This is a genomic window from Micromonospora chokoriensis (genome assembly GCF_000718555.1).
GTDB lineage: Bacteria > Actinomycetota > Actinomycetes > Mycobacteriales > Micromonosporaceae > Micromonospora > Micromonospora chokoriensis_B.
In genome coordinates this window covers 1-56,765 of record NZ_JOAN01000023.1, presented here as the reverse complement: position 1 = coordinate 56,765, position 56,765 = coordinate 1, and the positions used below count along the sequence as shown (strand labels likewise).

55 protein-coding genes (1 of these 55 running past the window's edge) are annotated in these 56,765 nt (G+C 70.8%); 31 read left to right on the top strand and 24 right to left on the bottom strand.

The annotated features are described in order from the left end of the window. Positions 1–509 carry the 5' portion of an SAM-dependent methyltransferase gene (locus IF46_RS0126480; RefSeq protein ID WP_030491097.1) on the bottom strand. Its footprint begins 235 nt before the window's first position, so the window shows 509 of its 744 coding nt (coding positions 1–509); its start codon is at positions 507–509; its stop codon lies beyond the left edge, outside the window. A 62-nt stretch (positions 510–571) separates the two neighbouring features. Between IF46_RS0126480 and mug the strand changes: the two genes are divergently transcribed. Further along, a complete protein-coding gene (gene mug, locus IF46_RS0126475; protein WP_030491096.1) occupies positions 572–1,141 on the top strand; it encodes a G/U mismatch-specific DNA glycosylase in 570 nt (189 codons plus the stop codon). Here mug and IF46_RS0126470 read toward each other — a convergent pair. Both IF46_RS0126470 and IF46_RS0126465 read right to left on the bottom strand, forming a co-directional pair. Then, positions 1,138–1,644, bottom strand: coding sequence for an SRPBCC family protein (locus IF46_RS0126470; RefSeq protein WP_030491095.1), 507 nt, complete (start codon positions 1,642–1,644; stop codon positions 1,138–1,140). The genes mug and IF46_RS0126470 overlap by 4 nt on opposite strands. Beyond that, positions 1,641–2,003, bottom strand: a complete 363-nt coding sequence (locus tag IF46_RS0126465) for an ArsR/SmtB family transcription factor (RefSeq protein WP_036393345.1) — start codon at positions 2,001–2,003, stop codon at positions 1,641–1,643. The genes IF46_RS0126470 and IF46_RS0126465 overlap by 4 nt, the downstream gene beginning before the upstream one ends. Positions 2,004–2,114: 111 nt before the next feature. Here IF46_RS0126465 and IF46_RS0126460 point away from each other — a divergent pair, with 111 nt between their 5' ends. The 3 genes from IF46_RS0126460 to IF46_RS0126445 all read left to right on the top strand — a co-directional run bounded on the left by IF46_RS0126460 (position 2,115) and on the right by IF46_RS0126445 (position 5,269). After that, positions 2,115–3,215: a calcium:proton antiporter gene (locus IF46_RS0126460; protein WP_030491093.1), complete on the top strand. Its 1,101-nt coding sequence runs from the start codon at positions 2,115–2,117 to the stop codon at positions 3,213–3,215. A gap of 505 nt (positions 3,216–3,720) precedes the next feature. Then, complete coding sequence (locus IF46_RS0126450; protein WP_269640108.1) at positions 3,721–4,491, top strand: neutral zinc metallopeptidase; 771 nt, start codon at positions 3,721–3,723, stop codon at positions 4,489–4,491. Positions 4,492–4,612: 121 nt separating this feature from the next. Then, a complete protein-coding gene (locus IF46_RS0126445; protein WP_030491090.1) occupies positions 4,613–5,269 on the top strand; it encodes an HAD family hydrolase in 657 nt (218 codons plus the stop codon). A gap of 15 nt (positions 5,270–5,284) precedes the next feature. Here IF46_RS0126445 and IF46_RS0126440 read toward each other — a convergent pair whose 3' ends face one another. The 5 genes from IF46_RS0126440 to IF46_RS0126420 form a co-directional block, all read right to left on the bottom strand. Beyond that, positions 5,285–5,662 (bottom strand): carboxymuconolactone decarboxylase family protein, encoded by a 378-nt coding sequence (locus IF46_RS0126440; protein ID WP_030491089.1) that lies wholly within the window; start codon positions 5,660–5,662, stop codon positions 5,285–5,287. A 157-nt stretch (positions 5,663–5,819) separates the two neighbouring features. Beyond that, on the bottom strand, positions 5,820–8,375 hold the full coding sequence (locus IF46_RS0126435; protein WP_030491088.1) for an ABC transporter permease: 2,556 nt from the start codon (positions 8,373–8,375) through the stop codon (positions 5,820–5,822). Beyond that, positions 8,375–9,142: an ABC transporter ATP-binding protein gene (locus IF46_RS0126430; RefSeq protein WP_030491087.1), complete on the bottom strand. Its 768-nt coding sequence runs from the start codon at positions 9,140–9,142 to the stop codon at positions 8,375–8,377. Before IF46_RS0126430 ends, IF46_RS0126435 begins: the two co-directional genes overlap by 1 nt. A gap of 350 nt (positions 9,143–9,492) precedes the next feature. Then, positions 9,493–10,185, bottom strand: coding sequence for a response regulator (locus IF46_RS0126425; protein WP_030491086.1), 693 nt, complete (start codon positions 10,183–10,185; stop codon positions 9,493–9,495). A gap of 95 nt (positions 10,186–10,280) precedes the next feature. Beyond that, on the bottom strand, positions 10,281–11,195 hold the full coding sequence (locus IF46_RS0126420; protein WP_030491085.1) for a RecB family exonuclease: 915 nt from the start codon (positions 11,193–11,195) through the stop codon (positions 10,281–10,283). 77 nt (positions 11,196–11,272) lie between these two features. On the opposite strand from IF46_RS0126420, the gene IF46_RS0126415 reads away from it, so the two are divergent. The 3 genes from IF46_RS0126415 to IF46_RS0126405 are packed head-to-tail and all read left to right on the top strand — an operon-like array spanning position 11,273 to position 14,044. Further along, positions 11,273–12,427 (top strand): site-2 protease family protein, encoded by a 1,155-nt coding sequence (locus IF46_RS0126415; protein WP_030491084.1) that lies wholly within the window; start codon positions 11,273–11,275, stop codon positions 12,425–12,427. Next, a complete protein-coding gene (locus IF46_RS0126410; RefSeq protein ID WP_030491083.1) occupies positions 12,424–13,425 on the top strand; it encodes a tRNA (adenine-N1)-methyltransferase in 1,002 nt (333 codons plus the stop codon). Before IF46_RS0126415 ends, IF46_RS0126410 begins: the two co-directional genes overlap by 4 nt. 46 nt (positions 13,426–13,471) lie before the next feature. Further along, positions 13,472–14,044, top strand: a complete 573-nt coding sequence (locus IF46_RS0126405) for a hypothetical protein (RefSeq protein WP_030491082.1) — start codon at positions 13,472–13,474, stop codon at positions 14,042–14,044. Positions 14,045–14,098: 54 nt separating this feature from the next. Here the strand turns inward: IF46_RS0126405 and IF46_RS0126400 are convergent, their stop codons facing one another. Continuing rightward, the gene (locus IF46_RS0126400) at positions 14,099–14,392 is read right to left on the bottom strand and encodes a ferredoxin (protein ID WP_030491081.1); all 294 of its coding nucleotides are present in this window, start codon (positions 14,390–14,392) and stop codon (positions 14,099–14,101) included. Positions 14,393–14,570: 178 nt separating this feature from the next. Here IF46_RS0126400 and arc point away from each other — a divergent pair, with 178 nt between their 5' ends. The 3 genes from arc to dop all read left to right on the top strand — a co-directional run bounded on the left by arc (position 14,571) and on the right by dop (position 20,158). Further along, entirely contained in the window at positions 14,571–16,355 is a 1,785-nt protein-coding gene (arc, locus tag IF46_RS0126395; RefSeq protein ID WP_030491080.1) for a proteasome ATPase, read from the top strand. Positions 16,356–16,508: 153 nt separating this feature from the next. Beyond that, on the top strand, positions 16,509–18,530 hold the full coding sequence (locus IF46_RS0126390) for a hypothetical protein (protein WP_051724188.1): 2,022 nt from the start codon (positions 16,509–16,511) through the stop codon (positions 18,528–18,530). A 110-nt stretch (positions 18,531–18,640) separates the two neighbouring features. After that, on the top strand, positions 18,641–20,158 hold the full coding sequence (gene dop, locus IF46_RS0126385; RefSeq protein WP_036393340.1) for a depupylase/deamidase Dop: 1,518 nt from the start codon (positions 18,641–18,643) through the stop codon (positions 20,156–20,158). On the opposite strand, the gene IF46_RS0126380 is transcribed toward dop, so the two are convergent. Further along, positions 20,155–20,652, bottom strand: a complete 498-nt coding sequence (locus tag IF46_RS0126380) for a GNAT family N-acetyltransferase (RefSeq protein WP_198041542.1) — start codon at positions 20,650–20,652, stop codon at positions 20,155–20,157. The genes dop and IF46_RS0126380 overlap by 4 nt on opposite strands. Before the next feature lie 167 nt (positions 20,653–20,819). Here IF46_RS0126380 and IF46_RS0126375 point away from each other — a divergent pair, with 167 nt between their 5' ends. The 4 genes from IF46_RS0126375 (at position 20,820) to prcA (ending at position 23,354) form a co-directional block, all read left to right on the top strand. Next, positions 20,820–21,035, top strand: coding sequence for a ubiquitin-like protein Pup (locus IF46_RS0126375; RefSeq protein WP_030332902.1), 216 nt, complete (start codon positions 20,820–20,822; stop codon positions 21,033–21,035). Positions 21,036–21,041: 6 nt separating this feature from the next. Continuing rightward, positions 21,042–21,713, top strand: coding sequence for an endonuclease VII domain-containing protein (locus tag IF46_RS34010; RefSeq protein ID WP_030491076.1), 672 nt, complete (start codon positions 21,042–21,044; stop codon positions 21,711–21,713). Beyond that, a complete protein-coding gene (gene prcB, locus IF46_RS0126365) occupies positions 21,632–22,471 on the top strand; it encodes a proteasome subunit beta (RefSeq protein WP_030491075.1) in 840 nt (279 codons plus the stop codon). The genes IF46_RS34010 and prcB overlap by 82 nt, the downstream gene beginning before the upstream one ends. A 61-nt stretch (positions 22,472–22,532) precedes the next feature. Next, positions 22,533–23,354 carry a proteasome subunit alpha gene (gene prcA, locus IF46_RS0126360; RefSeq protein WP_030491074.1) on the top strand — a complete coding sequence of 274 codons (822 nt, stop codon included), beginning with the start codon at positions 22,533–22,535 and terminating at the stop codon, positions 23,352–23,354. Between the two features lie 63 nt (positions 23,355–23,417). Here prcA and IF46_RS0126355 read toward each other — a convergent pair whose 3' ends face one another. From IF46_RS0126355 to rfbB, 6 genes are read right to left on the bottom strand one after another with little or no spacing between them, the layout of a single operon-like run. Further along, complete coding sequence (locus IF46_RS0126355; RefSeq protein WP_030491073.1) at positions 23,418–24,446, bottom strand: glycosyltransferase family 2 protein; 1,029 nt, start codon at positions 24,444–24,446, stop codon at positions 23,418–23,420. Further along, positions 24,443–25,753 (bottom strand): lipopolysaccharide biosynthesis protein, encoded by a 1,311-nt coding sequence (locus tag IF46_RS0126350; protein WP_030491072.1) that lies wholly within the window; start codon positions 25,751–25,753, stop codon positions 24,443–24,445. Before IF46_RS0126350 ends, IF46_RS0126355 begins: the two co-directional genes overlap by 4 nt. Beyond that, the gene (locus IF46_RS0126345; RefSeq protein ID WP_030491071.1) at positions 25,750–26,451 is read right to left on the bottom strand and encodes a glycosyltransferase family 2 protein; all 702 of its coding nucleotides are present in this window, start codon (positions 26,449–26,451) and stop codon (positions 25,750–25,752) included. Before IF46_RS0126345 ends, IF46_RS0126350 begins: the two co-directional genes overlap by 4 nt. Continuing rightward, positions 26,444–26,815, bottom strand: coding sequence for a DUF2304 domain-containing protein (locus IF46_RS0126340; protein WP_030491070.1), 372 nt, complete (start codon positions 26,813–26,815; stop codon positions 26,444–26,446). The genes IF46_RS0126345 and IF46_RS0126340 overlap by 8 nt, the downstream gene beginning before the upstream one ends. After that, entirely contained in the window at positions 26,812–27,699 is an 888-nt protein-coding gene (gene rfbD, locus IF46_RS0126335; RefSeq protein ID WP_036393371.1) for a dTDP-4-dehydrorhamnose reductase, read from the bottom strand. Before rfbD ends, IF46_RS0126340 begins: the two co-directional genes overlap by 4 nt. Further along, the gene (gene rfbB, locus IF46_RS0126330; protein WP_030491068.1) at positions 27,696–28,697 is read right to left on the bottom strand and encodes a dTDP-glucose 4,6-dehydratase; all 1,002 of its coding nucleotides are present in this window, start codon (positions 28,695–28,697) and stop codon (positions 27,696–27,698) included. The genes rfbD and rfbB overlap by 4 nt, the downstream gene beginning before the upstream one ends. 87 nt (positions 28,698–28,784) lie before the next feature. Here rfbB and rfbA point away from each other — a divergent pair, with 87 nt between their 5' ends. From rfbA to IF46_RS0126310, 4 genes are all read left to right on the top strand, one after another. Next, positions 28,785–29,675: a glucose-1-phosphate thymidylyltransferase RfbA gene (rfbA, locus tag IF46_RS0126325; protein ID WP_030491067.1), complete on the top strand. Its 891-nt coding sequence runs from the start codon at positions 28,785–28,787 to the stop codon at positions 29,673–29,675. After that, positions 29,672–30,295, top strand: a complete 624-nt coding sequence (gene rfbC, locus IF46_RS0126320; protein ID WP_030491066.1) for a dTDP-4-dehydrorhamnose 3,5-epimerase — start codon at positions 29,672–29,674, stop codon at positions 30,293–30,295. The genes rfbA and rfbC overlap by 4 nt, the downstream gene beginning before the upstream one ends. A gap of 68 nt (positions 30,296–30,363) precedes the next feature. Next, a complete protein-coding gene (gene pafA, locus IF46_RS0126315) occupies positions 30,364–31,722 on the top strand; it encodes a Pup--protein ligase (protein ID WP_030491065.1) in 1,359 nt (452 codons plus the stop codon). 81 nt (positions 31,723–31,803) lie between these two features. Continuing rightward, positions 31,804–31,989 carry a hypothetical protein gene (locus tag IF46_RS0126310; protein ID WP_030491064.1) on the top strand — a complete coding sequence of 62 codons (186 nt, stop codon included), beginning with the start codon at positions 31,804–31,806 and terminating at the stop codon, positions 31,987–31,989. Between the two features lie 138 nt (positions 31,990–32,127). Here the strand turns inward: IF46_RS0126310 and IF46_RS0126305 are convergent, their stop codons facing one another. Beyond that, on the bottom strand, positions 32,128–33,213 hold the full coding sequence (locus tag IF46_RS0126305) for a DUF3866 family protein (protein WP_030491063.1): 1,086 nt from the start codon (positions 33,211–33,213) through the stop codon (positions 32,128–32,130). A 49-nt stretch (positions 33,214–33,262) separates the two neighbouring features. Further along, positions 33,263–34,267 carry a cation diffusion facilitator family transporter gene (locus IF46_RS0126300; protein ID WP_084598059.1) on the bottom strand — a complete coding sequence of 335 codons (1,005 nt, stop codon included), beginning with the start codon at positions 34,265–34,267 and terminating at the stop codon, positions 33,263–33,265. Positions 34,268–34,397: 130 nt separating this feature from the next. Between IF46_RS0126300 and IF46_RS0126295 the strand changes: the two genes are divergently transcribed. The 6 genes from IF46_RS0126295 to IF46_RS0126270 all read left to right on the top strand — a co-directional run bounded on the left by IF46_RS0126295 (position 34,398) and on the right by IF46_RS0126270 (position 39,180). Next, complete coding sequence (locus tag IF46_RS0126295; RefSeq protein ID WP_030491061.1) at positions 34,398–35,396, top strand: helix-turn-helix transcriptional regulator; 999 nt, start codon at positions 34,398–34,400, stop codon at positions 35,394–35,396. After that, the gene (locus IF46_RS0126290) at positions 35,393–36,448 is read left to right on the top strand and encodes a helix-turn-helix transcriptional regulator (RefSeq protein ID WP_030491060.1); all 1,056 of its coding nucleotides are present in this window, start codon (positions 35,393–35,395) and stop codon (positions 36,446–36,448) included. The genes IF46_RS0126295 and IF46_RS0126290 overlap by 4 nt, the downstream gene beginning before the upstream one ends. 10 nt (positions 36,449–36,458) lie before the next feature. Continuing rightward, entirely contained in the window at positions 36,459–36,704 is a 246-nt protein-coding gene (locus tag IF46_RS0126285) for a hypothetical protein (protein ID WP_030491059.1), read from the top strand. Positions 36,705–36,861: 157 nt separating this feature from the next. Then, complete coding sequence (gene tatA, locus IF46_RS0126280; protein WP_030491058.1) at positions 36,862–37,149, top strand: Sec-independent protein translocase subunit TatA; 288 nt, start codon at positions 36,862–36,864, stop codon at positions 37,147–37,149. An 18-nt stretch (positions 37,150–37,167) separates the two neighbouring features. Then, positions 37,168–38,118 carry a twin-arginine translocase subunit TatC gene (gene tatC, locus IF46_RS0126275; RefSeq protein ID WP_030491057.1) on the top strand — a complete coding sequence of 317 codons (951 nt, stop codon included), beginning with the start codon at positions 37,168–37,170 and terminating at the stop codon, positions 38,116–38,118. 138 nt (positions 38,119–38,256) lie between these two features. After that, on the top strand, positions 38,257–39,180 hold the full coding sequence (locus IF46_RS0126270) for a diacylglycerol kinase (RefSeq protein ID WP_051724186.1): 924 nt from the start codon (positions 38,257–38,259) through the stop codon (positions 39,178–39,180). Here the strand turns inward: IF46_RS0126270 and IF46_RS0126265 are convergent. After that, positions 39,143–40,060, bottom strand: coding sequence for an EamA family transporter (locus tag IF46_RS0126265; RefSeq protein WP_030491055.1), 918 nt, complete (start codon positions 40,058–40,060; stop codon positions 39,143–39,145). The two genes, IF46_RS0126270 and IF46_RS0126265, sit on opposite strands and share 38 nt — an antisense overlap. 341 nt (positions 40,061–40,401) lie before the next feature. On the opposite strand from IF46_RS0126265, the gene IF46_RS0126260 reads away from it, so the two are divergent. From IF46_RS0126260 to IF46_RS0126250, 3 genes are all read left to right on the top strand, one after another. Next, entirely contained in the window at positions 40,402–41,610 is a 1,209-nt protein-coding gene (locus IF46_RS0126260) for an MFS transporter (protein WP_030491054.1), read from the top strand. A 196-nt stretch (positions 41,611–41,806) separates the two neighbouring features. After that, positions 41,807–42,562 (top strand): metalloregulator ArsR/SmtB family transcription factor, encoded by a 756-nt coding sequence (locus tag IF46_RS0126255; protein ID WP_030491053.1) that lies wholly within the window; start codon positions 41,807–41,809, stop codon positions 42,560–42,562. Continuing rightward, on the top strand, positions 42,559–42,954 hold the full coding sequence (locus tag IF46_RS0126250; RefSeq protein WP_030491052.1) for a VOC family protein: 396 nt from the start codon (positions 42,559–42,561) through the stop codon (positions 42,952–42,954). The genes IF46_RS0126255 and IF46_RS0126250 overlap by 4 nt, the downstream gene beginning before the upstream one ends. 42 nt (positions 42,955–42,996) lie before the next feature. On the opposite strand, the gene IF46_RS0126245 is transcribed toward IF46_RS0126250, so the two are convergent. Further along, positions 42,997–43,755 carry an HAD family hydrolase gene (locus IF46_RS0126245; protein WP_030491051.1) on the bottom strand — a complete coding sequence of 253 codons (759 nt, stop codon included), beginning with the start codon at positions 43,753–43,755 and terminating at the stop codon, positions 42,997–42,999. Positions 43,756–43,841: 86 nt separating this feature from the next. Here IF46_RS0126245 and IF46_RS0126240 point away from each other — a divergent pair, with 86 nt between their 5' ends. Next, positions 43,842–46,643, top strand: coding sequence for a DEAD/DEAH box helicase (locus IF46_RS0126240; RefSeq protein ID WP_030491050.1), 2,802 nt, complete (start codon positions 43,842–43,844; stop codon positions 46,641–46,643). A gap of 165 nt (positions 46,644–46,808) precedes the next feature. After that, a complete protein-coding gene (locus tag IF46_RS0126235; protein ID WP_030491049.1) occupies positions 46,809–47,693 on the top strand; it encodes an MHYT domain-containing protein in 885 nt (294 codons plus the stop codon). A gap of 46 nt (positions 47,694–47,739) precedes the next feature. Here IF46_RS0126235 and IF46_RS0126230 read toward each other — a convergent pair whose 3' ends face one another. The 4 genes from IF46_RS0126230 to IF46_RS0126215 all read right to left on the bottom strand — a co-directional run bounded on the left by IF46_RS0126230 (position 47,740) and on the right by IF46_RS0126215 (position 53,565). After that, complete coding sequence (locus tag IF46_RS0126230; protein WP_157563494.1) at positions 47,740–48,597, bottom strand: endonuclease/exonuclease/phosphatase family protein; 858 nt, start codon at positions 48,595–48,597, stop codon at positions 47,740–47,742. Positions 48,598–48,723: 126 nt separating this feature from the next. Then, on the bottom strand, positions 48,724–49,662 hold the full coding sequence (locus tag IF46_RS0126225; RefSeq protein ID WP_030491047.1) for a hypothetical protein: 939 nt from the start codon (positions 49,660–49,662) through the stop codon (positions 48,724–48,726). 164 nt (positions 49,663–49,826) lie between these two features. Next, on the bottom strand, positions 49,827–52,160 hold the full coding sequence (locus tag IF46_RS0126220) for a beta-L-arabinofuranosidase domain-containing protein (protein ID WP_030491046.1): 2,334 nt from the start codon (positions 52,158–52,160) through the stop codon (positions 49,827–49,829). 19 nt (positions 52,161–52,179) lie between these two features. Beyond that, positions 52,180–53,565: a glycoside hydrolase family 43 protein gene (locus IF46_RS0126215; RefSeq protein ID WP_030491045.1), complete on the bottom strand. Its 1,386-nt coding sequence runs from the start codon at positions 53,563–53,565 to the stop codon at positions 52,180–52,182. Positions 53,566–54,018: 453 nt separating this feature from the next. On the opposite strand from IF46_RS0126215, the gene IF46_RS0126210 reads away from it, so the two are divergent. Then, entirely contained in the window at positions 54,019–55,863 is a 1,845-nt protein-coding gene (locus IF46_RS0126210) for a family 43 glycosylhydrolase (protein ID WP_420063595.1), read from the top strand. Between the two features lie 302 nt (positions 55,864–56,165). Further along, positions 56,166–56,765: endo-1,4-beta-xylanase (locus IF46_RS0126205; RefSeq protein WP_036393367.1), on the top strand; the 600-nt coding region annotated here is incomplete at its 3' end.

Below are 56,765 nucleotides of genomic sequence, written 5' to 3'. Positions count from 1 at the left end.
AGCCCGGAAAGGGTCGGGACCTCCGGGCCGAAGACCTCGGCGATCTCCGCCGTGGGGGGCCGCTCCCAGTACGCGTCGCCGAACAGCAGCCGCCCACCGGGGCGGACCACGGCGGCGAGCGCGTCGAGCGCGGCCGAGGTGCCGCCGAAGGCGTGGGCCGAGCCGATGCAGAGGACCCGGTCGGCGGGCTCCTGCCAGGCCGCCGCTTCCCCCATCACGAAGGCGACGTGCCGGTTCAACGACCGACCCGCGGCGAGCCGCCGCCCCCGGGCGAGCGCGGCATCGTCGGTGTCGACGCCGACGCCCCTGGTCGCGACCGGGCCGGAGACACCGCCAGCGGCGACCGCCCGCAGCAGCAGCTCACCCCAGCCACAACCGAGGTCGAGCACGCGCGCGCCGGGGCGGATGTCGAGCCGTTGCAGCAGCAGCGCGGCGTGCTCCGGCGAGAGCGGAGTGTTCCAGCGCATCCGCGCGTAACGGCTGGCGGCGAGGTGGTCGGTTGACTGCATCCGTTGAGGGTGTCAAGACGTACGCCGGGCCCGGCATCGGGGCGTAGGGCAGGATCGGTGGGATGGACGCGCAGCGTGCGGGGCCGGCGCGGCGACCGACCCCGCAGGAGGTGGCGGCGGCGGCCGGCCGAGGTCTGCCGGACATCATCGGCCCCGGGCTGCGAGTGCTGTTCTGTGGCTACAACCCGGGCCTCTATTCGGCCGCCGTGGGGGAGCCGTTCGCCCGTCGGGGCAGCCGGTTCTGGCCGGCTCTGCACGGGGCTGGCTTCACCGATCGGCAGCTGCACTCGTGGGAACGCGACGAGTTGCTGCGGCAGGGCCTGGGCATCACCAGCCTGAGCAACCGGGCCACCGCCCGCGCTGCCGAGCTGACGGCGGAGGAGCTGGTGGCCGGGGTCACCGGGTTGGCGGTGAAGGCCGAGCGCTACCGGCCGCGCTGGGTGGCGATCCTCGGGGTGACCGCGTACCGGATCGCCTTCGCCCAGCCGAAGGCCGGGCTGGGTGCGCGACCGGATCGGCTGGGCCCGGCCCGGGTCTGGGTGCTGCCGAACCCCAGTGGGCTCAACGCGCACTTCCCCCTGCCGGCGTTGACCGCCGAGTTCGCCAGGCTGCGGCGGGCACTCGACCCCTAACCGCCCGGGGCGGCGGCCAGCCCTTGGTAGTAGGGCCGCATCGCGGGGTGGTAGTCGTCGAACTCCGGGCGCGGCGAGCCGTCCCGGGAGGCGACGAGCATGTCCAGGTAGTACTCCCAGCCGGCGCCCACCTCGGCGATGCCCTCGATGTTGCTCAGGTGTTGCACGAACCGCAGCTCGGTGCTGCCGTCGGTCTCGGTCAGCGACAGCTCCAACAGCCAGGTGCCGTAGCTGTCGATCATCGAGACGGCGAGGCGCTCTCCCGGTTCGCACGCGTCGATGCGAACCTCACACCAGGGCTGCTGCTCCTCGTACGCCATCTGGACCCGGATGGTCCGTCCGGGCCCGGCGTCGCCCTCCCACGGGCCGAACCAGCGGGCCGTGCGCTCCGACTCGGTCAGGCTGGCCCAGACGTCCGCCGCCGCGGCGCGGAAGGTCCGGGTGAGGACGAGATCGTGTCCGGTGTCGGTGCGAAACAGGCGTCCGGCGGGTGTACGGGTCATGCCGTGTGCTCCCTTCGGTGCTCCGCCGGGCCGCGGCTGCGGCGCTCTCGGCGGGTGCGATAGACCTCGGTCTCCAACGCGTCGAGGTGCCGCTCCCACCGGTCGATTGTGGTGAGCCCGGTGAGCCAGTCGAGCAGCGGAGCGAGCGGGCCGGGATCGAGTCGGTAGATCCGTTGGCGGCCGACCAGCTCGTCGCGGACCAGCCCACTTTCGCGCAGGACCCGCAGGTGGCGGCTGATGGCGGGCCGGCTGATCGTGAATCGCTGGGCGATGTCGCCGGCGGAGCGGGGTTCGTCGCGCAACATGCTCAGGATGTGTCGCCGGACCGGGTCCGCGATCGCGACGGCCACCTCATCCACTCCAGAAGCGTAACCTATGGGTTACAGATTTGCCCGGTGTGGACCGCCGACACCGCGGACCGCTGCGTCGATGGTGGGCACATGATCACCTGACCTGGCACTCTGTACGGCATGGCCGCCCTGCTTCGCTCCCGCCTGACCGACTGGACTGTCGTCGTACCCGTGCTCGCTGTCCTGGTGTTGATCGCCACCTGGGGGCGGAACCTGCCCGGCCCGATCATCGTGGTGGTCGCGCTGCTGTTGGGCGGCGCTGTGCTCGCGGCCGTGCACCACGCGGAGGTGGTCGCCCACCGGGTGGGGGAGCCGTACGGGTCGTTGGTGCTCGCCGTCGCGGTCACCGTGATCGAGGTCGCCCTCATCGTCACGCTGATGATCAGCGGGCCGGAGAAGACCCAGTCGCTCGCCCGGGACACCGTCTTCGCCGCCGTCATGATCACCTGTAACGGGATCCTCGGCCTGTCCCTGCTGCTCGGGGCGCTACGCCGACGCGTCGCGGTCTTCAACCCGGAGGGCACCGGCGGGGCTCTGGCCACCGTGATCACCCTGGCCACCCTGAGTCTGGTCATTCCGACCTTCACCACCGCCCGGCCCGGCCCCGAGTTCAGCCCGGCCCAGCTCGCCTTCGCGGCCGTCGCCTCGCTGGCGCTCTACGGGCTGTTCGTGCTCGTGCAGACCGGCCGGCACCGCGACTACTTCCTGCCGGTCGACAGCCGGGGCCAGGTGATCGACGCGGAGGAGCACGCCAAGCCGCCGACGACCCGCGCGGCGCTGGTCAGCCTGGGGCTGCTGCTGGTGGCGCTGATCGCGGTGGTCGGCGACGCCAAGACAGTCTCCCCGACCATCGAGGCCGGCGTCGCCGCGGCGAACCTGCCGCACGCCTTCGTCGGCGTGATCATCGCCCTGCTGGTGCTGCTGCCGGAGACCCTGGCCGCCGCCCGCGCCGCCCGCCGCGACCGAGTGCAGATCAGCCTGAACCTCGCGCTCGGCTCGGCGATGGCCAGCATCGGCCTGACCATCCCCGCCATCGCGATCGCCTCGATCTGGCTGGACGGTCCGCTTCTGCTCGGCCTCGGCGGCACCCAGCTCGCCCTGCTCGCGCTCACCGCCGTGACCTCCGTGCTCACCGTGGTGCCCGGCCGGGCCAACGTCTTGCAGGGCGGCGTACACCTGGTGCTGCTGGCCGCCTTCGTCTTCCTGGCCGCCAGCCCCTGACCCGCACGGCCCGCCGGCCCACCCGGCGGGCGGCGACGCCATCCCGGCACCCCCACAGGAGACGTCGAACCCGCCCCCCGCCCCCGGACGCGCTGAACCCACCCGACCTGTCGATCATGAAGTTAGCGTCACGACACGCCGGGCCGAGTGACGCTAACTTCATGATCACCGGAGGTGCGGGGTGGTGAGCGGCGGTTAGGTTGGCGGGATGGGGACTGTGTGGGTGGTGGTTTCGGTTTTTGTGGTTCTGGCCGGTGTTGCGGGCGGGGTCTTGGTGTGGCGGGGGCGGTCCGGTGAGGCAGCGGGCGACGATCCGGTGGCTGGGCGGGAGGCTCGGGGGCGCCAGCAGCGGTACGAGGCCGAGCGGCACGGTGACCAGGGGAGCACCTGGCAGCGCGGCCGGGAGTCCAGTGGCTGAACGCCCCACCGGCGTGAACCGTTGGGCCACCCTGCGCGTGAATCCGGTGATGGGCGTGGCGGTCGTATCGTCGGGGTACGGCGCAGCGTGAGCGCCGATGTCTGGGGAGGCACAGTGGGGGCACGGTTCGGACGCGACGCGCGGGGCCCGGTGGCGGGTCTGCTGATCGCCGCGCTGGTGTCGCTCGCCTGCGCCGGCGGTGGGCTGGCCGAGCCGGAGGCGGAGCGCCCGGGGGCGAGCCCGTCGGCCGCCTCGCCGGCGCCGGGCACCACCCGGGCCGACAGCACCACAAGCGTCGCCGAGTTCGAGCAGGACGTCGCCGACGCGCAGGCGGTCGCCGAGCGGTACTGGGCGGCCCAGTTCAAGGAGTCCGGGCAGCGGTTCCAACCGGTCCGGCGGATCATCCCGTACCAGCGCGACGGCGAGGTGTCCTGCGGCGGGCAGCCGTTGCCCCGCAACAACGCCGTCTACTGCTCGCGGGGCGACTTCATCGCGTACGACGTGGCGTGGTCGGTGGCGGCGTTCCGCCAGGTCGGCGACGCGTTCGTGTTCTACCTGCTGGGGCACGAGTACGCGCACGCCATCCAGGTGCGCCTCGGCATCAACTACAACTTCACCATCCAGCAGGAGTTGCAGGCCGACTGCATGGCCGGGGCGTACCTCGGCGACTCGGTGCGCTCCGGTGCCCTGACCCTCGCCGAGGGCGACCTGGACGAGTTCCGGGAGGGGGTGGCGGCGGTCGGCGACGACCCGGACCAGCCGTGGTTCGCGGAGGGGGCGCACGGCACCGCCGAGCAGCGCACCGACAGGTTCTTCCGGGGCTACGAGGGTTCCCTGAAGGAGTGCGACCTGGGCTGAGCGGGGTTGCCCGGATCACCCCGATGCCCGTTGCCGCCACCGGTCACGGGTGGTGCTGGCAGGATCGCCGGTGTCGGTCACGACCCTGGAGGTTCCGCTGAGCAGCCATCACCCCGCCGCCGTGCTCTTCGACATGGACGGCACGTTGGTCGACAGCGAGAAGCTGTGGGACGTCGCGTTGCAGGAACTCGCCCGGGAGTACGGGGGTGAACTCTCCGTCGACGCCCGCCGGTCGATCATCGGCACCGCCATGGCTGAGTCGATGCGCCTCCTGCACGACGACCTGGGGCAACCCGAGCGGGATCCGGAGATCAGCGGGGCGTGGATCAACGCCCGAATCCTGGAGCTGTTCCGCACCGGTCTGCCTTGGCAACCTGGCGCGTTCGACCTGCTGCGTGCGGTCCGCGCGGCGGGGATCCCCACCGCGCTTGTCACCTCCAGCCCTCGGGCGCTTGTCGAGATCGCCCTGGACACCCTCGGTCGGGACAACTTCGACACGGTGGTCTGCGGCGACGAGGTGGTGGCGGCCAAGCCGCACCCCGAGCCCTACCTGACCGCGGCCCGGCTGCTGGGTGTGCCGATCGAGCGCTGCGTGGCGATCGAGGACTCACCGACCGGGGTGGCCAGCGCGCTCGCCTCGGGCGCTGCGGTGCTGGCCGTACCGGCGGAGGTGGCGTTGCCCAGCACTGTCGGCGTACACCAGGTGGAGAGCCTGACCGGTGTGGACCTGGAGCTGCTCGCGGCGCTGCTGACCGATCGGGCCGCGGCGACCGGCTGACCCAGCCGGCGCTGGTCAGGGGCGCTCGGCGAAGACCGCGGCGACCACCTGGTAGCTGTCGAACGCCCGCGCGGCCCCCGCGTACGCGGCCAGGTGGATGAACAGTTCGACGATCTCCTCCCTGGTCACGCCCGAGGTCAGCGCGATGCGCAGCTGCCCGCGCAGGGGCTCGTGGGTGCCGAGGGCGGCGGCGATCGCCACCGAGACCAGGCACCGGCTGCGCAGATCCAGGCCCTCCCGGGGCCAGGCCGCGCCGAAGGTCTGCACGGTGGCGAGTCGACGGAAGTCCTGCCCCACCGACGGTTCGCCCTCGCCGAGCGGCAGGACCAACGGCTGGCCGAGCAGCCGCTCGGCGTTGTCGAGTGCCCGCTGGTACGCGTCCTGATCGGTCATTTCACCGGCCCCGGCTCTCCGGCCGCCCGGGTCGTGGGCGGGCCGACGACCTGCCGGCAGCACCAGCCTGGCAGTCGGGGGCGGGCGCCGAGGGGGAATGGGACAAGCCGAGACCCCCGGTCGCGCGGATGGCGACCGGGGGTCTCGGGAGTGCCGATCAGTCGTGGGCGATGGCGCCCAGGACGTTGATCCGGGCCGCCCGGATGGCCGGGAGCACCGCGGCCACCACGCCGATGATGGCGGCGAGGCCGAGGAAGAGACCCATCTGCCCCCAGGGCAGGATCAGGTCGGTGATGCCCTCGTCCTTGAGCGCCTCGACCACCGCGGCGCCGAGGCCGGTGCCCACCGCGACGCCGAGCAGCGCGCCGAACACCGAGATCACCACCGCCTCCACGGTGATCATGCCCATGGTCTGGGACCGGCGCAGGCCGATCGCCCGCAGCAGACCCAACTCGCGGGTCCGCTCCAGCACCGACAGGGCCAGGGTGTTGATGATGCCGAGGACGGCGATCACGATGGCCAGCGCGAGCAGGATCTGGATCATCGTGAGCAGCCCGTCGAGTGAGCTGGTCTGCTGCTTGATGAACGCGTCCCGGTCGGCCACCGACACCTCGGGGCTGTCCGCGAGCAGCGCCTCGACCTGCGGCTGCACGTCGGACACCCGGGTGCCCGGGGCCAGCTGGATGAAGCCCTGGATGGGCTGCGGGATGGCGAAGTCCTTCGCCGCGGACGGCGGCAGCGTCACCGGGTTGGTCAGCTGCGACGACTCGTAGATGCCGCTGACCGTGTAGGTGCGGGCCTCGCCCCGGGTCAGCTGGACCTTCACCGTCGAGCCCACCGACCAGCCACGGGAGGTGGCCGTGTCCGAGCTGGCCAGCATCTGGGTCGGCCCGATCCGGTCGATGTCACCGGCGGTGGGCTTCGCCCCGAAGATCTGCCGCAGCGACGCCGGGTCGCTGCTCACCGCGACCCAGGTGCCCTCGCCGTCGACCCGTGCCATGTCGCCGTACTCGCCGTCGACCAGCTGCACCCCGGGCAGGGCCTTGGCCTTGTCCAGCACGCTCGGGTCGAACGTCGGCGGACGCGGGCCGCCCTGCTGGCCGGCGATCACCAGCTCGGCCTTGATGGTGTCCTGGGCGAGCGCGCTGAGGCTGCCCTTGGCCGAGTCGAGGATGACCGTGACGCCGGTGACCAGCGCGATGCCGACCATCAGCGCGGCGGCGGTGATCGCCGTGCGGCGCGGGTTACGCCCGGAGTTGAGCCGGCCCAGCTTGCCCGGCACCGACCAGGAGAAGATCGCGCCGAGCAGGCTCACCACCGGCCGGCTGATCAGTGGGGTCAGCAACGCCACTCCGATGAAGGCGAACAGCACCCCACCGAGGATGGTGGCCAGCGTCTGACCGCCGGCGTTGCCGCTGAGCCCGAGGAACAGCAGCACCGCGCCAATGCCGGTGACCAGCGACCCGGCCACGGTGACCTTGGTCAACGGCCGGTCCGGGGTGGCCACGTCCTGCATCGCCGCGATCGGCGGGATCCGGGACGCCCGCAGCGCCGGCAGCAGCGCCGCCACCACGGTGATCACCAGACCGACGCCGAACGAACCGATCACCGCCGCCGCCGGCACACCGATGCCGGCCAGGGTGAGCCCACCGGCGAGCTTGCCGAACAGGAACGCCAACAGCGCGCCCACCCCGATGCCGGCGGCCAGGCCGAGCACCGACGCGATCAACCCGACCGCGATGGCCTCCAGCACCACCGAACCGATGATCTGTCGGCCGCTGGCCCCGATGGCGCGCATCAGCGCCAACTCCCGGGTCCGCTGCGCCACGATGATCGAGAAGGTGTTGAGGATCAGGAAGGTGCCCACCAGCAGCGCCACCGCGGCGAAGCCGAGCAGGATCTTGTTGAAGAAGGACAGGCCCTCCTTCAGGCTGGCCGAGGCGTCCGCGGCCACCTGCTCGCCGGTCTTCACCTCGAAGTCGGCGCCCAGCGTGCGGGCCACGTCGTCGCGCAGCGCCTCGTCCGACACACCGCCGGCGGCGTTCACCGTGATGCTGCTGAACACGTCCGGCTCGCCCAGCATCAGCCGCTGCGCCACCGGTGTGGTGAAGAAGACCTCGTTGACCCCGCCGATCGAATCTCGGTCACCGCTGTAACCGGCGATGCCGACCAGGGTGAACTCCCGCTTCTTCGACTCGAACGCGGTGAGCACGCCGACCTTCTGGCCGACCTGCACCTTCGCGGCCGTGGCCAACGACTTGTTGATGACGATCTCGTCCTCGGCCTGCGGCGCGCGCCCCTCACGCAGCTTCAGCAGCTCACTCTCGCCGGTCCAGTTCTCGCCCAACTGCGGCGGGCCGAACGAGGTGACCACCTTGCCGTTCCTGCCGATCACCCGGGCGCCGTCGGCGTTGACGATGCCCGTCGCCGAGGCGACCCCCGGCACCTGCTTGACCCGGTCCACCACGGCCGCCGGCAGCGGGGAGGCGGTCTGCTCGCCCTCCATCTCGTTGACCTGCACCTTCGGCTTCGCCGCGACGTTCACGTCGATCTCAGAGAAGCCGTCGGCGAAGACCGAGTCGAAGGAGCGACCCAGCGTGTCGGTGAGCACGAACGCGCCGGAGACGAACATCACCCCGAGCACCACCGCCAGGCCGGACAGGATCAGCCGGACCTTGCGGGCCAGCAGACTCTTCAGTGTCGCGCGGAACATCAGTTGCCCACCTCAGCCGGAGTGTCCAGCTTCTTCATGGTGTCCAGCACCGTGTCGGCGGTCGGCTCGATCAGCTCCGAGACGATCTCGCCGTCGGCGAGGAAGACCACCCGGTCGGCGTACGCGGCGGCCGTCGGGTCGTGGGTGACCATCACGATGGTCTGGCCGTGCTCCCGCACCGACTCGCGCAGGAACTTGAGCACCTCCGCGCCGGCGCGCGAGTCCAGGTTGCCGGTCGGCTCGTCCGCGAAGATCACCTCGGGGCGGGAGACCAGTGCCCGCGCGCACGCCACCCGCTGCTGCTGCCCACCGGAGAGCTGCGACGGCCGGTGGTCCAGTCGGTCCCGCAGACCCACCGTCTCGATCACCGTGTCGTACCAGGCCGGGTCCGGCTTGCGCCCGGCGATCGACAGCGGCAGCAGGATGTTCTCCTTCGCGGTCAGCGTCGGCAGCAGGTTGAACTGCTGGAAGATGAAGCCCACCTTGTCGCGCCGCAGCTTCGTCAGCCCCGCGTCGCCCAGCCCGGTGACCGTCGTCTCACCGATCGCCACCGTTCCCCGGGTCACCGAGTCCAGACCGGCCAGGCAGTGCATGAGCGTCGACTTACCGGAACCCGACGGGCCCATGATCGCGGTGAAGCGGCCACGTTCGAACTCGGCGCTGACCCCCCGCAGCGCGATGACCTGAGCCTCGCCGCTGCCGTACACCTTCCACACGTCGTTCGCCCGGGCCGCGGCCTGCGCATGCTGGCCTACCGTCGCGGTCACGTCATCTACCTCTTCCGTCTGTCCGAAAATGCACGCCGGCCCCCCGAATGGTCCGGCGCGACTGTTCCATCATCGGTGCTGCGTACACCCGCTCCGTCCGACCTTGGGGGGACCCGCTGCGGATTTCCCGCTGCGGGTGCACCCCGATGTCGGGTCAGGGTTGCCCCTGAGTGACGACCGTTTTCTCCCATGGCTCGGCGGGCGGCGGCACCAACGCTGCCACCTCACGCCACAGGAGGGTCAACCGAACCGAGCCGTCTTCGGTCACGGTAGGTGACGATGGCAACGGTGGCCGTCCCCCCACGGAGGGATCTTCGAGTACGCCGGGTGAGGTACCCGGGCCGGTGCGGCTACGCCCGAGGGCGGACCAGCCCCGACTCGTACGCCAGCACCACCGCCTGCACCCGGTCGCGCAGCCGCAGCTTGGTCAGCACATGCCCGACGTGGGTCTTGATGGTGGTCTCGCTCACCGACAGGACCGCCGCGATCTCGGCGTTGGACAGCCCTCGGGCGACCTGCACGAGCACTTCGCGCTCCCGGTCGGTGAGGGCGTTGAGCGCCGCCGCCGGTGTCGCCGCCGGGTCGGGCAGCAACTCGGCGAAGCGGTCCAGCAGTCGCCGCAGGATCCGAGGGGTCACCACCGCGTCCCCGGCGGCGACCGTGCGGATCGCCGCGATCAGGTCCTCGGCCGGCACGTCCTTGGCCAGGAACCCGCTGGCGCCGGCCCGCAACGCGCCCACCACGTACTCGTCCAGGTCGAAGGTGGTCAGCATCAGCACCCGCACCCGCACCGGCAGTCGGGCGTCGACGATGGCCCGGGTCGCCGCCACCCCGTCCATCCGGGGCATCCGCACGTCCATCAGGACGACGTCGGGCAGCAGCCGACGCGACAGCTCCACCGCCTCCACGCCGTCACCGGCCTCCGCCACCACGTCCAGGTCGTCCTCGGCGCCGAGCACCATCCGGAACCCGGTCCGCAGCAGCGGCTGGTCGTCGGCGAGCAGGATCCGCACCGGCCGCGCCGAGGCCACCCGATCGCTCATCTCGTCTCCCGTCCCGCCGACGTCGTGACGCGCACCGGTCATCCTCCCGTACGGGAAACGGTGCGTCGCGGATCACCCGTCGCTCACCGGTGCCGTCACTCGTCGGCGCCCGGCGTCACCGCAGTGGCCCGGGAGTCGCGCAGCGGGTCGGCGCTCGCCGCCGCGACCGGGAAGGGCGGCGGGGTGCCGCCGAAGCTGGGGCAGAGCGCCTGGTGGCTGCACCAGTCGCAGAGCCGACTCGGCCGGGGCCGGAAATCCTGCCGGGCGGTGGCCTGCTCGATCGCCCGCCACAGCGCCACCACGGTGCGCTCGAAGCGGATCAGCTCGTCGGCGTCCGGCGTGTAGTCCAACACCTCGGCGTCGCGCAGGTAGAGCAGCCGCAGCACCCGCGGCACCACCCCCCGGGTGCGCCACAGCACCAGCGCGTAGAACTTCAGCTGGAACAGCGCCCGCGCCTCGAACGCCTCTCGTGGAGCGCCGCCGGTCTTGTAGTCGACCACCCGCAGCGCGCCGTCCGGAGCGACGTCGAGCCGGTCGAGGTAACCCCGGATCAGCAACTCCTCGTCGACCACCGCGGAGATCAGACTCTCGCGTTCGGCCGGCTCCAGCCGGGTCGGGTCCTCCACCGCGAAGTAGCCCTCCAACAGCCCGGTGGCCGAGCGGAGGAACTCCACCGGGCCGGCCGGCTCCGCGCCGTCGAAGATGCCGGCCAGTTCCGGCTGCTCGGTGACCAGCCGGTCCCACTGGGGCGCCACCAGGTCACCGGCAGCCTCCGGCGTGCGGCCGGGGGCGGGCAGGTCGAACAGGCGCTCCAGCACCGCGTGCACCAGCGTGCCCCGGGCCTGCTCGATCGTGGTGCGCTCAGGCAGCCGGTCGATGCTGCGGAACCGGTAGAGCAGCGGGCAGGTCTTGAAATCAGCCGCCCGCGACGGGGACAGCGAGGCTCGCACCGTCGGCGGCGCCTGCGCCGGGGAGGAGGGTTGGGGGGTGGTGACCGGTTCCGCCGTCATGTCGGCAAAGGTTAGGGCACCGGTGTGACACCGCCCGCCGCCCGCCCCGCACAGCGACGGTCCGTAGCATCGTGGCGATGGAGCAGACAACCCGGCCGCCGCGCCGACCAGACCGACGCCTCGGCCTGAACGTCGGCCGGGTGTTCGGGGTGCCGCTGCACCTCAACGGCTCCATGGTCCTGCTCGCGGTGCTCATCGCGGTGCTGTACGGCGAGTTCGCCCGCCGACAACTGGACCTGTCGCAGCTCAGCGGCTACCTGATCGGTTTCGGATTCGTCGTGTCGCTGCTCGGCTCGGTGCTGCTGCACGAGCTGGGCCACGCCCTCACCGCCCGGCGGTACGGCATCGGTGTGCGCGGGATCACCCTGGAGCTGCTCGGCGGCTACACCGAAATGGACCGGGACGCCCCGTCGCCCCGCGTCGACCTGCTGGTCTCGCTGGCCGGCCCAGCGGTCTCCGCGGTGCTCGGCGTGCTGTCGGTCGCCGCCACCCTCGCCCTGCCCGAGCGGACCGTGGCCCACCAGCTCGCGTTCCAGCTCGCCGTCAGCAACGTCATCGTGGCGATCTTCAACAGCCTGCCCGGGCTGCCGCTCGACGGCGGCCGGGCGCTGCGCGCCGCCGTGTGGGGGCTGACCCGCGACCGGCACCTCGGCACCGAGGTCGCCGGGTGGGCCGGCCGGGTCGTCGCCGTCGGCACCGCGGCGCTGGTCCTGCTACTCGCCCTCGGGCAGTACCTGGCGCCGCTGGCGCTGCCGCTGATGCTGCTGGTCGCCGTCACCCTCTGGCGCGGCGCCGGGCAGTCGATCCGGGCCGCCCGGGTCAGCCGCCGGTTCCCGCTGATCGACCTCGGCCGGCTGGCCCGCCCGGCCTGGCCGGTGGTCACCGGCACACCCCTGGCCGAGGCCGAGCGCCGACGCGCCGAGGGCGGGCAGCCCGGCTCCGCGCTGCTGGTCACCGACTCCACCGGTCGGCCGGTGGCGCTCGTCGACCCGGTCGCCGCCGCCGCGGTGCCGGTCGAGCGCCGGCCGTGGCTGGCGGTGGACGCCGTCGCCCGGTCGCTGGGCACACTTCCCACGTTGCCGCTCGGGTGGGACGGCGAGCGGGTGATGGAGGCCGTACAGACCCACCCGGGCGCACAGTACGTGGTGACGTCAGGCGAAGATGTTGTCGGCATTCTGCACATCGCGGACTTGGCACAGCTCCTCGAACCCAACCGGAAGATGACACCGTGACCGCAACTCCCTCCACCGTCGCCGCCGACCCCGCCAACCCGGCGCTGACACCCGTGCACCGTGGGCCGTTCCGGCCCGGCGACCGGGTCCAGCTGACCGACCCCAAGGGGCGGATGCACACCGTGACGCTGGAGCCCGGCAAGGAGTTCCACACCCACCGCGGCATCCTGGCGCACGACACGCTGATCGGGCTCCCCGACGGCAGTGTGGTGACCACCTCCGGTGGCGGCACCGCTTTCCTGGCCCTGCGGCCACTCCTGTCGGACTACGTGCTGTCCATGCCGCGCGGCGCCCAGGTGATCTACCCGAAGGACTCGGCGCAGATCGTCGCGATGGGTGACATCTTCCCCGGCGCGAAGGTCCTCGAGGCCGGCGCGGGCTCCGGCGCGCTGAGCTGCTCACTGCTGCGCGCCGTCGGCACCGAGGGTGAGCTGCACTCGTTCGAGCTGCGCGACGACTTCGCCCAGATCGCCAAGCGCAACGTCGAGGCGTTCTTCAACGGGCCGCACCCCTCGTGGAACCTGCACGTCGGCGACGTGGCGCAGTGCCAGGAGACCGGCTTCGACCGGATCATCCTGGACATGCTGACCCCCTGGGAGACCCTCGACATGGTCGAGCGGGCGCTGGTGCCCGGCGGCGTGTTCATCGGCTACGTCGCCACCACCCCGCAGCTCTCCGAGCTGGTGGAGGCGTTGCGCGAGCGCGGCGGCTGGACCGAGCCGCGGGCCTGGGAGTCCCTGGTGCGCGACTGGCACGCCGAGGGCCTCGCCGTGCGGCCGGACCACCGGATGATCGCGCACACCGCGTTCCTGGTCTCCGCGCGCAAGCTGGCCCCGGGAGTCACCGCGCCGCCGCGCCGCCGTAAGCCCAGCAAGGGCACCGAGGCGTACGTGCAGCGCCGCCAGGACCTGCGCGCGGCGGAGGCGGCCCGACAGGCCGCTGCCGCCCAGGCGGCAGGCGCGCAGCCCAACGGTGCGGGGGAGATGGACAGGCCGTGACCATCGAGCTGGGCGCCGGCACCGCCGAGCAGGGGGAGACGCTGGCATGAGCCGACCGGGCTACGGCGGCGGAGACCTCCCCGCGGTCTTCCCCGACTGGTCGCCCTACCAGGACCTGGAATCGGCGGCGCGGGCCTACCTGCGCGACCCGGACGTGGCCCTGGAGGCGCTCGGTGGCGTGCTGCGCGGCGCGTCGGTGCTCGGCTTCACCCTGGAACGCTTCGTCAACGAGGTCAACGGGGTGTGGCAGGAGGTCGTCGTCTGTGACGGCAGCCGGCTCATCCTCTGGCACGGCGAGGACGTGCCGCCGGAGGAGGGGCCCCCGGGCTCGATGACCTCGTCGCTGCGGGTGGTTCCGGTCTCCACCGTCACCGAGGTGGGCTGCCGGCGGCGGCTCAACCGCTCCGAGAGCGGCGAGATCCGGGTCGACAGCATCGACGTCTACCTGCTGCTCACCTCGTTGGACGAGGCGCCGCCGAGCGAGGAGATGGCCGGCACACCCCGGCACGACGCGCTGCGCTTCGGCAAGACCCTCGACGACGGCGGGGCCGGGCAGATCGCCCGGCTGGAGGAGTTCGCGCGGTTGGTCGCCTCGGTGGTCGGCCGTCCGATGCTCTGAGGCGTACCCCATTCTCCGACCCGGCCGGGCCGCGTGGCCCGGCCGGCGGGAGGGTCAGTCTTCCTCGGCCTCCGGGCCGGCGACCTCGACGCCGTCGCCACGCACCACGTGGATGCAGTCACCCGGGCACTCCTTCGCGGAGTCGATCACCTCGAGTCGCAGGTGCGCGGGGACGTCGACCCGGCTGCCCGGCGCCATCAACAGCTCACCGTCGACGCCCTTGACGTAGGCCAGGCCGTCGATGTCGAACTCGAACACCTCCGGCGCGTACTGCACGCAGAGCCCGTCGCCCGTGCAGAGATCCTGGTCCACCCAGACCTGCAACTCGTCGGTCGCGACCTCGGCCATCGGTGCACCCCCCATGTTCTCCCGTGCCACGCTTCGACGGTACCTGAACGCCAGTAACGGCCCGTCAGGCCACCCTTGGCGATCAAGGTTCGGTGACGAGGGTGTTGCGTGGGACCGAATCGGCCTCATAGCGGCTAGTGTTAGGGCAGAACGTTCAAGCCCCCCGGGGAGGTGGGACGTGGCAGCACGTAGCGACGACGCGGACTCGCGCGCCGCACGGTGGGAGAAGGAAGCCCACGATCTCTCCACGCAGGTCGCGTTCCTGCAAGAGGAACTCGCCCTGGTGCGGCGTAAGTTGACCGAAAGCCCCCGACACGTCCGGCAGCTCGAAGAGCGGCTGGCGGCCACCCAGGCTCAGTTGGCGCGGCTGACCGAGAACAACGACCGGTTGGTGAGCACCCTCAAGGAAGCTCGCACGCAGATCGTGACGCTCAAGGAAGAGATCGACCGGCTCGCGCAACCGCCGAGTGGGTACGGCGTCTTCCTGGCCAAGCACGACGATGGCACGGTGGACGTCTTCACCGGCGGGCGCAAACTACGGGTCGCGGTCTCGCCCTCGCTCGACGTGGGTGACCTGCGGCGTGGCCAGGAGGTCCTGCTCAACGACGCGCTCAACATCGTCGACGCGTTCGGCTACGAGCGGGTCGGCGAGGTCGTGATGCTCAAGGAGATCCTGGAGGGGCCGAACGGCGGTCCGGGCGACCGGGCGCTGGTGGTCTCCCACTCCGACGAGGAGCGCATCGTGCACCTCGCCGAGACGCTCATCGGCTCGGCGATCCGGGCTGGCGACTCGCTCATGATCGAGCCCCGCTCGGCGTACGCGTACGAGCGGATCCCGAAGAGCGAGGTCGAGGAGCTGGTCCTGGAGGAGGTGCCCGACGTCGACTACGGCGACATCGGTGGCCTCCAGTCGCAGATCGAGCAGATCCGCGACGCGGTGGAGCTGCCGTTCCTGCACGCGGACCTGTTCCGTGAGCACCAGCTCCGCCCGCCCAAGGGCATCCTGCTCTACGGCCCGCCCGGCTGTGGCAAGACGCTCATCGCCAAGGCGGTGGCCAACTCGCTGGCCAAGAAGATCGCCGAGCGTCAGGGCAAGGAGAAGCACACCAGCTTCTTCCTCAACATCAAGGGCCCCGAGCTGCTCAACAAGTACGTCGGTGAGACCGAGCGGCACATCCGGCTCATCTTCCAGCGCGCACGGGAGAAGGCCGGCGAGGGCACGCCGGTGATCGTGTTCTTCGACGAGATGGACTCGATCTTCCGGACCCGCGGCTCCGGTGTCTCCTCCGATGTGGAGAACACCATCGTCCCGCAGCTGCTCAGCGAGATCGACGGCGTGGAGGGGCTGGAGAACGTCATCGTCATCGGCGCCTCCAACCGGGAAGACATGATCGACCCGGCGATCCTGCGCCCCGGTCGGCTCGACGTGAAGATCAAGATCGAGCGACCGGACGCCGAAGCGGCCAAGGACATCTTCTCCAAGTACATCCTCTCCGGGCTGCCCCTGCACCCGGACGACCTGGCCGAGCACGGCACCGACCCCCAGGCCACCGTCGCGGCGATGATCGACGCCGTGGTGCTGCGGATGTACTCCGAAACCGAGGAGAACCGCTTCCTCGAGGTCACCTACGCCAACGGTGACAAGGAAGTCCTCTACTTCAAGGACTTCAACTCCGGCGCGATGATCCAGAACATCGTCGACCGGAGCAAGAAGATGGCCATCAAGGAGTTCCTCACCTCGGGCCGCAAGGGGCTGCGCCTGCAGCACCTGCTCGACGCCTGCGTCGACGAGTTCCGCGAGAACGAAGACCTCCCCAACACCACCAACCCCGACGACTGGGCGCGCATCTCCGGCAAGAAGGGCGAGCGGATCGTCTACATCCGCACGCTCGTCTCCGGCGGCAAGGGCGCCGAGGCTGGCCGGTCCATCGAGACCGCCAGCAACACCGGCCAGTACCTCTGACCGTTCAGTGGCGGCACCGGATCTCCTCCGGTGCCGCCACTGCGCGCGTCCGAGCGCGTGCTGTGCCACACCCCCACACCGGCGGGGGCTACGGTCCTCCGCGTTCCGGCTAGACTGCGGCGACTTCGCCGACCTACCCGAACGAGGACCTTCGTGCGTGCCGACGCCACCGTGGAAACGCCAGCCGTGCTAAACAGCACCGAAGCTCACGAGCCGGTAGCCACACCGACGGTCACACCGACGGCCACCCGGCGTCCCAGGATCGGCCTGCTGCTGGGCATCCTGCTCGCCTGCTGGCTCGTGCCCCTCGCCGCGAACGCCGTACACGCCGCGTGGCTGCTTCCCCCGGTGGTCCTGCTCGGCACCGCCAGCCTGCTGCGTTCCGGCCGGAGCCTGCTCGACCGGGTGGTCCTCGCCTTCGCCCTGCTCGCCGGCCTCACCTGCGCCGTCGGGCTGCTGTTCACCGTCTGGCCCTGGGGCCTGCACCCGGTGCCGGTCACCGGCCTGGCGTTCACCGTCCTGACCCTGGCCGCCGTGCTCTCCCAGCGCGCACCCCGGCTGCCCCGCCCCAGCTGGTCCGACCTGGTCTCCGTCGCCGCCGCGGCCCTCGCCGCCGGCTATCTCGCCACCCCCTACCTGCGGGCCAGCAGCTTTGGTCAGCGACTCAACCTCGCCATGGTCGGCGAGGACAACGGCCGTCACCCCGCCCTGGTCGACGTGATCGGCCGCCTCGGCGGATACCTCTTCCTCGACCCCGACACCGCCCGCGAGTACATCTTCTCCGGCCTCGTCCACTACCCGCAGGGCTGGCATTTCACCACCGCACTGCTCGACGGCTTCGTGCGCAGCGCCGGCGACCCGCTCACCGGGGCACGGCTCATGGACCACTACGTGCTCTGGTGCCTCGCCACCTTCGGCTTGCTGCTGCTCGCGCTGATCTGGGCCGCCCAGCACATCGCCGGCCCCCTGCACCCGCTACGCCGACTCGTCCTCATCGTCGCCGTCACCGCGCTCGTCCTCGGCACCGAGCTGCCCCGACTGCTTGTCGCCGGCTACCCCAGCGAGACGTTCGGGCTCAGCCTCTCCGCGCTCCTCGTCGCCCTCGTCGTCCGCCCCCTGCACCGGCTCCGCGAACAACTCATCCTCGTCGGGGCACTGCTGATCGGCATCGGCTTCAGCTACTACCTCTTCATCTTCCCGACCGGCGTCATGGTGCTCTGCTGGCTCATCGCCGACCGGCGCCGGCTGCGTACCCGCCCGGGCACCGTCGCCGTCGTCGCCGTCCTCACCGCCGTGCTGGCACCGCTGACCGCACTGCTGGGCGTGCTCGTCGCCGGCCAGAGCGAAGCGCTCGCGGCCCCCGGCGGCACGCCGCCGGTCGAGACCTACAACACCATCCTCGGTCTCGGCGCAGTCGTCATCGCCGCCGTCCTGGTCCGGACCAACCTCGGTGAATCCACCTTTCGGCGCTTCCTCGTCGTCCTGACCGTCGCCCTGCTCTTCTCCGGCAGCATGGCCGCCGTCAACCTGGCCAACGGCACCCAACCCGCCTATTACTTCGGCAAGACGGCGCACCTGGTCATCCTCGTGCTCATCGTCGGCGCTGCCGCGGTCGCTCGGCTGCTCCCGGTGCCGCCCGCCCAGAGCACCGAGACCGACCCGCGACGCCGACCCATCACCGCCGCCATCCCCGCCGTTGCCACCGCCGCCCTCGTCACCCTCGTGATCCTCGCCGGCACCGGGGTGGTCGGGTGGACCGGCGGCTTCTTCCATCGCAACGGCGGCAACGGCACCTGGGCGAAGGACTGGGCCGGCCGCGACGTGCGAGCCATCACCCGCTCCGCGTCGGTCACCAACATCGCCTACCGGACCTACCCGGCGATCCCCGGCACCACCACCCTGGTGGTGGACAAGCAGGGCATGCAGGGCTACCGCGAGTCGATCTTCCTGTCCGCGATGCAGGGCACCAGCGGGCAGACCGAACCGGGCATCTACTTCAAAATCTACGACGAGCCCGCCCGCACCGCGGAACTCCTGCGTCGCGTCCCCCGGCCGTTGCGCCTCATCGTGGCCGACCCGGCCGCCCAGCAGGCCATCGACGATGCGCTCACCGCCGACCCGACCCTGCGCAAAGGCCTCACCATGGTGCCGCTCAAGCCGGCCACGCCCCGCTAGCCGCGCCGCGCCGGCCGGCAGGGTCGCGCGATGCGCCATCGCGCAGACTAGTCTCGATGGTGTGAGCGGCGGGCACGCCGGCTCCGTGGGCGAGCGAAGCGAGTGGTCGCATGACGGTACGTCGGATCATGGGCACCGAGGTCGAGTACGGCATCTCCGTGCCGGGACAAGCTGGAGCCAACCCGATGGTCACCTCATCGCAGGTGGTCAACGCCTACGGGGCACGTCCGGAACTCAACCGGGGCGGGCGGGCCCGCTGGGACTATGAGGAAGAGTCGCCGCTGCGCGACGCCCGCGGCTTCACCTACTCCGGCGCCGCCTACGACCCCGCCGAGGCCCTCGCGGACGAAGACCTCGGTCTGGCCAACGTGATACTCACCAACGGCGCGCGGCTCTACGTCGACCACGCCCACCCCGAATACTCCACTCCGGAGGTCACCACCCCCCGCGACATCGTGCGCTGGGACAAGGCCGGCGAGCGGGTGATGGCTGAGGCGTCCCGCCGCGCCGCCACCATCCCGGGCACCCAGCCGATCCACCTGTACAAGAACAACACCGACAACAAGGGCGCCAGCTACGGCGCCCACGAAAACTATCTGATGCGTCGGCAGACACCGTTCGCTGACATCGTCGCGTACCTGACGCCGTTCTTCGTCACCCGGCAGATCGTCTGCGGCGCCGGCCGGGTCGGCATTGGCCAGGACGGCGGGCAGAGCGGCTTCCAGATCTCCCAGCGTGCCGACTTCTTCGAGGTCGAGGTGGGCCTCGAGACCACGCTCAAGCGCCCGATCATCAACACCCGCGACGAGCCGCACGCTGACGCCGACAAATACCGTCGGCTGCACGTGATCATCGGCGACGCCAACCTCTCCGAGATCTCCACCTACCTCAAGGTCGGCACCACCGCGCTGATCCTCACCATGATCGAGGAGAAGGCGCTCGGCGCCGATCTCGGCATCGCCGACCCGGTCAGCGAGCTGCGCGCCGTCAGCCACGACCCCACCCTGACGCACCGCATGCGGCTGCGCGACGGCCGCCGGCTCACCGCACTGGACCTGCAATGGGCCTACCTGGAGCGGGTCCGGTCCTTTGTCGACGACCGGTACGGCACCGACGCCGACGAGCAGACCGTCGACGTGCTCGACCGCTGGGAGAGCGTCCTGGACCGGCTGGGCCGGGATCCGATGCTCTGCGCCGACGAGTTGGACTGGGTGGCCAAGCTGCGGCTGCTGGAGGGCTACCGGGAGCGGGAGAAGCTCGGTTGGGGCTCGCACAAGCTTCAGCTGGTCGACCTCCAATACTCCGACGTCCGGCCGGAGAAGGGGCTCTACCACCGCCTGGTCAGCCGGGGGGCGATGAAGACGCTGCTCACCGACGACGAGACCCGCACCGCGATGACCGAGCCGCCGGAGGACACCCGGGCCTACTTCCGTGGCCGCTGCCTGGCCCAGTACGCCTCCGAGGTGGTCGCCGCGAGCTGGGACTCGGTGATCTTCGACGTGGGCCGTGAGTCGCTGGTCCGGGTTCCGATGATGGAGCCGGAGCGGGGCACTCGCGCACACGTCGGCGCGTTGTTCGACCGCTGCGCCAGCGCCAAGGACCTGCTGGAGACGTTGACCGGGGGCTAGGTCACCCTCTTGCCGAGGGAGCGGCCGGCGTCGGAATAGCCGTGCCGAGCATAGAAGCGCACCGCGTCGACGTTGCGGTGGTGGATGCTGGCCGACAGGTACGAGATCCCCCGGCTGGTCGCCCACCGTTCGGCCGCACGCAACAACGTTGAGCCCACCCCAAGACCTCTGGCGTCGGGCAGTACCACTGTGTGCACCTGCGCTGAAGGCTCTGGACGCAGGATCTGATGCTCCGGCGGGTCGGAGTGCGGTAGCACCTCGATCATGCCGACCACCCGGCCGTCGGCGGTCGCGGCGACGAGAACACCGTCTCGACCCGCCTCGTCGGCGAGCACTGCCGCGAAGTGGCGAAGCACCGCCTCGCGCTGCGGAAGGCGGTAGGTGTCGGCGTCCAGGGCGAGGTGTGCCTCGGCGTTGGCCAGGCGTAACGCCACCAACGAGGGAAGATCCGCCAGACGTGCTGGCCGAACCGTCAGCCATATCTCCTGCATCATCGGAGATCCTAGGGTCGCGCAGCCGCCCTGGAGGGCTGGCCATGATCGGCAGGACGAGGCCCCGGCCGGAAGTTGGATGCCGCCGTGAGCCGTAAGCCGGCGCGCGGCGGGCTTTTCGTCGCCCGCGCGAGGTAAGTTCATCGCAGACGATCGTGGAGGAGGCAGCAGTGGCCACTCATGACAGCGGCGGCCAGTCGCAGTCCGGCAAGTCCCGTCAGGGCGAGGAAATCGAGGACGTCACCACCGAGGCCAACCCCGAGGTGGCCGAGCGGCACGCCGAGATCACCGAGGACGTCGACGACCTCCTCGACGAGATCGACTCCGTCCTCGAAGAAAACGCAGAGGAATTCGTGAGGGGTTATGTACAGAAAGGGGGTCAATAGGGGCATATGTCCGATTTTGCCGACCTCCCGGACAAGCTGTGCCCGCAGTGCAAGAGAGTGCTGGGTCGTGCGGAGTTCCACCGTGATCGGCGGCGCGTGGACGGCCTCGCCTTCTACTGTAAAGAATGCGCCAATGAGCGGTCGGAGGCGAGTCGGCGCAAGCGTGGGATCGCTGCCCAGAAGAAGTCGCCAACGCCCGTAGGTGAAGGTCTGAAGTGGTGTCCGGACTGCGAACAGATCAAACCGTTGGACGATTTTCCCACCGCCACGAGCAAGGCCAGTGGCCGGCACAGCTACTGCAAGCCCTGTCATAACGACCGCGGCAAGGAAACAGCGCAGCGACTCTATGGCGGGACACGCGAGTACCACCTACAGCGGCGTTACGGCGTGGGGCAGAAGGAGTTTGCCGAGCTCCTGGCCGAGCAGGGCGGGGTCTGCGCGATCTGCGGCGGTGCTGATCCACAACATCTGGACCACGATCATCGCACCGGGTGGGTGCGCGGGATACTCTGCTTCAACTGCAACGGTGGTCTTGGCCAGTTCCGTGACAGTCCCATGAGGCTGGCCAGGGCGATCACGTACCTGAGAGGAACCACGTGGCAGCGGGCTTTGATCCATCCGGGCGTCTACCAGATGTGTTCACCAACGCGGGGACGTCCTCCTTCACGACGTTTCTAAGTCGGGTGGCCCCCGAGATGCTGCCCGGTCGGCGACCGCTGCCGCCGGGCATGGCCGCCGACCTGGCGCCGCACGCGACCACCATCGTGGCCATCGCGGCCGCCGACGGTGTGGTCATGGCGGGCGACCGGCGGGCCACCATGGGCAACCTGATCGCCCAGCGCGACATCGAGAAGGTGCATCCGGCCGACGCGTATTCGCTGGTCGGCATCGCGGGCACCGCGGGCATCGGGATCGAGCTGATGCGACTGTTCCAGGTGGAGTTGGAGCACTACGAGAAGATCGAGGGCGCGATGCTCTCGTTGGACGGTAAGGCCAATCGGTTGGCCTCGATGATCCGGGGCAACCTGGGGGCGGCCATGCAGGGGCTGGCCGTGGTGCCGCTCTTCGCCGGCTTCGACCTGGCCGCCGCCGACCCGGCGCGGGCCGGTCGGATCTTCAGCTTCGACGTGACCGGTGGCCCGTACGAGGAGACCGGTTACGATGCGATCGGGTCTGGGTCGCTGTTCGCCAAGTCCGCGTTGAAGAAGCGGTTCCGGGCCGGGATCTCCGTCGCCGACGCGACCCGGCTCGCGGTCGAGGCGCTCTACGACGCGGCCGACGACGACACCGCGACGGGCGGGCCCGACCTGACCCGGCGGATCTACCCGGTGGTGATGACCGCGACCGCCGAGGGCACCTACCGGCTCACCGACGCCGAGACGGCGACGATCGCCGAGGGCGTGGTCGCCGGCCGGATGGAGAACCCGGGCGGCTGATCCCCGCCCACCCCCGCCAGCCAGCAGTCGTCAGCACAGCGCCGTAAGGAGAACCGCCGCCGTGGCCATGCAGTTCTACGCCTCGCCCGAACAGATCATGCGCGACCGCTCCGAGCTCGCCCGTAAGGGCATCGCCCGGGGGCGCAGCGCCGTGGTCCTGAGCTACTCCGGCGGGGTGCTCTTCGTCGCGGAGAACCTCTCCAGCGCCCTGCACAAGGTCAGCGAGATCTACGACCGGATCGGCTTCGCCGCGGTCGGCCGTTACAACGAGTTCGAGAACCTCCGTCGGGCCGGCGTGCGGATGGCCGACTTGAACGGGCTCAGCTACGACCGCCGGGACGTCACCGGCCGGGCCCTGGCCAACGCGTTCGCGCAGACCCTCGGCGCGATCTTCACCGAGCAGTCGAAGCCGTTCGAGGTGGAGATCTGCGTGGCGGAGGTCGGGGCCACGGCCGCCGACGATGAGCTGTACCGGCTCACCTATGACGGCTCGGTCAACGACGAGCCGGGGCGGATGGCGATGGGTGGTCAGGCCGAGGCCATCACTGGCGTGCTGAAGTCCCAGCATCGGCCGGACATGTCGCTCGGGGAGGCGGTCCAGGTCGCCGTGCAGGCGCTGAGCAGCGTCGGCGGGGAGGGTGGGGCGGCTCGGACGATCGCTGCGAACCAGCTTGAGGTGGCCGTGCTGGACCGTCAGCGGGTCGGTCGGACGTTCCGGCGGATCACCGGGGCCGCGCTGACGGCGCTGTTGGACGGGAAGGCGGCGCCGCCGGCGAGCGACCTGCCGGACACGCCGAGCGTGCCGACCGGGGAGGCGGGGAAGCCGACCAGTTCGGCGGGCTCCGCAGATCTGGAGGATCGGCCGGGGCAGGCCGACAAGTGATCGGATGACACGAAGCGTCGGGGACCGCAGCGCGGTCCCCGACGCTTTTCGGTGCCGGTCGGGTCAGCGGCGCTGCAGCAGCGGCCGGGCGAGGGCCCAGTAGCCGGCTGCGACCGCGTTGAAGACGCCCATGCCGGGGGGCGAGTCGACGTTCGAGGGGGCGACCCGGGCGGTCATCAGCTCGGCGATCACTCCGTCGGGCACGGTGCGTTCGGTCTGGAGTTGACGGCGGCGGGCACCGACCCAGGATCGGTTGCGCCACAGCCAACCCCAGCCGCGGGTCTTCTGCTTGGTCCAGCCGCCGGCCAGCGCGGCGGCGAGCATGGCGGCCTCGGTGAGCAGCAGCATCGGTGCGAGCACCACAAGCGTCCGAGTCTGGTACGCGGTGAGCAGGGTGACCAGGCGGTTGCGTTCCACCAGGTAGAGCTTCAGGTCGTTGCGGGAGAACTCGTAGTGGTGGCGCACGACGGCGTCGGGGACGTACTCCAGTCGCAGGCCGCGTTGCCAGAGCCGCAGGCTGAGTTCGGTGTCCTCGTGGTAGGCGAAGTATTCGGCGGCGAAGCCGTCGAGCTCCTGCCACCGCTGGCGGCTGATCACGAAGCAGCAGCCGCTGAGCGAGGGCACGCTGGTGCGTACGGCGTGGGCGGTGGCGGGTTCGCCGTTGCCGCCGGCCCAGGACAGCCCGGTGAAGTGCAGCGGGTTGCCGGAGGTGTTGATCAGCTCGGGGGTGTCGGCGAGCCGGATGGAGGCCATCGCGGCGCCGACGCCTGGTTCGGCGGCGACGGCTACGGTCTTGGCGAGGGCGTCCGGGGCGACGATGGCGTCGGAGTTGACGAAGGCGAGCCAGTCTCCGGTGGCCTCGGCGGCGCCGACCCGGCAGCCGCCGGAGTAGCCGGTGTTCTCCTCGGGGCGGACGACCCGCACCTGGGGGAAGCCCTTGACGATGTCGATGCCGTCGCCGGTGCAGCCGTTGTCGACGACGACCAGGTCGATGTCGATGTCGGTGCTGGCCAGGATGGCTTGGGCGGCGTCGACCAGGTACGGCTCAGCGCCGTAGGCGAGCATTACCGCGGTCACCTGTGGGCGGGTCATCGGATGCCTCCGGATACGGCGGGGGTGACGGCGTCAGTGAGGGGCCGGGTGGGGGTGGTGGGTCGGCGGACGCCACCGCGCAGCAGTACCGCCATGGTGGCGGCCACGATGACGGAACCGATGGTGTAGGCCAGCTCGACCCGGAGGATCACCGGGGCCGGGAGCAGCGTCACGATGATCAGGGCGGCGACGCCGACGGTCCAGGCGAGGGCCTGGGCGCGGTGCCGGTCGAGGGCGAGGAGGGCCTGGCCGAGCACCATCGCCCAGAGGTAGGCGAGCGTGGCGGCGGCCAGCCAGGCGAAGTCGCCGCGGCCGAGGACGCCGGGGGCGTCGAAGAGCACGCCGACCAGCCACGGGCCGAGCAGCACGGCGCCGACGGCCCCGGTGAGGCCGAGCGCGGTGACGATGCCGAGCGCCCGGCGCAGCAGGCTGTGGAAGCCGGCCTGGTCGCCGGTGGTGGCGGTGGTGGCGAGGCCGGGCAGCAGTGAGGCCTGCATCGAGCCGAAGACGAACAGCGGGATGCGGACCAGCACGAGTGCGGAGAGCAACGCGCCGGCGGCCGCGGTGTCGGAGGGGGCGAGCAACTGCAGATTGATCACGCCGACGTTCACCACGACCTGGGAGAGCAGGCTGGATGCGGTGAGCAGCCCGAGGCCGCGCAGCAGGGCGGCCCAGGCCACGGGTGCGCCGCCGCCGATGGCGCGCAGCACCGGTGGGAGGGTGAGCAGGACGCTGACCAGCGGGGCGGCGACGAGCACGACGCCGTACCAGACGGGGGAGGTCACGCCGGCCAGCCCGAGCAGGGCGACCATGACGATGCGCAGCCCGCCGTCGATGCCGAGTTGGGTGCCGTACCAGGGAAAGAGTTGCAGGCCGGAGAGGACACCGCGGGTGGCGTAGGCGACGGCCATCGCGGCGAGCGCGCCGACGAGCACGGTGACCATGGTGGCGTCGCCGTGGAAGAGCTTGTCGGCGATCAGGTGACGGCCGGCGGTGATGGCGAGCACCAGCACGGCGAGCATCGCGGCGGCGACGGTGACGCCTCGGGCCAGGACGGGGCCGGGGGTCAGCCCTTGGCTGTGCCGGGCGGCGACGACCCGGGCGACCTCCTGCTCGATCGGCATGAACACGCCGATGCCGAGGGTGAAGACGATCGACCAGAGCACCGACAGGGAGTTGTAGTCGGCCCCGGTGAGGCTGTGGCCGGCGACGGCGAGGTGGACGTAGGACGCGAGGCCAAGAAGACCCAGCCCGGCACCAACAGCGATGGTGCCGGGCGGGATCAGGCGTAGCAGGCGACGGATCACCGGCGAATGAGCGCCAGCGTGAGGACGGCGAACGCGCGACCGAGGTAGATCATCGCCCGGGCGGGGGAGTGGCTGGGCGTGCCGGCCATCCGCTTGCGCATGGCGACGGGCACCTGCTTGATGCGGTATCCGCGTCGGGCGGTGTGCACCAGGGTCTCCACGGTGTCGCCGAGGTACTCGGCCGGGTACCAGCCGGCGAACATCTCGATGACCCGCCGGTTGGCGGCTCGGAAGCCGGAGGTGGTGTCGGTGAGCTTGGTCTTGGCGACGCGGGACAGCACGGCGGAGAGCATCACCATCGCCCAGCGGCGGGGGCCGCGGACGTTGTAGTCGCCCTCACCGGCGAACCGTGCGCCGATGACCAGGTCGTTGTCGTCGAGCAGGTCGACGAGCTTCGGGACGTACCGCGGGTCGTGCTGACCATCGGCGTCGATCTGGATGGCGACGTCGTAGTCGTTGTCGCGGGCGTAGCGGTAGCCGAGGCGCATCGCACCGCCGACGCCGAGGTTGTACGGCAGTTTGGCGACGCGGGCGCCGGCGGCCACGGCGACGGCCGCGGTGCGGTCGGTGGAGCCGTCGTCGACGACGAGGACGTCGACGCCAGGCAGTTCGCCGCGGACCTCGCCGACGACGTCGGCGATGGAGCCCGACTCGTTGAGGGCCGGGATGATGATCAAGGTGCGCTTGCCGTTAACCATCGTGGGACACCAGTTCGTCTCGGGCGGCCCGGTCCGCGTCGATCTGTGCGCGGAGCAGGGCGAAGTCTTCGGCCAGGGTGCGGGTCTCTTCTTCGAGGGCGCTGACCTCCCAGCTCAGGTGCACGCACACGAGCAGCAGGAAGATGATGCCGAGGAAGAGCACCAGGCTGACACCGGAGGCGACGCCGAGGAGCCCAGCGACGTTGTCGAGCAGCCGGGGGAACAGGGACAGCGGGATCACGACGACCAGAACGGCGAGCCAGAGCATGCCGTACTTCTCGCGCAGCTGACGGCGGCGCAGCAGCTCGACGATGGTGCCGAGGAGCAGCAGGCCGGTCAGGCCGGTGACGAGGGTGAGCTTCATGCGACCTTCCACGGGGCGGGTGGAGCGGGGGAGTGGAACGCGTCAACCAGGGCGCTGTGCCAGTCGGGAAGCGGCGGCAGACCCGCGGCTGCCCAGCGGCTGTGCCCTAGCACACTGTACGCAGGCCGGGTGGCGGGACGCGGATACCGGTCGCTGGTGGTGGGTCGGATCCGGTCCGGATCCAGCCCGGCCAGCGCGAACGCGGCGCGGGCCAGCCCGTACCACGTCGTCTGCCCGGCGCAGGTGCCGTGGTAGACGCCCGGCGTCGCGTGCCCGGCCAGTGCCGCGTCGGCGAGCGCGACCAACCGTTCGGCGAGCGCGTACGACCAGGTGGGCTGGCCGTGTTGGTCGTCGACCACGTCGAGCTGTTCGTGCTGGGTGGCGAGCCGGAGCATGGTGGCCACGAAGTTCGGGCCGTGCGCGCCGTAGAGCCAGGCGGTGCGCACGACGTACCCAGTGTCGGGAAGCAGCCGCGCGACGGCCTCTTCGCCGACCAGCTTGCCGCGTCCGTAGGCGTTGACCGGCGCGGTGGGCGCGTCCTCCGGGTAGGGGGTGTGCGCGTTGCCCGCGAGGACGTAGTCGGTGGAGACCTGGATCAGCCGGATTCCGTCGGCGGCGCACGCTGCGGCCAGGTTGGCCACGCCCTCGCCGTTGACGGCGGTCGCCGCGGCCTCGTCGGTCTCGGCGCGGTCGACGTTGGTCCAGGCCGCCGCGTTGATCACGACGTCGTGGCCGGCCACCGCGTTGCGGGCCGCGGCGGGGTCGGTGATGTCCAGGTCGGCGCGGGTGGCGGCGGTCACCTTGAGGTCGGGCCGGGCCGCCAGGACGGCGACCAGGTCCTGCCCCAGCATGCCGCCGGCGCCCGTGACGAGAACTCGGCTCATGCGGTCGGGGCCGACTTCAGCGGCTCCCACCAGGCCCGGTTCTCCCGGTACCAGGCGACGGTGTCGGCGAGGCCCTGGTCGAGGGTGATGCTCGGGGTGTAGCCGAGTTCTTCGCTGATCTTGGTGATGTCGAGGGAGTAGCGGCGGTCGTGGCCCTTGCGGTCGGTGACCGGGACGACCCGGTCCCATCCGGCGCCGCAGGCGTCCAGGAGCAGTCCGGTGAGTTCCTTGTTGGTCAGCTCGGTGCCGCCGCCGATGTTGTAGACCTCACCGGCGCGGCCCTTCTGCTGGACGAGGGTGATGCCGCGGCAGTGGTCGTGCACGTGCAGCCAGTCGCGGATGTTGCCGCCGTCGCCGTAGAGGGGGACGGTGCCGCCGTCGAGCAGGTTGCTGACGAACAGCGGGATGACCTTCTCGGGGAACTGGTACGGGCCGTAGTTGTTGGAGCAGCGGGTGACGACCACGTCCATGCCGTGGGTGCGGTGGTACGACAGGGCGAGCAGGTCGGAGCCGGCCTTCGACGCCGAGTACGGCGAGTTCGGTGCGAGGGGCCAGGTCTCGGTCCAGGAGCCCTCGTCGATCGAGCCGTAGACCTCGTCGGTGGAGACGTGCACGAACCGGCTGGTGCCGTGGCGCAGTGCGGCGTCGAGCAGCGTCTGGGTGCCCAGCACGTTGGTGGTGACGAACGGCGCGGCGCCGGCGATCGAGCGGTCGACGTGCGACTCGGCGGCGAAGTGCACGATCACGTCGTGCTCGGCGACGACCTCGTCGACCACGACCGGGTCGCAGATGTCGCCCTGCACGAACCGCAGTCGCGGGTCGTCGCGGACGGGCTCTAGGTTGGCCAGGTTGCCCGAGTAGGTCAGCTTGTCGAGCACGGTCACGACCGCCGGCTCGATCGGGGGTACGCCGTCGGCACTGCCGAGGGGCTTGCCCAGCAGTAGGCGAACGTACTCTGACCCGATGAATCCGGCTCCGCCGGTGACGAGGATCCTCACGGGTCCGGAAGTATACGCGAAGTCAGGTGAAACACCTGGGACACGACCCGACCGCCCGCCCCGTGTTCGTGCGGCTAGGCTTCCCGGGTGCGTGGAATCCTACTTGCTGGCGGCACCGGTTCTCGGCTCTGGCCGATCACCCGGGCGGTTTCGAAGCAGCTGATGCCGGTCTTCGACAAGCCGATGGTCTATTACCCGCTCTCCACCCTGGTGATGTCCGGGGTCAAGGAGATCCTGGTGATCACGACCCCGGACGACCAGGACCAGTTCCGTCGGCTGCTCGGCGACGGCAGCCAGTTCGGGCTGCGGCTGGAGTACGTCAGCCAGGAGCGTCCGGAGGGCATCGCGCAGGCGTTCATCCTCGGCGCGGACTTCATCGGCACCGAGTCGGTGGCGTTGATCCTCGGCGACAACATCTTCCACGGCGTGGGTCTGGGCCGGCAGCTGGCCGACCACGGTGACCCGGTCGGCGGGCGGGTCTTCGCCTACCAGGTGGCCAACCCGCAGGAGTACGGCGTGGTCGACTTCGACGCCGACGGTCGGGTGCTCTCGATCGAGGAGAAGCCGGCCCGGCCGAAGTCCCGCTACGCGGTGCCCGGGCTCTACTTCTACGACAACCGGGTGGTCGACATCGCCCGCAAGCTCACCCCGAGCGCGCGCGGCGAGCTGGAGATCACGGCGGTCAACGAGGTGTACCGGGAGACCGGAGAGCTGTCGGTCACGGTGCTGGATCGGGGCACCGCCTGGCTGGACACTGGCACGTTCACCTCGATGATGCAGGCCGCCGAGTTCGTCCGGGTGGTCGAGGAGCGGCAGGGCCTGAAGATCGGTTGTGTCGAGGAGGTCGCCTGGCGGGCCGGCCTGATCGACGACGCGCAGCTGCGCGCCCTGGCCGAGCCGCTGACCAAGAGCGGCTACGGCGACTATCTGCTCGGTCTGCTGGCCGAGAAGGCCGCTGGCGACGGGGGCTCCTGGTGAAGATCCGGGAGTTGAGCATCGAGGGCGCCTGGGAGATCACCCCCCAGCAGCACGGCGACCCGCGCGGCATGTTCATGGAGTGGTACCGCTTCGACAAGCTCGCGGAGGCGGTCGGTCATCCGCTGCGGCTGGCGCAGGCCAACCTTTCGGTCTCCGCGCGCGGCGTGGTGCGCGGGATCCACTTCGCCGACGTCCCGCCCGGGCAGGCCAAGTACGTCACCTGCGTGCGCGGCGCGGTCCTCGACGTGATCGTGGACCTGCGGGTGGGTTCGCCGACCTTCGGCCGCTGGGAGGGCGTCCGGCTGGATGACACCGACCGTCGGGCGGTCTACCTCAGCGAGGGGCTGGGGCACGGGTTCTGCGCGTTGACCGACGACGCGACGTTGAGCTACCTCTGCTCGGCCACCTACAACCCGACCGGCGAGCGCGCGGTGCACCCGCTGGACGAGGAGTTGGGCATCGAGTGGCCCGCCGAGATTCCGCTGCTGTCCGCGCGCGACGACGCCGCGCCGACTCTGGCGCAGGCCCGCGAGCGGGGTCTGCTCCCGGAGTACGACAGCTGCCAGCGCTTCGTGGCGAGCCTCGGCCCGGACGGAATGTCGCACTCAACCGGTATGTGACCGCGCTCGGGGCACGACCTGTGCTCTGACAGTGACGAACCGGGCCTCCGGGCGGCTAATGTCACATCATGGAGCGGCGAATCTTCGGCCTCGAGACCGAGTACGGCGTCACCTGCACCTATCGCGGGCAGCGGCGGCTGTCCCCGGACGAGGTCGCGCGGTATCTGTTCCGTCGCGTGGTGTCCTGGGGGCGGTCGAGCAATGTCTTCCTGCGCAATGGGGCCCGGCTCTACCTGGACGTCGGGTCGCATCCGGAGTACGCGACACCGGAGTGCGACTCGGTGACCGATCTCGTCGCCCACGACCGGGCCGGCGAGCGGATCCTGGAGGGCCTCCTCGTCGACGCGGAGAAGCGGCTGCACGACGAGGGCATCGCGGGTGAGATCTACCTGTTCAAGAACAACACCGACTCGGCCGGCAACTCGTACGGCTGCCACGAGAACTACCTGGTCTCCCGGCACGGGGAGTTCGGTCGGCTCGCCGACGTGCTCATCCCGTTCCTGGTCACCCGGCAGTTGATCTGCGGGGCTGGCAAGGTCCTGCAAACGCCACGCGGCGCGGTCTACTGCCTTTCGCAGCGGGCTGAGCACATCTGGGAGGGCGTCTCCTCGGCGACCACCCGCAGCCGCCCGATCATCAACACCCGCGACGAGCCGCACGCGGACGCCGAGCGCTACCGGCGGCTGCACGTGATCGTCGGTGACTCCAACATGAACGAGGTCACCACGCTGCTCAAGGTCGGCACCGCCGACATCGTGCTGCGGATGATCGAGGCCGGGGTGGTGATGCGCGACCTGTCCCTGGAGAACCCGATCCGGGCCATCCGGGAGGTGTCGCACGACATCACCGGCCGACGCAAGGTGCGGCTGGCCAACGGCAAGGAGGTCAGCGCGCTGGACATCCAGCAGGAATACCTGTCCAAGGCGACTGAGTTCGTCGAGCGGCGCGGCGGCGACCAAGCGGCCAAGCGGGTCGTCGAGCTGTGGGGTCGGGTGCTCAACGCGGTGGAGACCGGGGACCTGGAGCCGGTCTCTCGGGAGATCGACTGGGTCAGCAAGCTGCGGCTGATCGAGCGCTACCAGCGCAAGCACGACCTGCCGCTGTCGCATCCCCGGGTGGCCCAGATGGATCTGGCCTACCACGACGTGCGCCGTGGCCGGGGCCTCTACGGTCTCCTGGAGCGCCGCGGTGACGTGGACCGGGTGACCACCGACCCGGAGATCTTCGAGGCCAAGGAGACCCCGCCGCAGACCACCCGGGCCCGGCTGCGGGGCGAGTTCATCCGGCACGCCCAGGAGAAGCGCCGGGACTTCACCGTCGACTGGGTGCACCTGAAGCTCAACGACCAGGCGCAGCGCACCGTGCTCTGCAAGGACCCGTTCCGGGCGTACGACGAGCGGGTGGAGCGGCTGATCGCCAGCATGTGACCGGAGTGCCGACCCCGGCGGTGCGGTCCGCCGACGGGGTCGGCCCGGTCCGGCGTGCCGAGCGGCTAAGCTGAGCGCGCCATGACGACTTCTGGACCTTCCGACCGCGGCACCGAGCGGCAGAACTTCATCGAACGGCGGCGCGAGAAGATCCGCGCCGAGATCGACCGTAACCGGCGCGGTGAATACACGGTGCCGACGTGGGTGCTGGCCCTGGCGCTGCTGCTCATCGTCGGCGGCTGGCTAGCCCTGATCTTCCTAGCCTGACCCCACTCCCCCCACCCACTCACCGTGCGGCCCGTCTCTCGCCCTCGGTCGATCATGAAGTTATTGCCATGACACGCCAGAGGCGGCGGGCAATAACTTCATGATCGACCGAGGGTCAGGCCCGGGGTGGGGGTGGGGTTAGGTCAGCAGGGTGGTGGCGTGGCGGCCGGCGGCGGCTGCTGCCAGGAAGTACGCGTGGTCGGCGTCGAGGCCCCGGCCCATGGTGGAGAGCGGCACGGCGCTGGCACGCAGCGCGGCGTCGAGACCGCCGGTGGGCACCCGGACGATCCGGTGTCGGCTCGCCAGGGGCGCCAGCGCCGCCTCCACCTCGGCCGCGAGGGCCGGCTCCAGGTCGTCGGGGACCACCAGCTCCGCCGGAGCGAGCGCCACCCGGCCGTACGCGGTGAGGCTGTGGTGCGACACGCCCCGGTGCCGGGGGCGGGGGTCGGCGTCGGAGATGCGCAACGAGCCGACCGGCCGTCCGCCCAGCGTGGCGATCGCGTTGACCGCCTCGCCGACGGCGACGCCGGAGAAGCCCCAGCGGGTGCCGGTGCCCAGGTTGCCGGGCCCCTGCGCCACGATCGCCACGTCGGCGTCGAGCACGTACCGGGCGGCGAGCAGACCGCCGTGCAGGGTGGTGGCCTCCAGGTCGCCGCCGAAGGCCTGCCCGACGGTGATCGTGCCGGCCAGCTCGTCCCGCAGCCCGGCGAGGGTGCGGGAGAACCAGGCGGGCAGGGCCCCGCCGTCGGTGAGCAGGTACGCCACCCGCGCCTGCGGGGCGTCGGCCCGGATGCCGGCCAGGATCGCCGGGAGCGCCGAGTGCAGGTCGGCGGTGACCACCGGCAGGCCGCCCAGGTCGTCCACGTCGGCCAGCGCGGCGCGGTGCGGGGACGCCTCCTCGTCGACGCCGAGCAGGATCGGCTGCAACGGCGTGTAGCGGGCCTTGACCAGGTGCCCGGCGTCGCGGGTGTCGGCGACGTCCGGCGGGTCCGGCGGCAGCCGGTCCGGCAGGGCGACCACCAGGGCGTAACCGCCGGTTCCCAACCCCATCAGCAGCGCACCGGCGTTGAGCAGCACCCGGTCGCCGGGTTCGGGCGTGCCGACCAGCTCCGGGTAGGCCAGCGCCCGCATCCGCGTGCCGTCGGGCAGGTCGACGTCCAGCTCCACCGCCCCGGTCCACTGCCGTCGCAGCGTCGCCACCGTCCCCGTACGCCATCGCACCATGACGGGCACGCTAGCCGCGCGGGCCGGGCGGCCCGCGCCCGGGTGTGGTTCAGGTCGGTTCGGGGCCGCCGGCGTCCGGGCTCGGCCCGGCCTGGGTGTGGCGGGCGTCGCCGGTGGCCCCGGGCAGCGAGCGGGTGGGGTCGAGGAAGACGAAGCGGATCTCCGGGTACCGGCCGGTGAGCCGCCGCTCGGCCTCGTCGGCGGTGGCCTCGATCTGCGCGCCGGTGGCTTCGTCGCGGAAGTCGACCTTCGCGGCGACCAGGATGTCCTCCGGGCCGAGCTGCATGGTCAACAGGGTGTCGATGCGCTCCACCTCGGGCAGCCCGGCCAGATCCTGTTCGATCTCGCGGCGCAGACGCTCCGGCACGCCGCGGCCGACCAGCAGCGACAGGTTGTTGCTGGCGAGGATCCCGGCGACCGTCAGCAGCAGCAGCCCGATCAGGATCGACGCGACGCCGTCCCACACCTCGTCGCCGGTGGCGTGCGAGAGCCCGACACCGAGCCCGGCCAGCACCAGACCGATCAGGGCCGCGCTGTCCTCCAGGAAGACCGCCTTGATGGTGGTGTCGGCGGTCAGTCGCAGAAACCTCCGGGGCGTGGTCTGCCAGCGCCGTGACTCGTTGCGGACCTGCCGCACCGCCCGGGTCAGCGAGATCGACTCGATGACGAACGACACCCCGAGCACGATGTACGAGATCAGGAAGTCGCCGCTGTGCTTGTGCACCAGGATCGTGGTGACGCCGTGGGTGACGGCGAAACCCGCGCCGGCGACGAACGTGAACATCGCCGCGAAGAACGCCCAGACGTAGCTTTCCTTGCCGTACCCGAAGGGGTGCCGCTGGTCGGCCGGACGGGCGCCGCGGCGCAGCGCCTGGAAGAGCAGCACCTCGGTGGTGGTGTCGGCGACCGAGTGCGCCGCCTCGGAGAGCATGGCGGCCGAGCCGGAGATCAGCCCGGCGATCAGCTTGGCCACCGCGATGGCGAGGTTGGCGACGCCGGCGACGACGACGGTGCCGACGCTCTCGCTCTCGGGCTTGGCCTCCGCTTGCGACATGAGATTCACCCTATGACCGGCGACCGCGACGCGTCGGGGGAGTGCCCCGGAGTGGCTCCGATCCGAACAAGTGTGCGGCACGCCCGCGCGGGTGCACGGTGTGGGCGCGTCGGCTGCTAGCGTCTACCGCGTGTCGCGGACCCGCACCGAACGCCTGGTCAACCTGGTGATCTGCCTCCTGTCCACGCGACGGTTCCTGACCGCCGCGCAGATCGCCGCGACCGTGCCCGGTTACGAGCATGATCCCGACGACGCGCGCGACCACGAGGCGTTCCAGCGCAAGTTCGAGCGGGACAAGGCCGAGCTGCGCGAGCTGGGCGTGCCACTGGAGACCGGCACGGCGAGCGCGTTCGACGCCGAGCCCGGCTATCGGATCGCCCACCGCGAATACGCGCTACCCGACATCCTCTTGGAGCCGGACGAGGCCGCCGCGGTCGGCATCGCCGCACGGCTGTGGCAGCACGCCGGGCTGGCCGCCGCCGCGTCGTCCGGGTTGGCCAAGCTGCGCGCCGCCGGGGTGGACGTGGACCCGCAGGCCACCCTCGGCCTGGAGCCGATGGTCACGGTCGACCCGGCGTTCGCGCCGCTGACCGCCGCCGCCCGGGACCGCCGCGAGGTGGGATTCGACTACCGGGTGCCCGACCGCGACGCGCCCACCCGACGGCGGCTGCAACCGTGGGGCGTGGTCTGCTGGCGCGGCCGATGGTATGTGGTCGGCCACGACCAGGACCGGGAGGCCACCCGCTGCTTCCGGCTGTCCCGGGTCGTCGGCGCGGTCCGGGTGACCGGTGCCCCCGGCGCGTACGAGCCACCGGCCAACGTCGACCTGATCAGCCACGTGGCCCGCTGGTCGGGTCCGGTGGAGCGCACCGGTCGGGCCACCGTGCTGGCCGCACCGGGGCGGGCCGCCGGGCTGCGCCGTTGGGCGGTCGAGGTGACCGCCGGGCCGGACGGCGACCAGCTGGTCCTGCCGTACGCGGACCCGGACGGGCTGGCCGGCCACCTCGTCGGCTACGGCCCGGACGTGCGGGTGCTCGACCCACCGGAGGTCCGCGAGGCGGTCATCCAACGACTCAAGGAGATCGCCGTCCGACACGACGAGCTGGCCGTCAGCGGGGGTGCTCGGTGACCCGCCCGGCCGCCCGCAGCGGTTCCCGCGCGTCCGCCGACCGGCTGGCGCGACTGCTCAACCTGGTGCCCTACCTGCTGGCCCGACCCGGCATCGAGATCGCCGAGGCGGCCGGTGACCTGGGCGTCACCGAGCGCCAGCTCCGGGAGGACCTGGAGCTGCTCTGGGTGTGCGGGCTCCCCGGTTACGGCCCCGGTGACCTGATCGACATGGCGTTCGACGGTGATCGGGTGACCATCACCTACGACGCCGGCATCGACCGGCCGCTGCGGCTCACCCCCGACGAGGCCCTCGCGCTGGTGGTGGCGCTGCGGATGCTCGCCGAGACGCCCGGGGTGGCCAACCGGGAGGCCGTCGAACGGGCCCTCGCCAAGATCGAGGCCGCCGGAGACCTGGTGGGCGCGCCGGTGGCGGTCCGGTTGCCCGGGGACACCCCGAGGGTCGAGGCGCTGCGCGCCGCCGTCGAGGGCGGGAAGGCTCTGCGGATCACCTACTACACCGCCGCCCGGGACGAGACCACCGAGCGCGTCATCGACCCGCTGCGGATGCTGATGGTCGGCGGCCGGGCGTACGTGGAGGCGTGGTGTCGGCGCGCGGAGGCGGTCCGGCTGTTCCGAGCCGACCGGATCGACGCGATCACCGAGCTGGACGAGCCGGCGACGGTGCCGCCGCAGGCCGTCCCGCACGATCTCACCGAGGGCGTGTTCCGCCCCTCGGCCGACCTGCCACTGATCACCCTGCGCATCGGCCGGGGCGAGCGGTGGATCACCGAATATTATCCGTGCGAGCGAGTGGAGGCCGGCGACGGCGACCAGTGGCTCGTCTCGCTGCGGGTGACCGACCTGGGGTGGGCCCGCCGGTTCGTGCTGGGCCTCGGCCCGGAGGTGACAGTGGTCGCCCCGGTCGAGTTGGCCGAGCAGGTGCGGGCGACGGCGGCTGCCGCGCTGGACGCTTACGCCGTGCCCGCGCCGACGGCCGTGCCCCGGCGGCCCGAGGTCGACTCGGAGCGCGCACCGTCGGGTGACCCGGCGGTGGCCGGCCGCACCCAGTAGGCTGACCGCCGTGCTGATCTGGATCGTGCTCGCGGTGGTGCTGCTCCCGCTGGTGGCGCTCGCGCTGGCCGTGCGCCCGGTGCTGGCCCGGCTGCCCCGACTGCGCCGCGCCGCCGAGGCGTTGCAGCGGCGGGCCGTCGAGGCCGAGGCGCTGCGCGAGACCGCCGAGGCGTTGCAACAGCGTGCCGAGGACGTTCAGCGTCGACTCGACACCACGTCCCGGCGGCTCGCCGTGATCAAGGCAAAGCGCGGCTGATCGGGCCCCACCCCGCGATGGTTGACGGATCATCGCGGGTTGGTCAAGACTTCACCCTTCGGGCTAGACCGCGACCACCCAGCGGGTGGCGGACAGCCGATCCGCACGTACGATGGGCTGCGTACATCCCTCGGACACAGATTGACTGGAGCTTCTCATGGGTGCCCTCAAGCCGTGGCACATCGCTGTTCTCGTGGTTGTGCTGATCCTGCTCTTCGGTGCGAAGCGGCTCCCTGACGCGGCCCGTTCGCTGGGTCGGTCGCTGCGGATCATCAAGGCTGAGACCAAGAGCCTGCAGGACGACGACCGCGACCTCGCCGAGAAGGCCGACGCGCAGGCCGGCTACCAGCCGCTGCCGCCGCACGCCGGGCAGCAGGCGCCGTACCAGCAGGCCCCGCCGCAGCAGCCGGTCGTCGACCCGGTGCACCGCGTCCGCGACAACTGACCGAAGGGCCCCTCTCCCGTGGCCTTCGCACTGCGTAAACGCGGCCCGAGCACCTTCGAACGGGCCGCCGACGGCTCGATGACGCTCATTGAGCACGTCCGTGAGCTGCGCAACCGTCTCTTCCGCGCGTCCGTGGCGATTCTCATCGGGTTCGGCCTCGGTGTCTGGTTGGCCGAACCGGTGCTGCACCTGCTCCAGCAGCCCTACTGCGACCTGCCGCAGGCCAGATATGTCGATGGCAAGTGCGAGTTCGTGCAGCTTGGCCCGGCCGACCTGTTCCTGCTCAACCTGAAGGTCGCGCTCTGGGTCGGGTTGATCGTGGCCGCGCCGGTGTGGCTCTACCAGCTCTGGGCGTTCATCGCGCCCGGCCTGCACCGGCACGAGCGGCGGTACGCGTACTTCTTCACCGCCCTGGCGGCGCCGCTGTTCGCGGCCGGTGCGGTGCTGGCGTACTTCGTCACGGCCAAGGGCCTGGAGTTCCTGCTCAGCATCTCGGACAGCGAGATCAGCACGACACTGGAGATCACCAAGTACATCTCCTTCGTCACCAACCTGATCCTGTTGTTCGGGGTGGCGTTCGAGTTCCCGCTGGTCGTGCTGATGCTCAACTTCGTGGGCATCGCCAGCGCGAAGCGGTTGCTCAGCTGGTGGCGCGTGGCGATCTTCGTGTTCTTCGCCTTCTCCGCCGTGGTCACCCCGACACCGGACCCGTTCGGGATGACCGCGTTGGCGCTCTGTCTCTCCGCGCTGTACTTCGGCGCGGTGGGCATCGCGTTCATCAACGACAAGCGGCGTGGGCGGGGCAAGGAGATCTACGCCGGCATCGACGACGACGAGGTCTCGCCGTTGGAGCACGACGCGGATCCGGTCGTGGCCGGGCAGCGGGTCGACGCGAGCGCGCCGATCGGCGTACCCGATCCGATCGCCGCACCGGCGCCGATCGAGCGCCGCTACGACGACATGACCTGACGGCCCCGCGCCGCCCGGTCCACCGACGCCGTCCCCGTTCTCCGGGGGCGGCGTCGCTGCGTCACGTCGCGCGCCGGCAGCGGGACTACTGGTGACAGCGGCCTACCCCTGGTGAACGACGGGTGTCCGACCGGTACGGTGCTGCCCGTGACCGCAGACGATCACCTGCCCGGCCCGGTCGCCGTGCTCGCCAACCCGACCGCCGGTCGGGGACGGCACCGCGCTCTGCTGCCCCGGCTGCTCGACGGGCTGGCCGCCGCCGGCCGACCCGTTCGGCTGCTGCCGGCGTCCAGCCCCGCCGAGGCCGAGGCGGCCTGTCGTGCCGCCGTCGCCGACGGCGCTGGCGCGCTGGTGGCAGTCGGTGGGGACGGCACCGTGCACCGGGCGCTGCAGGCGGTCGCCGGCACCGACGTGCCGTTCGGCCCGATCCCCGCCGGCACCGGCAACGACTTCGCCCTGGACACCGGGTTCCCGGCCGACCCCCTCGCCGCGGCGGACGTGATCGCGTCGGCGCTGCGCGATGGCCGTAGTCGACCTGTCGACCTGGCCCGGATGGTCGGGGTCGACGGCGCCGAGCGCTGGTACGGGGCGGTCCTCGCGGCCGGCTTCGACGCGATCGTCAACGAGCGGGCCAACCGGATGCGCTGGCCACGCGGCCCGCGCCGGTACGACCTGGCGATCCTGGTCGAGCTGGCCCGGCTGCGCCCGCGCCGCTACACGCTGCGCCTCGACGGCGTGACGCACGAACTGGACGCGGTGCTCGTGGCCGTCGGCAACTGCCCCACGTACGGCGGTGGGATGCGGATCTGCCCCGACGCCGACCCGACCGACGGGCTGCTCGACGTGGTGGTGGCGGGTCGGGTCAACCGGCGGACCCTGGTCCGGGTGAAGCCGCGCATCTACCAGGGCACCCACGTCAGCCACCCGCTGGTGCGCAGCTTCCGGGCCCGCACCGTGGAGCTGGCCGCCGAGGGCATCACCGGTTACGCCGACGGGGAACGCTCGCTGGACCTGCCGGTGACGATCAGCGCTGTCGCGGGCGCCGTGCGGCTGCTGCGTTGACCCGTACCGCGCCGATGCTCGCCGCGATGACCAGCCCGATGGCGGCGCACTCCAGCAGGGTCAGCTCCTGCCGCAGCACCAGCCACCCGGCGAGCGTGGCGACGGCCGGGCCGAGGCTCATCAGCACCGCGAAGGTAGCGGTGGGCATCCGTCGTAGCGCCAGCAGCTCCAGGGTGTAGGGCAGCCCGGAGGCGAGCACCGCGAGGGCTGCGCCGAGCGCCAGCACCGGCGGGTCGAGCAGCACCGCGCCGCCGTCGATGATGCCCAGCGGCAGGGTGACAAGCGCGGCGAGGGTCAGCGCCAGGGCCAGCCCGTCAGCGCCGGGGAAGTGACCGCCGACCCGGGCGCTCAGCACGATGTACGCGGCCCACATGGCGCCCGCGCCGAACGCGAAGGCCACCCCGGCCGGGTTCAGCCGGTCGAAGCCGCCCTGCCCGAGCAGCGCCACCCCGGCCAGTGCGAGCCCCGCCCAGCCCCAGCTGGCCAGTCGTCGGGCGGAGAACACCGACAGGGCGAGGGGGCCGAGCACCTCCAGGGTCACCGCCGGGCCCAGTGGGATGCGTTCGATGGCCTGGTAGAACAGCGAGTTCATGCCGGCCAGCGCCAGCCCGAACGCGCCGGCCGCGAGCCAGGCCCAGCGGTCGTGCCCGCGCAGTCGGGGCCGGCACACCACGAGCAGCAGCACCGCCGCGATGGTCAGCCGCAGGGTCACCGCGCCGGCCACCCCGGTGCGCGGAAAGAGCAGCGCGGCGACGGCGGCGCCGAACTGCACCGACAGAGCCCCACCGAGCACCAGCCCCACGGCGGCGACGCCACCACGGCGGGCCGGTGGCGTGCCGGGCGGCGGTGGAGTGGGCAGCAGGATCTCGGTCACGGGCACGACGGTAGGCGGTCCACTCCGGCTGCCCCGCAGCGGTGCCCACCTGCCGAAAGACGAGCCCTGTCCGTCGGACCCCGGTGCGGGTCGGGTCTGCTGCCGTCCGGCTGGCTCACGGATGTGGGTATGTGCGAGCGTCGATGGGCGGTTACCCTGCTCGGATCGGTATTGATCCACAGTTGGGAGCTGGGATGCGCCTCGACCTGGTCACGGTCTCCGCTTCGCCGCGAGAGCGCGCCCGAAACTGATCGGGCACCACCGGGGATTCCCGCCGGTGGTCTGGTGCTCCTCGCCGCGGAGCGGTCTCACGACGACCGTTTCCATCCCTGGCTCGAGGAGCTATTTTGCGTGCCCTTGTATCCGCGCGTCTCGGCGCGGACTTCACCAAACTGTGGACCGCGGCGGCGGTGTCGAACGTCGGCGACGGCGTCACCATGGCCGCCGGCCCGTTACTTGTCGCCTCCGTCACCGACAAACCGGCCCTCATCGCCGGGGCCGCTTTCGCGCAGCAACTGCCCTGGCTGCTGTTCGCCCTGATCAGTGGTGCTTATGTCGATCGACTCGACCGGCGCCGCCTGGTCGTGGTTGTGAACCTGGTGCGCGCCGCAGCCCTCGCCGGGTTGGCGGCTGCCATCGCGACCGAGACCGTCACCGTGATCATCATCTACGTGGTGCTGTTCCTCCTGGGTGCTGGAGAAACCCTCGCGGACACCGCCATGGGCGCCCTGCTCCCGGCGGTGGTCGCCCCCGACAGGCTGGCGAGCGCCAACGCCCGGCTCTACGCGAGCTTCACAATTGGCAACCAGTTCGTCGCCAAACCGCTCGGCTCGTGGTTGTTCGTCATCTCCGCCGCCGTACCGTTCGGCGTCGACGCGCTCACGTTCGCGATTTCCGCAGCGCTGATAGCGGGCATCCGGAGAGTTCCGGTGTCCGAGGAACCCCGTCGGCGGACGCCGCTGCGCACCGAGGTCGCCGCTGGTGTGCGGTGGTTGTGGCGGCACCGCCTGCTGCGGACCCTCGCCCTCACCATGGGCCTGAGCAACATCGCGTTCGGAGCCGCGTTCGCCGTGTTCGTGCTCTACTGCCGGGAGCGTCTGGGTGTCTCTGGCGTCGGCTACGGCTTCCTGCTGACCGCGTTCGCGGTCGGCGGCCTGTTGGGCACCACAGTCGCGGCGAGACTCACGCGGGCGCTCGGCGGCGCTACCGTGTTGCGTGCCGGCTTGGTCATCGAGATCGTCACGCACGTGTCTCTCGCGATCACGACGACACCCTGGACAGCCGCCATCGTCCTGGTCGTGTTCAGCATCCACGCCATGGTGTGGGGCATCACCGCCACCTCGACCCGGCAGCGGGCCGTGCCGCCGCACCTACGCGGCCGCGTCGGCAGCGTGTACGCGTTGCTGGATCTCGGTGGAGCCGCGCTGGGGTCGCTCCTCGGCGGCCTGTTCGCCAGCGTCTGGGAGATCACTACGCCGTTCTGGATCGCCGCCGTCGTGATGGTGACGATCACTGTCCTCGCCTGGGGTCCCCTGCGTGAAGCAGGAGCCTACTGACAGCCGTGGCCCGGTTCCGAGCGGTGCTGTCGCGCCGTTCGGGGCCGTGGTCATGCGCGGGGCACCGCAAGCCGACACGTCCGGATGTTCGCCAGTGCGGTGCTACCGGCGTACGGGTCCCTGGCAGGCCAGGATCCGGCCGGCAGCTGGACCCGATCCTCTGTTGCATCAAATCAGATTGATGTAATCTGCGGACGTGACGCCAGAGGCAGTCGGCACCATCGCACCGCCCGGGTTCGTGACCGCAGCCGGGCACCCGGTGCGGTGGCGGCTACTGAGCGAGTTGGCCTGCGGCGACCTCGCGGTGCGCGAGTTGACCGCGCTGCTCGGCCAGCCACAGAACCTGGTGTCATATCACTTGGGCAAGCTGCGCAAGGCTGAGCTGGTCACTGTGCGGCGTAGCAGCGCCGACGGCCGCGACACCTACTACTCGCTCGATCTGGCCCACTGCGCGGACCTGCTGTCCGGCACCGGCGCCGCCTTGCATCCCGGGCTACGGCTCACCTACCCCAGGCCGGCCGGCTCACAAAGCGGGCGGGTGTTGTTCCTGTGTACGGGTAACAGCTCGCGCTCGCAGACGGCTGAAGCGTTGCTGCGGGACCGCACCGCTGGCGCCGTGGAATCCTTCAGCGCGGGTAGCCGCCCCAAGCCGATCCATCCGTACGCGGTGAGTGTCATGGCGGCGCGCGGCGTCGACCTGGCCGAGGCCAGGCCCAAACACTTCGACGAGTTCACTGGTCAGCGGTTCGACTACGTGATCACCCTGTGCGACCGGGTCAAGGAAGTCTGCCCTGAGTTTCCCGGGCATCGGCGACGGGTGCATTGGAGTATCCCGGACCCGGCGGCCGATCCCGCCGGGCTGCCCGCGTTCGAGCGGGTCGCCGACGAACTCGCCCAGCGAATTGGCTTTCTGCTGCACACCCTCGCCGTCCGATCGGAGAAGGACTCATGACCATCTACGCCGATGATGGCATCGTCAGCGTGCGGTATCTCGTCGACGACGTCGCCGCCGCGATCGATTTCTACACCACCCACCTCGGTTTCACCCCGCTCAGCACGTTCTTGCCTGCGTTCGCCGATGTGCGTCGCGGGAACCTGCGACTGCTGCTGTCCGGCCCGGACAGCTCCGCCGGCCGGGCCATGCCCGACGGGCGCCGTCCGCATCCCGGCGGCTGGAACCGCATCCATCTGATCGTCGCTGACATCGACACGCAGGTGGCCCAGTTGCGCACTGCGGGCATCGCATTCCGCAGTGAGGTCATCACCGGTCCGGGCGGCCGGCAGATCGTCTTGGACGACCCGGCTGGCAACCCGGTCGAGCTCTTCGAGCCCGCCCGTGCCTGACCTGCCCGTCGCCGAGCACCCCGCGCGGCAGGCCAGGCCAGGTCAGGCTGGCAGGGCCAGGTCCAGGACGGCGCCTAAGCCGTTCTCCCGACCCGGCTCGGCCGCCGGGAGCACCAGCACCGAGCAGCCGGCGGCCACCGCGCCGGCGTCCGCTGGTGTGTCACCGACCATGAGCGTCTGCTCCGGGTCGACGCCCAGCATTCCGCAGGCCCGCCAGAAGATCGCCGGGTCGGGTTTGCAGCGCCCCACCTCGTAGGAGAGCACGAACGCGTCGACCAGGCCGGTCAGCCCCCAGGTGTCGAAGTGTGGCCGCAGGTCGAAGCCGATGTTGCTGACCACCGCCACCGGCACCCCGGCCTCGCGCAGCGCGGTCAGCGTGGGGGCGGTGTCGGCGTACGGTTGCCAGCCCTCGGCAGTCAGCAGCCGCTCGTAGAGCGCGTCGGCGAAGCCCTCGATGCCGGCGTCGACGGTCTCGGCCAACCCGGTGTAGGCGCCCCGGTGGGCGTGTTGGTAGAGGTCCCGGTCGGCCCACAGCTCGGCCAGTCGGGGCGGCACCCGCGCCGGCAGTGGCCCGCCGGCGCGTCCGGCGGTCAGCAGTCGGTCGGCCAGCGAGGTGGCGCGGACCCGGTCCAGGGTGACGCCGCAGGCCGCCGCGGCCTCCAGCACCCACTGCCGGGGATCCTCCACCTGGGCCAGGGTGCCGTGGAAGTCGAAGAGCACCGCCTTCACAGGGCGTCGGGACGCCCGGCGGTCGGCGGTGCCCGGCGGACTGGTCTGGGGCGGTTCGGCGTGGTCCGGCACGCCGTGCACCCTACCGACCGCCCCCGACGGCACCGCCGGACGGCCTTGTGGGGTGACGCCTCGCGGCACGCACTAATCTTGGTGCCATGTCGAGCCCCGCCGAGCGGTACGCAGCGGCACGCCGCAAGGCCGCACAAGCCGCACAGTTTCCGGCGTTGGACGAGTTCGCCCTTGAGCTGGGGTTCGACCTCGACGACTTCCAGCGGGAGGCGTGTCAGTCGCTGGAGCGGGGCAGCGGTGTGCTGGTCTGCGCTCCGACCGGCGCCGGTAAGACGGTGGTCGGGGAGTTCGCCGTCCACCTGGCGTTGCGCGGGCGGCCCGACGACCCGGTGCCGGCCGCCGACCCGACGACGCCGCCGGCCCGGCGCAAGTGCTTCTACACCACGCCGATCAAGGCGTTGTCCAACCAGAAGTACCACGACCTGGTCGCCCGGTACGGCGCCGAGCAGGTGGGTCTGCTGACCGGTGACAACGCGATCAACGGCGACGCGCCGGTGGTGGTGATGACCACCGAGGTGCTGCGCAACATGCTCTATGCGGGCTCCAGCACCCTGCAGGGCCTCGCGTACGTGGTGATGGACGAGGTGCACTACCTGGCCGACCGCTTCCGTGGCGGGGTGTGGGAAGAGGTGATCATCCACCTGCCCGCCTCGGTCACCCTGGTCTCGTTGTCGGCGACCGTCTCCAACGCCGAGGAGTTCGCCGACTGGCTGGTCACCGTGCGCGGCGAGACCGCCGTGGTGGTCAGCGAGCACCGGCCGGTGCCGTTGTGGCAGCACATGCTCGTCGGCAAGCGGATGTTCGACCTGTTCCACGACGCCGACGCGGCCCGCAAGCACGACGTGCACCCGGAGCTGCTGCGCTACACCCGGGAGACCGCCCGGCGGCTGGAGTTGGGCGAGGGCCGCAGCGCGGGGCCCGGTGCCGGCCGGCGTGGCCCGCGCTGGCGTGGCCCGCTACGTCCGGACATCGTCGACCGACTGGACCGGGAGGGTCTGCTCCCGGCGATCCTGTTCATCTTCAGCCGGGCCGGTTGCGCCGCCGCGGTGCAGCAGTGTCTCGCCGCTGGGCTGCGGCTCACCTCGCCCGAGGAGCGGGCCGAGATCCGCCGGGTCGTCGAGTCCCGGGTCACCGCCATTCCGGGGGAGGACCTGTCGATCCTGGGGTACTGGGAGTGGCTGGACGGTCTGGAGCGCGGCCTGGCCGCCCACCACGCCGGCATGCTGCCGGTGTTCAAGGAGATCGTCGAGGAGTTGTTCGTCCGCGGCCTGGTCAAGGCGGTCTTCGCCACCGAGACCCTGGCGTTGGGCATCAACATGCCGGCCCGCTGCGTGGTCCTGGAACGGCTGGTCAAGTACAACGGTGAGGCGCACGTCGACCTGACCCCGGGGGAGTACACGCAGCTCACCGGGCGTGCTGGCCGCCGTGGCATCGACGTGGAGGGGCACGCCGTCGTGGTGTGGTCCCCGGAGACCGACCCACGGCACGTAGCCGGGCTCGCGTCCACCCGAACCTATCCGCTGCGCTCCAGCTTCCGGCCGTCGTACAACATGGCGGTGAACCTGGTCGGCACGGTCGGCGCGGAGCCGGCCCGGGCTCTGCTGGAGTCGTCGTTCGCCCAGTTCCAGGCGGACCGGTCGGTGGTCGGCCTGGCCCGGCAGGTGCAGCGCAACACCGAGACCATCGAGGCGTACGGCGCGGAGGCCGCCTGCCACCACGGCGACTTCGACGAGTACTTCGCGCTGCGGGTGGCGATCGCCGACCGGGAGAAGGCGATCGCCCGGCAAGGGCAGACCCAGCGCAAGGCCGCCGCGGTGGCCGCGTTGGAGCGGCTGCGCGTCGGCGACGTGATCCGGGTGCCGTCGGGCCGTCGGGCCGGGCTGGCCGTCGTGCTGGACCCGGCGACCGGCGGGTTCGGTGAGCCCCGACCTCTGGTGCTCACCCAGGACCGCTGGGCCGGGCGGGTCAGCCCCGGTGACTTCACCACGCCGGCCGAGGTGTTGGCCCGGATCCGGGTGCCCAAGCACTTCAACCACCGCTCACCGGCCGCCCGGCGGGATCTCGCCGCCGAGGTCAGCGGCACCGGCCTGGACCGGCACGGCGGCCGACGCGGTGGCCGTTCCCGGCAGGTGACCGGCGAGGACCACCGGATCACCCAGCTCCGCACCGAGCTGCGCCACCACCCCTGCCACGCCTGCCCCGAGCGGGAGGATCACGCCCGCTGGGCGGAGCGGCGTCGGCGGCTGGAGCGCGACACCGAGGAGTTGCGTGAGCGGGTCAGTGGGCGGACGGGGTCTCTCGCTCGGACGTTCGACCGGATCGTGGCGTTGCTGACCGAGCGCGGCTACCTTGCCGCCGACGGCGCGGTCACCGACGCCGGTCGGATGCTCGGCCGGATCTGGACCGAGGCCGATCTGCTGGTCGCCGAGTGTCTGCGCCGGGGGGTGTGGAACGGGCTGTCCCCGGCCGAGTTGGCCGCCGCGGTGTCCGTGGTGGTGTTCGAGGCACGCCGTGATGTCGACGAGCGGGCGTCGCTGCCACGTGGGCCGGTGGCCGACGCGGTGGACGAGACGCTGAAGCTGTGGGGGGAGATCGAGGCCGACGAGGCGGCGCGGGGGCTGACCGCGACGCGGGAGCCGGACCTCGGTTTCGCCTGGCCCGTCTACCGGTGGGCTCGGGGCGAGGCGTTGGCCAAGGTGCTCGGCAGCGGTCACGAGATCGACGGTGAGATGCCGGCCGGTGACTTCGTCCGATGGGCCCGACAGGTGGTCGACCTACTCGGTCAGATTGCCGACTCCGGCGGCGCCGCACCGGAGCTCCGGTCCACCGCCCGGCAGGCGATCGCGGCCACAAATCGGGGCGTTCTGGCGTATCACACCTCTGCCTGATCGTCACATTCGGTCACGATCGACGGAGAATCGACGCAGCGGACGGTTACCGCGACGGCACCCCTCGAATAGCTCGGGGGGCACTGTTGCGCCTGATCAACGGACCCCTGATCATTGCCGAGGCGTCTTGTTGACGCGCCGGTAACTAATGGGGAGAAGACCGCCGTGGCGGAGATCAATCACTTTGAGTACGGGTGGATCACACCCGCGCTGAGCTACGCGCTTTCCGTGCTCGGTTCGATCCTCGGTCTGGTCTGTGCCGGGCGCATCCGCACGGCCGAGACGAACGGCCAGCGGGCTTGGTGGGGCCTGTTGTCGGCCTGGGCGCTGGGTGGCACCGCCATCTGGGCGATGCACTTCATGGCCATGCTCGGCTTCGCGGTCGACAACACCCGGATCCGCTACGACGTGCCGCTGACGGTGGCCAGCACGATCATCGCCGTGGTGGCGGTCGGCATCGGTCTGGCCATTGTGGGCACCGGCCGGCTGAACCCGGTACGACTGATCGCCGGCGGCGTCTTCACCGGTGCCGGCGTGGCCTCCATGCACTACACCGGAATGGCCGCGATGCGCCTCAACGGCAGCCTCGGCTACGACACCCTCCGGGTCGTGCTCTCGGTGGTCATCGCCGTCGTGGCGTCCACAGTCGCGCTGTGGCTCGCGATGACCGTCCGGCGCGGGTTGGCGATCTTCGCCTCCGCGCTGGTCATGGGTATCGCCGTCAACGGCATGCACTTCACCGGCATGAGCGCCCTGTCGGTGCACCGCCACGAACGTACGGGTGAAGTGACCGGCACCGGGGTGGGCACGCTGCTGGTGCCGATCGTGCTGGCGGTGATCTTCGGAGTGGTCGGTCTGCTCTACGCCCTGCTCGCCGCTCCGACCGACGACGACCGGGCCGCCACCGCGTACCTGGACGGGCGGCGGCTCGCGGCACCGGCAGCCCCGACGCCCGCCGCTGCTCCCGACCCGGTCGGGTTGCGCGCCCGCTCCACCCTCGGCCAGCCGGGTACCCCGTTCCCGTCCCGCCGGGACTCGTCGCCCCGCTGACACCGTGCGGCCGGCCCGCGTCCTCCGTGCTCGGTGCTGACGCGGGTCAGGCCGGCGGTTGACCGGGCCGGCTGCCACCGATGATGACGGTGGCCAGCAGCCCGGGGTGGTCGGTCGCCCCATGCATGGTCACCGAGCTGCGGCAGCAGAGGGCGATGCCGGTCACCGCCACGATGTGTTGTCGCGCGCCGTCGTCGACCCGGGAATGGCCCGGCGGCGTACAGGAGCGCACATCGGGGTCGCCGTCGGCCCGCAGGTTGAGGTCACCACCGAGCACGGCCGGGCCGGAGCCGGTCCTCCCGCTGATCGTCGGCAGGATCGTGTCGAGCAGGTGGCCGCACTGGCTGAGCGCGACGCGGTGGCCGGTGGCGGACAGGTGCGTGGTGCAGGCGAGTAGGGCGACGTCGACGCAGAGCCAGGCTCGTTCCTCGGGATCGGCGAGGTCCTGCGTCGGGTGGATTCCGCTGTACACGCTGCGCGGGGTGTCCGGCGTCTCGACGTGGGCCAGCAGCCCGAGGCCGTACGGCTGGCCGTTGCGGCACCGGGTGTCGGCGCCGCTGGGCCGGTCGCCGGCGGCCTGGAACGCGGACACGACGGTCCGCTCCGTGTGCACCGTCTCGAACACGCGCCGCAGGGCGGAGACGTCGTCGCGACAGATCTCGTTCAGGGTGACCAGATCGGGTGCCTCGGCGGCGATCACCTCGGCGGCGACCGGGATCGACCGGCCGGTGTAGCAGCCGGCGCGGCCGCTGTTGCAGAGGTTCATCTGGAGCATACGCAGGACGGTGGGCTTGCCGGTCTTCGTGGAGCTGGTCACCGTCGGAGCGGACGGCAGCCCGGCGGCGACGATCAGGAGACTCACGGCCAGGGCTCGGCGCGGGAAGCGGTTCGGACGATTGGCCACGCGCGCTCCGGGTGGTGGAGGCGACAGTCGTCGCCGCGGTGCCGGTGATCGTACTCGTGGCCGGTTGTGACCCGACCCCCGCTGGGGCCGAGGGGGCAGCCGCTGCCGGGTGCCCCCTCGGGTCGCTCAGCGAGCCCGGACCCCGACGGCCGTGTACGCCGTGGTGGGGGTCGGCGGGGTGGTGAAGCGGGCGTTGGGCAGGTAGAGCCGGCCCAACGCCTTGGCGACCGTGGTGGGCACGTCGAAGTTCGAGTCGGTGATGGTGGTGGTGACCGTTCCGGCGGTGCCGGCATGGTTCAGCCGGAGCACCGCGACCTGGTTGAGGCGGTTCTGCACGACGTAGAGGGTGTGGCCGATCAGCAGCAGGCCGTCGCCGTTGGTGAAGGTGTGGCCAGGCACGTCCACGACAGTGCTCACGCCGGTCGCCGGGTCGACCCGGTACAGCGTGCCGGTGGTGGACTGGACGACGATCAACGCCCGGCCGTCCGGTGTGGTGGCGATGCCGTTGAGGTTCACGCCGGTGCCGACCTGCTGGTATGCCCCGGTCAGGGTGATCGTGGTGAAGGCGTCGGCAGGCGGCAGAGTTGCGCCCCGACCCAGCGGCAGCCGGTAGAGCACCGGACGGTTCGAGTCGGTGAAGTAGGCCGCGTCGCGGGTCAGGACGACGTCGTTGACGAACGTCGGGGCGGTGGCGAACTGATAGCGGGCCAGCACGTCGCCGGTGCGGGTGTCGAGCACGCGGGCGTCACCGGCCGTGCCGCCGGAGACGAAGAGCCGGCCGCGTGGGTCGACCTTGAGGCCGAGCGACGGGGTGCCGGTGGCCGCACCGATCGTCATGCCCCGGCCGGTCACCAGGTCGACGCGGTGGATGGCGCCGGTCGCGCGGGAGCCGAAGTAGGCGTACCGGCCGGCGGTGGCGATGCCCTCGGGCTGGAATCCGTCGGGTAGGGCGAGGACGGCAGGTGGCCGCCCGCCGGGGTGCGCCTGTGCGGGCGCGACAGCGACGGAGGTCAGCAGGGCGACGATGAGCGCGCCGCCGAGCGTGCTGCGGAGGGGGCGGTTCACTGTGCTCCTTCCGGGGCGGAAAGGCGGCACGAGCCGACACGTCCGCCGCGTTCACTGGGGCCAGGACCCTGTCCACTCTACGACCGCCGCCACCCGTCCGCCTGACGTCACCGGCGCGGCCTGCCGAAGGCCGCGCCGGTGACGTCGTGCAACGGGACTGACGATCAGGCGTTGCGGACCAGCCGCCAGCGGTTGTCCGCGCTGCCGTTGTCCGGGTCCTGCACTGCCTGCGCGCCCCAGGCGGTCGACCCGTTCAGGATCCCGAGCAGCTTGTTGCTGTTGACGTTGCGGATCTTGTAGGTCCCGTCGCCGTTGTCCACCAGGATCCACCGGTGGTCGGCGGTGCCGTTGTCGGCCCATTGCAGGACCCGGGCGTTGTCGGCGGTGGACATGTTCTCCACGCCCAGGACCTTGCCGCTGTTGACGTTGCGGAACCGGACCGCGTTGCCGTCGGTCACCACCACCCAGTTGTGGTCGGCGGTGCCGCTGTCCCCCCACTGCACGGCCAGCCCACCGTCGGCGGTGGACATGTTCTGCACCCCGAGGACCAGCCCGGTGCCGACGTTGACCAGTCGGTAGCTGCCGGTGGGGCCGCCGCTGCCACTGGTGTTCCAGTAGACCGTGTAGTTGTAGCCGTGGGCGTCGTAGAAGGGTGCGAGGTTCACTGTCGAACCGTTGGCGCTGGCGGTGAACGCGAGCGAGCTGGTGCTGCTCCGGCTGATCGAGGAGACGGTGAGGGTGGGCAGGGTGCTCAGGGCCGTGTTGCCGTAGTTGCCGGCCAGCACCGTGGGGCCGTACGTGACCGCGCCGACGTTGGCGTTGTCGTTGGCGGCCTTGATGGCGACCTGCATCGGCAGCCGCACGGTGATGGTGTCGCCCGCCGCCCAGGTGCGGGTGACGGTGGCGTAGCTGCCCGGTGTGGTGGTGACATTCTCCACGGTGCCGTTGACGGTGATCGTCGCACCGCTGGTCCAGGACGGGATCCGCACCCGGATGCTCCAGGAGCCGCTCATCGAGCCGGACAGGGTCAGCGTGGTGGTGTCGCTGACCGGGAAGCTGGTGGTCTGGGTGACGGTGATGCCGCGCTGGGTCCAGTTCAGCACCGACGGCGTGAACAGGTTCACGCTCAGCGTGGTGCCGTTGTAGAAGTAGATGGAGTCCATCAACCTCGTGTTGATCTCCAGGCCGGTGCCCTGGCAGCACCAGAACGAGTTGTAGTCGGTGCTCCAGGTGCCGCCACCCCACGCCGGACCCACACCCCGACGGCCACCCGGCCGCAGCGGGGTGAAGTAGGTGATGTGGCCGCGGCTGTCGGCCGGGTTCTGTCCGCCGATCAGGTGGTTCATCAGCGCGCGCTCGTAGAAGTCGAAGTAGTCCGCCCGGTTCGGGTCGAGCAGCCACAGCTCCCGGGTCAGTTTGAGCATGTTGTACGTGTTGCACTGCTCGCAGGTGTCGTTGCTGAGGTAGCCGGCGATCGCGTTGGGCGCCCGGAAGTGCTCCGCCTGGCTGTTGCCGCCGATGACGTAGGTGTGCGCGCCGACGGTGATGTTCCACGCGTTGCTGGCGATGTCCCGGTATCGGGTGGTCCCGGTGGCCTTGTACTCCCGCGCAGCGCCGATCCACTTTGGCACCTGCGTGTTGGCGTGCAGCCCGGAGAGCTGGTCCTGGCCGGAGGCCAGGGGGTTGAACACCGAGTTGTGGTCGAACCGCTGTGCGGTGGCGAGCCACCGGCTGTCGCCGGTCTGCTGGTAGATGTCGGCGAGTACGTCGTTCATGCCGCCGAACTCGGTGCCCAGCATCGACTGCATCTGGCTGGCGCTCAGCCGCGACGTCCGGGTGTCGACCCAGCCCGCCAGCGACAGCAGCACCGTACGGGCCTGCGTGTTGCCGATGTAGCGCCAGACGTCGAGCAGCCCGGCGAGGGTCTTGTGGATGCAGTAGTAGGGCACGTTGCCGTTGGACAGCGTCCGTGCCTCGAGCGCGGTGAAGTCGGACTCCGGGAAGCCGGAGAGGTAACCCGCGCCGAACCCGGCGGCACCGTTGTTCGCCTGGCACTTGGCCAGCTCGGCGACCATGTAGTTCGCCTTGTCCCGGCAGGTGGTGTCGCCCAGCACCGCGTACGCGTATGCCCACGCGCTCAGGAAGTGGCCCTGCATGTGGGTCCGGAATGGGAAGTTCGGCGCGTCCCAGCCCCCGTTGGTGGCGGCGCCGTTCGTGGACAGCCGGTGGTTGGCCCGGAAGTTGTAGAGCATCCGGTCGACGTCGACGAAACGCAGGTAGTTGAGCGTCCGCGACTGGTTGTCCATCCATCGGCCGGAGGTCAGTCGCACCTGACCGAGGTCGAACGCGTACGCCGAGACGCCGATGTCCGCCCGGGCCGGCGGAACCACGGCGGCCGCAGCGCTGCCGGCGACGAGGGTGGTGCCGGTCGCGGAGACCACCGCGGTGGCTCCGGCGGCCTGAAGGAGGTGGCGGCGGCTGAGGGGCGGGGGTGGCATGGGAACCTCCAAGGGATTGCTAAGGGGTGATCCGGAAGGTGGCGTCCTGACGGTCCGCGGCGCTCGAACTGCCACTGAGCGGGTCGATGCGCAGCAGGTAGTTCGCGTGCCGCAGGTAGTAGGTGGGGTAGTTGTACGAGCGGAAGGACGTCCAGGTGGAGTCGGCGAGCCCCGCCGTGCGGTAGAAGGTGGCGTCGGCCCGGAACGCCGAGGTGTTGTCGTTGGCGACGAGCCGGACCTCGTAGTTGTAGTGCCGCAGGTAGGAACCGGGGTAGTTCACCGACTGGAAGGACACCCCGGTGGAGTCGGCGAGACCGGGCACCATCCGCCACATCTGGTCCTGGTACGGGTCGAACGGGTACGTGTCGAGCCGCGCCACGTTGTTGGCGTGCCGGACGTAGCGGTCGGGCAGGTTGGAGGACTTCAGCCGGACCCAGTTCGGCGTGCCCCAGCGGGCGATCAGGCCGTTGTACTCGGCGTCGGTGATCCCGATCATCGAGCCGTGCTTGGCGTTCATCGGCGGGGTGTAGTCGCGCTGGTTCATCGGGGCCCACGAGTTGCCGCCGATGGTCGTGGTGGACCAGGCGTAGAAGTCGTTGTTGATCGGGCTGTACGAGTCGCCCCACAGCCGCCAGCCGCTGCCGTCGACCGCCTTGACCAGCAGTGGGGCTTCGATGCCGGTGCCCTGCAGAAGCCCGCTGGTGTACGTGGTGAAGCTGTTCGGTGCGCCGGTGCTGGACCTGGCCCCGTAGAGGTTTCCGTTGCCCAGGTTCTTGTAGTAGAGGTAGGTGGTGCCGCCGTCGACGACGACATCTCCGTCGAGGACGCCGAAGCCCGGGCTGAAGAACACCTGCGGTGAGCTGACGGTCTGGAAGTCGCTGGTGTAGTTGACCAGGAACACGTCCTGACCGTTGTTGGCCGAGTAGACGATCGCGTACTGCCCGCGGGCGGCGTCCCAGAAGGCGGTGGGTGCCCAGGTGTGGGTGTTGAGCGTGTGCATCCGGATCCGGCGGTAGCCGGTGAAGCTGGTCAGGTCGGTCGAGTCCCACACGTGCAGGTACTGGCTGTTGAGGCCGAAGTTGGTGCCCTTGAGGTCCGTGGCGAGCACCACGAAGGTGCCGTCCTGCTTGCGGAAGACGAACGGGTCCCGCAGGCCCAGCTGGCCGGCGGTCGGCGTGACGACCGGGTTGTTCTGGTTCAGCGGCGTCCAGTTGAGGCCGTCTCGGCTGACGGCGAGGTGCAGCCCGTAGTCCGCGCCCTGAAACTGGGGGGTCTCGGTGAAATAGGCCATGACGTAGGCGGTATTCGGGGCGGCGAGGGCGGCGCGCGGAAGACTCAGTGCGCCGGTGGCGGCGGCAGCGGTCCAGAGCGCGCCCAGGGTGAACGTGCGTCGGGTCAACGGCACGGCAGGCGACCTTTCTGACGCGAGACTGGTGGGGGAACGGTCGCCGTGGCCGCCGGGTGCCCACCCCTGACGTCTATCGCGGCGCATCGATGTGATCGCTAACATAGTTGGTTGTTAACATGCCCGCAACCCCCAGGGTCACCTCGCCGACCCGTCGCGCTGAGGCTGGGCCGGCAGTCCAGTGACCGCTGATCCGTGACGCTGCGTAATGGGCGGTTGCGGCGGGAGGGCGACTGCCTCCCGTTGACGCCCGCTCCGTTGCTCAGTACGGTGCATCGTAAATCTTGGATGTCTGCGTCGATACATCAGTGCTTCGATGTGGTTACGACGGTCATCTCGCGCCACACAAACTTCCTGGTGAAGCGAGGGAGGGGATAGTCGGCAAGATCTGTTAGCGCTAACACGGCCGCCGGTCGTGCTGCTTGGTGTGCGCCACTCTCTGTGGGAGTAATCGTGAAGGTGGAAGATCGAACCACAACCCGGATCACTGTCCGGGCCAGGCGCGCCATCGCCTGGCTGGCGAGCATCGCCTGCGTCCTCGCACTGATCCCGGGCACGGCGAAGGCCGACAATCCCATCGTCCAGAACATCTACACCGCCGACCCGGCGCCGATGGTGCACAACGGCCGGGTGTACCTCTACACCGGCCATGACGAGGACGGGTCCACCTACTTCACCATGCGTGAGTGGAGGGTGTACTCATCCGCGGACATGGTGAACTGGACCGACCATGGCGTGCCGATGAATCTGGCGACGTTCGCCTGGGCCGATGCCAACGCCTGGGCCGGGCAGGTCGTCGCGCGCAACGGGAAGTTCTACTGGTACGTGCCGGTGCGCCAGCGCTCCAACGGGCAGATGGTCATCGGCGTCGGTGTGGCCGACAGCCCGACCGGGCCATTTCGCGACGCGCTCGGTCGACCACTTGTCGGCAACAACGAAATCGATCCGCACGCGTTCATCGACGATGACGGGCAGGCGTACCTGTACTGGGGTAACCCGGGTCTGTGGTACGTGAAGTTGAACCCCGACATGATTTCCTACTCGGGCAGCGCGACGCGCATCCCGTTGACGACGGCGGGATTCGGCACCCGAAACGGTAATGCGAGTCGGCCGACTCTGTATGAGGAGGGGCCGTGGGTGTTCAAGCGCAACGGGTTGTATTACAACGTGTTCGCGGCCGAGTGTTGTTCGGAATTCATCGCGTACTCCACAGCGACGGGGCCGACCGGGCCGTGGACGTATCGGGGAACGATCATGCCGCGGCAGGGGAGTAGTTTCACGAATCACGCGGGCGTGGTCGATTTCCAGGGCGGATCGTATTTCTTCTATCACAACGGGGCGTTGCCCGGTGGTGGTGGTTACACCCGTTCGGTCGCGGTGGAGAAGTTCAGCTACAACAGCAATGGCACGTTCCCGACGATCACGATGAGTGCCGGGGGAGTGCCGCAGGTGGGCACGCTGAACCCGTACGTGCGGCAGGAGGCCGAGACGATCGCGTGGGGCTCGGGGATCGAGACCGAGGCGTCCACCGAGGGCGGCATGAACGTCGGTTGGATCGAGAACGGTGACTACATCAAGGTCAAGGGCGTCGCGTTCGGCGCTGGCGCGACCTCGTTCAGCGCCCGCGTCGCCTCGGCCACCAGCGGCGGCCGGATCGAGGTACGCCTCGACAGCGCCAGCGGGCCGACCGTGGGCACCTGCACCGTGGGTGGCACCGGCGGCTGGCAGACCTGGAGCACCGCCACCTGCGCGGTGAGCGGGGCGACCGGCACCCGTGACCTGTACCTGCGCTTCGCCGGCGGCAGCGGCAACCTGTTCAACCTCAACTGGTGGCAGTTCGGCGGCAGCGGCGTCAGCGCCAACCTGCTCACCAACGGCGACGTGGAGAACGGCACGACGGGCTGGGGCGTGCACGGCAGCGGCACGCTGTCGCGCAACACCACCACCGCGCACGGTGGCAGCGGCTCGCTCTCCATCACCGGCCGGACCGGTGCGTGGAACGGCCCCAGCCAGGACGTGACCGCCAAACTCGCCAACGGCAAGACCTACACCACGAACGTCTGGGTACGGGCGCAGAGCGGCACGCCGTCGGCGAAGGCGACCCTGTCGCTGACCGCGAACGGCACGACGAGCTACCTCCAGCTGACCCCGGCGGCAGGGGTGAACGTCAACGGCTGGACCCTGCTCACCGGCACCGCGACCGTGTCGTGGAGCGGCACGTTGTCCGCTGCCGCCTTCTACGTCGAGACGGCCGAAGGCACCGACAGTCTCCTCGTCGACGACGCCTCGTTCCAGTGACGCGCGCTGCCGGAGCCGTGCTCCTACGGCTCCGGCAGCACCGGTGACGCGGATGGTTACGACTTGACGAACGGCATGTTATCGCTCACAGTCGATGTCTGAGGGCGGCCGCACCTGTGGTTCACCGGGCGAACCTGCTGTGGCACCTCGATGCGCTACGTCCGCCCAGGGCATGCCGGACGTCGTGTCAGGACTCCCCGCACTGCTGCCGCGACGGCGACCGTCGCTGACGTCTCCGACTCCGCAGCGGCAGATCCGGGCGTGCGTCTCCATCGCTGCACCACCACAGAGAAGGAATCCGCATGAATCACAGAAGAGCCCTGCGAGCGGCGGTGGCCGTCGCAGTCACCGGCGCTCTCGCCGCCGCTATGACGGTGACGCTTACCTCCACGGCCAGCGCCGGCACGACCCTGCGGGCCTCGGCGGCCGAGAAGGGCCGCTACTTCGGGGCTGCCGTCGCGACGGGCAAGCTCTCCACAAGTGTGTACACGACCGTCCTGAACCGTGAGTTCAACAGTGTCGTGGCCGAGAACGAGATGAAGTGGGACGCCACCGAGCCGCAGCAGGGTCGGTTCAGTTACACCGGTGGTGATCGTTTGGTCAGTCACGCGCAGGCCAATGGCATGAGTGTGCGTGGGCATGCGTTGCTGTGGCACCAGCAGGAGCCGGGTTGGGCGCAGGGGATGTCGGGCAGCGCGTTGCGCAGCGCGATGATCAACCACGTCACCCAGGTCGCCACGCACTTCCGGGGGAAGATCTATGCCTGGGACGTGGTGAACGAGGCGTTCGCCGATGGTGGTTCGGGTGGGCGGCGGGACTCGAACCTGCAGCGCACCGGCAACGACTGGATCGAGGCGGCGTTCCGGGCGGCGCGGGCGGCGGATCCGGGTGCGAAGTTGTGT

Bases quoted from the DNA above. Each gene is read 5' to 3' on its own strand.
- mug (WP_030491096.1), top strand. From the start codon at position 572: ATGGACGCGCAGCGTGCGGGGCCGGCGCGGCGACCGACCCCGCAGGAG.
- IF46_RS0126470 (WP_030491095.1), bottom strand. From the start codon at position 1,644: ATGACCCGTACACCCGCCGGACGCCTGTTTCGCACCGACACCGGACAC.
- IF46_RS0126460 (WP_030491093.1), top strand. From the start codon at position 2,115: ATGGCCGCCCTGCTTCGCTCCCGCCTGACCGACTGGACTGTCGTCGTA.
- IF46_RS0126440 (WP_030491089.1), bottom strand. From the start codon at position 5,662: ATGACCGATCAGGACGCGTACCAGCGGGCACTCGACAACGCCGAGCGG.
- IF46_RS0126435 (WP_030491088.1), bottom strand. From the start codon at position 8,375: ATGTTCCGCGCGACACTGAAGAGTCTGCTGGCCCGCAAGGTCCGGCTG.
- IF46_RS0126425 (WP_030491086.1), bottom strand. From the start codon at position 10,185: ATGAGCGATCGGGTGGCCTCGGCGCGGCCGGTGCGGATCCTGCTCGCC.
- IF46_RS0126420 (WP_030491085.1), bottom strand. From the start codon at position 11,195: ATGACGGCGGAACCGGTCACCACCCCCCAACCCTCCTCCCCGGCGCAG.
- IF46_RS0126415 (WP_030491084.1), top strand. From the start codon at position 11,273: ATGGAGCAGACAACCCGGCCGCCGCGCCGACCAGACCGACGCCTCGGC.
- IF46_RS0126405 (WP_030491082.1), top strand. From the start codon at position 13,472: ATGAGCCGACCGGGCTACGGCGGCGGAGACCTCCCCGCGGTCTTCCCC.
- IF46_RS0126400 (WP_030491081.1), bottom strand. From the start codon at position 14,392: ATGGCCGAGGTCGCGACCGACGAGTTGCAGGTCTGGGTGGACCAGGAT.
- dop (WP_036393340.1), top strand. From the start codon at position 18,641: ATGACGGTACGTCGGATCATGGGCACCGAGGTCGAGTACGGCATCTCC.
- IF46_RS0126380 (WP_198041542.1), bottom strand. From the start codon at position 20,652: ATGATGCAGGAGATATGGCTGACGGTTCGGCCAGCACGTCTGGCGGAT.
- IF46_RS34010 (WP_030491076.1), top strand. From the start codon at position 21,042: ATGTCCGATTTTGCCGACCTCCCGGACAAGCTGTGCCCGCAGTGCAAG.
- IF46_RS0126355 (WP_030491073.1), bottom strand. From the start codon at position 24,446: ATGACCCGCCCACAGGTGACCGCGGTAATGCTCGCCTACGGCGCTGAG.
- IF46_RS0126345 (WP_030491071.1), bottom strand. From the start codon at position 26,451: ATGGTTAACGGCAAGCGCACCTTGATCATCATCCCGGCCCTCAACGAG.
- IF46_RS0126340 (WP_030491070.1), bottom strand. From the start codon at position 26,815: ATGAAGCTCACCCTCGTCACCGGCCTGACCGGCCTGCTGCTCCTCGGC.
- rfbD (WP_036393371.1), bottom strand. From the start codon at position 27,699: ATGAGCCGAGTTCTCGTCACGGGCGCCGGCGGCATGCTGGGGCAGGAC.
- pafA (WP_030491065.1), top strand. From the start codon at position 30,364: ATGGAGCGGCGAATCTTCGGCCTCGAGACCGAGTACGGCGTCACCTGC.
- IF46_RS0126310 (WP_030491064.1), top strand. From the start codon at position 31,804: ATGACGACTTCTGGACCTTCCGACCGCGGCACCGAGCGGCAGAACTTC.
- IF46_RS0126305 (WP_030491063.1), bottom strand. From the start codon at position 33,213: ATGGTGCGATGGCGTACGGGGACGGTGGCGACGCTGCGACGGCAGTGG.
- IF46_RS0126300 (WP_084598059.1), bottom strand. From the start codon at position 34,267: ATGTCGCAAGCGGAGGCCAAGCCCGAGAGCGAGAGCGTCGGCACCGTC.
- tatA (WP_030491058.1), top strand. From the start codon at position 36,862: ATGGGTGCCCTCAAGCCGTGGCACATCGCTGTTCTCGTGGTTGTGCTG.
- IF46_RS0126250 (WP_030491052.1), top strand. From the start codon at position 42,559: ATGACCATCTACGCCGATGATGGCATCGTCAGCGTGCGGTATCTCGTC.
- IF46_RS0126240 (WP_030491050.1), top strand. From the start codon at position 43,842: ATGTCGAGCCCCGCCGAGCGGTACGCAGCGGCACGCCGCAAGGCCGCA.
- IF46_RS0126220 (WP_030491046.1), bottom strand. From the start codon at position 52,160: ATGCCACCCCCGCCCCTCAGCCGCCGCCACCTCCTTCAGGCCGCCGGA.